Here is a 57,671-nt window from a genome sequence, read left to right on the forward strand (position 1 = left end):
ATATCCTTGACCGTCTTTTCGGTGTTTGACATGCTCATGATGATGCTCCTGTACTTCAGTTTAAAAGTAGCAGAAGTCTCTCTTAGCAAATCAAGTCATTTGGTACCATCGTGGCTGACGGGATACATATTACTGCCTGATCCTATTCCTTGGGCTGGGATTGAGGCCAATCATAGAGAGACTGCGTCTTATAGAGATATCACATCATCTGCTATCAAAGCCGTTTGAAAAGAGACGGGCTCGCGAGGCAATGCTCCGTGAAGTCAAGGCAAGACACGATGCGCATGCGATATCACACCGCCATAGACACAAGCTCAGCGATGATCTCCCACCAAATTGGTAACGCTAATTAAGCATTCAGTAAACAAATTTAGGACAACGTAGAGGTTTATCCATGCCAAAGAAGGTTGTGAGTTGCGAAATTGAAGGCCAGACTCTTGAGGCGGTCAATACATGGTTTGGTGGGCTTCGTCTGAATCTCAATGGGGAGAAGGTGGGAAGCTTTAAGCCGAAAATAGCTCCAGAAAAAGGCGTGCCCGCGATCACTGCTATGGTTGATCTTCTTGGTGGCCGGAGTAGCAGGGTCGAGGTTTTTGCGAAAGCGACTACGTATGTGCAATTAAAGATTCATGTTGACGGTGTTCATGTTGCTGGAGACGCATTTTAGTCACATATCCATTTCTTATTATATATTTCTGTGATTATTGGTTGATTGCCTGTATCTCTGTAGTACCTTGAACAAGATTTCATCCCTGGGTTGAGCGCACTGTGGAAAACACTTTCTATTTCAAAGTATAAGCAGGATTAACGCTATCTTTTCGGTCAATCCATTATAAGCAACGTTCCACTGGCAACCACTTATCGCGGACCAGGCTGTTAACTATTAGTATAAATGCACTAAGTGGGCCATAAAATGCCCCTAAAGTCCGTAGCTTTCGCTAACGAAACTTTTTCAAACCGTACAAAACACCGCCAGCCTCTTCCGTTAGCAGCTTTTGTCATCACACTCCCTGTATTTGTTAGCCGTCGAAGAGACTTGTCTGGGGAGGGGCCCGAGGTTCCGGTAACTGATTTGCTGTGACTGGTGCCAGGAATTTGGTCTCCAGATGATCAAGGATTTTGCTGATGACCAGCTTGGATGATCCTCTACGCCATTCAGGTCGCGCCAACATCGCTGTTCATAAAGCGCGTCGTGAAAAGAGAGATGGGAGAAGGTGTAGGTCTTTTCTTTTTCCTTGTCGTCTTGCCCGCCACCTCCTATGTTGGCGCCACCTGGATCGCCAACAAATATTTCTAAGGCTTCATCCATTGCTCCCGGTAAGGGCGTTTTACTCGAACGTGCCATTCCAGGAACGTTCGCACACGGTGAGGCAACTTTTCTAGTTTAACTAGATCGACCCTGTAGCGAGTGGGAGTAGGCGGGGAGCGACGAAACTCAAGTTTCTTCGGCGGAAATGGATTCGACCTTCAGCCGGAAGCCCTGACCCTGATTTTTTAGATCTGACACGAACCATACCAGGGCCTCGGAAACAGGTGCGTCAATCGCTTTTGGGACATCTGTGCCCGAGACCACTGCGATGATTGGCGCTTGTGTTCCGTTACCAGCAAACAGGTAGACCAGATCGGTACGAGGTTCAGTATCGAGAAATTCAAAGGTGAAGCGGAGGTGTTCACCGGCGGGGGCCCTGACCAGCCACCGGCAGTCGGAACCGATCGCGTATTCCTGGGCGCCGCTACCGTCCTCAAGCACTACCGGAGTGTTGCGCTCATAGCTTTGGGGGCAAAAGCGGTTCTGCAGTGATGTTGGCTCGGCCTGAAATGCAAGCATGGGCCCAGGTGAAGATGAGGGCGGGTCAGCCTGTTGCCATCGGATACGCAGCTCCGTCACCGCATTGGTGATGGCGGGCATATCCGCGATTTTCCCGGCGTACAGCCCTCGACCCGATTCGGCCTCCCGGAGATCAACCGCTACTGAAGTTCCGCTTCCAATTGGCACATCAGGCGTCAGCGTAATGCGGTCAAAGTAGCCCTCGGGCTCCAGCAACACGCCCTCTTCGGGGGCATTTGTATCCAGAAACAGATAGCCCTTGGGCACCGATGTGCTGGTAATGCTTGGCAGTTGACCGAGCACACAGTCCCGGGATGAAGACATATCGAGACGCCCCGCCCCCAGTCGTCCCCGCTCAAACTCTTCTAGCTGGGTATGAGGAACTGCACTGGCAAGCAGACAGGCGCGAGTGAACCCTGAGCCGGGGGCCGTGGCCTGTGCCATGGCCACAGCCGCAGCAGAGGCAACCAGTGCGGCCGCAGGTGACGTCCCGCTGCGCGGCACCCGCGCGGTTGCGTCACCAACTGTGAGCGATTGGACATCTGTGCCGCGCGCCGCGATATCAACGAAGCCACCGTAGTTCGAAAGCAAGGCCCTTTGCTCTCCATCCAGACCGGCAACCGCCAGAACGTCTTCATGGCCCGCGGGGTACATAACCTGCTCGGTGCCCAGGTTACCCGCCGCAGCCACCAGCAGGGCGCCACGTGCGGAGGCAGCGGTCAAAACCGCGGCTTCCTCCTCGGTAATTGCCGGATCGCTCCAGGCCATCAGAATAACATCGGCCCCCTGGCGAGCGGCGTATTCGACCCCTGCATAGGCCTGACTCAGAGCAAGATCTTCAGACGTATCCGACAACACTTTTACCGGCATGAGTCGTACCCGGTGCGCTTCGGGCCCCAATGCCATTTGGCTGTAACGACGTATCAGGCCGGCAAGGTGTGTACCGTGATCAAAGCCGATGCGATCCGTCGGCGGACTTGGGTCGGCATCACCGTCGGCGAAATCCCAGCCCACCGCATCATCGACCAACCCGTTGCGATCATCGTCCACACGGTTATTGGGAATTTCCCTGGGGTTATGCCAGATAGAATCGGCAAGAGCAGGATGATCGAGCCAGATGCCATCGTCGATGACGGCTACTACTACCTCGTGGCCCGGTGAGGATTGAGCGTGAGCTACAGGTACCAGCAGGCAAAGGCCCAAAAAAGCCACGTAGCCTGGGAATGTGAAGCGATGAGAACAGTTCACGTGGTTCTAAATCCGAGAATATGGCGGCTGGTCCAGGCCAGCCGCCCTGTCAGCCGGCTACAACTATGGTGTCTGAGGTGGCGATACAGAGGCACCATGATTGTGTAAGGGCATCTGCTGGACAGTAAGGGTTATAATCTCCCTGCCGCCCTTCTGACCCAACCTGCGGTCAGTAAGACCTGGGCCATTTCCTGCATGCAGCAGAGTCCTGCCACGCATATCTGGCAGGGCGAAGGTTGTTCGCCCATCGCCTCCATAGATGGTGCCCAATATAGAGAATAAAGCCGTGTTCTGACTAATAGACAACAGCTGGCCATCACAGAGCGCCCAGTTACGCGGCGCAAAATTTCCACCAAAGAGACTTATCTGTCCAATAAGAGGCTGCTCTTGGCTGCGACTGGGGAAAATCCCCTGAAGCGCGATAATGCAGTTAATCGTGACATAAGGCATCATGTTATCGTGCGGTTGGCCGCCTCCGGTATTGGCAACGGCTATCGACAGGCTCTGGTTGACCCACGTACTCTGATTTCCATCCCACATCAATACATTGCCGTTCGCCGTCGCGGGGTTGAGGCCTATATAGTCACCCGTCGTGTCGGATTCGATGATTAGCGGTGAAATGACGCCATAGGAAGCGCCCGGCTCACCCTGGGTCCCTGGCGGCCCTGGCGGCCCTACGGGTCCGATTAGGCCCTGATCGCCTTTATCACCCGGATCTCCTTTATCGCCCGCATCGCCCTTATCGCCTTTTTCACCCTGTATCCCCTGATCTCCTTTTTCGCCCTGTGGGCCCGCAGGAATGAGATCTATCGCCCCTTCAAGCGAGTCAAAGTTCTCGTTGAACTTCTCTGCTGAAATAACCTGCCCATCGTAAAAAACATGAGGCACCTCGGTCTCAGCAACGGCAAAGCCGCTGACAACCATAAGGCTCAGAAAGATCAGTCTGATCATGTCAACTCTCCTTGACGCGCATAAGATAAACAACAACCCACAAAGAAGCTGCCAGGGTTACTGTGGCCCACAAAGGCATGAAGGGAACGGGGGTGGCTTGGACTACTCCAAAAGCAGCCTCACCGAATCGCGCAAAACCAAAACGAGGTAGGCCTTGCGCAAACGCTAGCGCAGAAAAGAGCAAAGCCAATAGAGCAAAGAGCCACTTCATCGGATAACGCTACCACGGAAAGCAAGAAACCAGCAAGCAAAAACAGGACTTAGCTAATATGGTGCCCGGAGCCGGACTTGAACCGGCACGATCGCAATGATCGGGAGATTTTAAGTTCTCTTTACTACGGGATAACCCATCTAAATACATCTTTAACCCATTGTTATTATGGGGTTTTTATTTTTTAGGGTTTTGTCTGGCTGTATTGAACTGGGTTATTTGTGTCAGCAGGTTGTCAGCAGAAACACCCCCCGGGGAGGGGGTCGGGTCTAGTCAGCTGGTAGGAGTACCCTCCTCCGTTTTCAAAAAGGTCGGGGGAGCCTTGACGCATCATCTATTTCAAGAGCCCTTCTAAGGCGTAGTGGGATCAAACGATAGGAGGGCGGCATAGTCTTAACCTATTTACTCGATTTAGAAGAGTTCGAACTATTCATAGTCGCATCGTAGTCGCTGAGCTCGCAGTAAGTCTGTTGTTGTCAGAGCTCAATTCCCTATCTGATACAATTCATTAACGCGGCCCAAATCAGTGACCCTAGTTGTTGTCAGAGCTCAATTCCCTATCTGATACAATTCTCTGGAACTCGGCATCTTGATGTATCTGTTGTTGTCAGAGCTCAATTCCCTATCTGATACAATAGATGTTATCTATGAGAAGCCTGAATGACTGTTGTTGTCAGAGCTCAATTCCCTATCTGATACAATCCGACAGTGTGATGACAACCCCACTACCTGTTGTTGTCAGAGCTCAATTCCCTATCTGATACAATTCGTCGTATCTGGACATATCCATCTCCCAGTTGTTGTCAGAGCTCAATTCCCTATCTGATACAATCGCTTTGGTGGTAATGCTCGCAATCGTGATGTTGTTGTCAGAGCTCAATTCCCTATCTGATACAATAGACACTTGAGAAGTCACTGAAAGTAAACGACAAACTGCTGATTTTGGAGGATCACATTTCAAAATAACTGGTACTGCGGCTCGGTCTTTCGTATTTTCCTACCACGATTATCAAAACTAACGATGTTTTCGTACTGAGCATCGGTGAACTGCAGAATATCAACTTTCCCACGATTGGGTAATCGTCGCGTGATTCGTTTGATATGGGCAGCAGCGACATTCTTTGAACCACAATATCGTAAATAAACAGAATACTGGGTCATCTCAAATCCGTCATCGAGCAATTTAAAACGAAATTGTGCAGCGGCCTTGCGCTGGGCCTTTGTTTTTACTGGTAAATCAAAGGCCAAAAGTAACCACACCACGCGGTTTCTCGGGCTACTCACTCGACGACCGAGTGAATGCAGAGCGATGTCGGAAGGCGCAGCCGCTTGACTTCTGATGTAGTCACCGCTACCAATGAGTGAGCAATTCTTGTCGTGGCCTCAACAAGTTGGTAACGACTGTCGTCTATTAAAATCTCTTTCTCGACTATCCCAGCCAGCGTTTTCTTAATAGCTGGAGTCAGGCCCTCAGACTCCACACTGTCTCGCACGCACACCACTTGAAAATCTACAAGTGGCCTAAAAACCTCCATCAGATCATCAGCAAGGCGAAAACTCGAGTACTTGTTACTATGGTGCAGAGGAATATTTGGATGCAAACCTGAGCCTGCTATCGCCCTGCAAACACAAGAGCGCAGAATCGTGTAACCGAAGTTTAATGCTGCATTAGTGCCTGGCAGCTCGCGGTTGCGACGAAAATCAGTCCCAAACAGAGAAGGCCAATATACCTGAGCCGCGACCGCTTCACGATTATCGCCATCCCCGGAACGGACTTCTTTGAGTAACCGATCTAAACGCTTAGTTGATTTATCGAGGGCGGCTAATACCTCTATTTGGCCACGTATCTTGCTCCGTACGATATCTGCCCATATTTGCCGTTTCGTTGCTTTTGGAAGCGCGATCTGGAAATCGATGCGCTGGGCTTCCAGCGAGTGACTGTCAGCCGGCCAAAGCCATGACGCTGGTTGATAGTTTTTCCCGCAAGAAACCAGCCAAATATTCTTCGATGCAAGGCGTACGATCAGATCATTGCTGAACGTGATTCCGTGAGCTGCAATAATGACAGCGCATATGTCATCCAGAGCGACTCGAGCCACCTCTTGACCCGATTCTGATATTTTCAGAAACCCGCGAAAGGCACTTAGATGTCGTCCACTTGTGGAGATTTCAATTATTCTATTTGCCATACCTATTTGTCGGATCTTTTACGGCACCGATAACATCGATAAATACGCGCCGAGCGTTAACCTTGCGCAGCGAGTTGGGGCTTTTAATCACATACTTAAAAACGTCGTTCTTGTCACGGTTTCTCGCATCGACATTTGATTCCGTAAGAGCCGCAAAGGATATTTTTCCACTGCTAAACGTCGCAACCCGCATCAGTGTATCTCGACCGTTGTAGTCAAACGCTACAATGTCATCTCGACACAACCTCATTACGAGTGGTCGACCGTCATACGAGATCCGCTTGCTTTTTCCGTCGTCCAAAAACTTCCTGTAGGCCGCTTGATTAGCCTCGAAACTACTAATAACGCGACCACCCCATTTGCCATTTTCTAAGTCTTCTATCTCATAGCAATAGTTGCCATCACCTTTGTAACCCTTGTAGGGCGTACCGCCAGCGTCTTCAATGGTAATCACGCTCATACGCTCTTCAACGGTACATTTTTTAGCTCTTGATTTTTCCACAAACTCCAACAGCGCTTTTTCATAGGAAAGAGTTGCATTCTTTACGTGAGCCTGAATTGCAGCGACCAAGATTTGGTCAGTGACTTTATCTAAATCTTTTTCTTTTAGAGCACTAATGGCTTTACGGTATCGTACTGTCGATACGCCACGATCATCAGGCGGGCTTACCAGTCCATAAGCAGTTTCGTTATGAAGCGCTGCCTGGACGCCGTGGTCCGGCTTGTATGAGACTACTAGCCGCTCTATCGAGGCTTTTACATCGCTGTAAAAACTCTTCCAAGGTGGCTCCATGGCATTAAGCCGATCAGATAATCGCTCAATATCGCCTCTACTCGCATAGTAACTCGCAGTTTTTATGAGTGACGCGTCTGTAAGTGCAACCACCACAGCATCGATAGCATGGTGACGATGATCATGTCGATTTTTTCCCGCCTCTTCGCTCAGTATTTTCTCAAGAGAAAGCGCGCGCCGAAATAACGCTGTCAAACGGCCTGGAGACACACGCACTTGCGAAGGATTGCAAATGGCCGTTAGGTATTGCCTAGCGACGCGTGAAATATAAGCGGTGTCGTTGAGCTGACGCGCCAACCATTCATCCCCACAAAACTTGGAACGCGCATCTGGAGCGAAGCGTCGCTGCTTGTTTACAGGGAGTCGATGTGCGCGATCCAAAATATCGTCCCAACAATACCCACCTTGATCATCACCAAAGGCTTCATGCGGTGTGCGTTTACCCTTATCGTTATTGGCCTTACGAGTCGCAAGCGTCTTATTGCTCTGCGAGTCATCAAGGCAGTCGGCAAAGGGTATAAGGTGCTCTATCTGCACATCTGCGGTAAATAACGACTGGATTCCTATGCGCTTTCCACTGAACGGACAACAACGGTCCATGGGATCCTCGGCCAGCTCCTCCCACAATGTAAGGCGCAGTCTGTTATCGTAGGTATTCTTCTGACCCAATTCCGCTAGACGTTCGCCGTGTCGTTCATTGCGCTCCTGATTCTTTTTCTGAGTTTTCTGAAGCTCGCGCTTTGCTTTTTGACTCAATTTAAGATCGCGAACAACTTCGATGTGAATTTCATCGGGATGTCCGTATTTTTTTACGATGGCGTTTATAACTTTGCGAAGTTGGTTTAAGGCGACATGAACAGTGGGGTTTGCAATACGTCCGTATTTTGCCTCATCCGCATTACTTGAATTCGCTATCGGCGTGCCGGTGTATTGATGCAGGATTTCTCCGTAGTATGGCAGCTCCCTGTGCCACTCTCCCGTATAACGATTGCTGTGTGCATATCCAGCAAGACCACACGCTTTAAGTATAAGCAGGATTAACGCTATCTTTTCGGTCAATCCATTATAAGCAACGTTCCACTGGCAACCACTTATCGCGGACCAGGCTGTTAACTATTAGTATAAATGCACTAAGTGGGCCATAAAATGCCCCTAAAGTCCGTAGCTTTCGCTAACGAAACTTTTTCAAACCGTACAAAACACCGCCAGCCTCTTCCGTTAGCAGCTTTTGTCATCACACTCCCTGTATTTGTTAGCCGTCGAAGAGACTTGTCTGGGGAGGGGCCCGAGGTTCCGGTAACTGATTTGCTGTGACTGGTGCCAGGAATTTGGTCTCCAGATGATCAAGGATTTTGCTGATGACCAGTGGATCTTCGATGCTGGCGATAATTTTCACTGCTGCGCCGCAACGATTGCAGATATTGATATCGACCTTGAGCTGCCTGCATCCTGTTTGCTAAGTGCCCCTTCCTCTCAGTATGCAACTGTATCGCTTGCTTACCCAAAGACCTGTAAAATTGCAACGTCAATTCAAGAGTATGTTCTGAGGTTTCATCACCGCCAACCACTTCAACCAGCGGCAACAAATTAGGGGGATTAAATGGATGGCCGATGACGATGCGATCGGCAAGAATACTACCTTCCTGTAGGTCCGAAGGCATGATTGTCGACGTTGAAGATGCAAAAATGCATTCGGGTTCGACGTGGGCTTCGATAGATGAAATAAGCTCTTTTTTGGCCTCTAATCTCTCAGGACCACTCTCTTGAATAAAGCTCGCTCCACTAACTGCAGCCTGAGGTGACGAAGAGACCTCCAACTGGTCATCGTTAAATTTGAGGTCGGAGGATTCAATGCGCTCATACACATCAGGTGAAGGATCCCAAACATTGACCTTGTAGTCGTTGCTCAAGAATGCCTTCACCCAGCTCAAACCGATGACACCACAGCCCAAAATTGCAACCGTCATTCTGTCGTTATTCATTATGTCTTTACCAATACCAATAAATAGACTATCCACTTAGCCAACTGCACGAGCCAGTGGTCTTTTTTACAAAAATATAAACACCTAGCGAACCGGCAGCGACAACATGCCACCTAAGATTTCCTGCTGTGCTACAGCAGGGTTTACTACCGTCGACCAGTTACCCTCCACATTTGGATGAGCATTGAACATCGGATAGTTAGATGATGAGATATCCAGGCGTAGTGATGAGCCAGGTTGAAATTTCCACTCTATCGGCGTCAGATTAAACTCAAGCTCAACAACAGAGCCAGCGACATATGGCTGCTTGTGAATTGAACCATTTCGATAACTCAAAGAGGTTATATCGTCCCGGATATTGATCACCCGCCCATCGGATAATTTCTCTTGCACTTTGACGGTAAAGGCACTGTCAGGTGCATCTGATGAAACGTTGATAAGCACTTTGATACTGCCGGACAAGGTAGGCGGTTCGTTAAGAACACCTGACTCAAATGACATTACATCATCTCGAAAACAATTATCATCACCCTGCGCTACAGCTCCCCCGGAGTAGAGATTATATGATCCCCCTATCGTTTTAACCGGCTCATTGGGATTGTAATGATAAGAGGCTTTACCTGAGCCAACAGGCCGGCTAAACCCCAATGTGCCACCATCGCAAGTAACCGCACCGCCTAAATTGCCCAGGTATAAATCCAACGTGCCTGTTTTTTGCGGCCACGAGGGAAAGTGATTCCAACCATTATCCACGTTGTCTTGCAGGACGTATCCCGATTCTGGCAGTTGCTCAACCACCTGTCCTTTGAGGTGAACATCGAGCCAATCAAGTGTCATTTTAAAAGAGTATCCATAGGTATTTATAAATTCCAACACTGAATTTTGCCAAACATGATTGCCATTTCTAATCATGAGCAGGCTACGGGTGCGCTGGGGGAGCTCATCAAAGACTTTAAACTGCCCATTGAGGAAGAAATCGTGCCACGCCCCCATCATTAGTACGGGCATCGAGGCATTTTTGTGCGCATTTCTAGTAAGCGAGTAAGCCTCTGAACTCCAGTATTCCCCGACCTTGTCTGTATTAGCCAAATAGTCTTCATACCACTGCGCGTCTCCCCTTAAGAAAACGTCGTTGTTTTCAATCGCGGGGCGATGCGCTGCCATTTCTTCAAAAGATGCATCAGGAAGGTGCAGGCTTTTCGCCCATTCCGTCATGACCCCCTGAACAAAATGACCATTCCTATGGATAATTTCATACCAGTCTCCATGAGAAATATCTGCCACAACGGTTTTAACCTCTTCTGGCATCTGATCGATCATGGACCACTGAACTACACCCAAGTATGATGGCCCGAGTGTAGCGATATTGCCATCCTGCCAGGTTTGCTTAAGCAGCCAATCTAATGTTTCAAGCCCGTCACTTCTTTCGCTAATGACCGGATACCAATCGCCTTCAGAGTCATGCCGCCCGCGAACGCCCTGATGCACACAGGCATAGCCATAACGTACTTTCAAGCTACAAGTCGAGCGATTGTAAGGATCGCGCATCAGAATCACCGGCCAGGGGCCCTCACCTGCTGGCAGGTAGACTTCAGCGTCAAGCCGAACACCATCACTCATACGCACCTGAACCGTACTGACGCTGCCAACTTCGGTCTCGAATGCCGGCAAATCGAGAGCGAACCGCACCACATCCCCCCGGTTGATATATACAAATGTCAGTAGTAAGCCGATTACCAGTAGGAGCGATGCTATTATCTTGAATGATTTACCCAACATTTTTCTGCCTCATAGCTGTATAACGCAGGCCTTGCCGTATACGAAAGACACGCGATAAAGTCTTAGACCATCATGCCGCGATCAATACGAACGTCTATGCCATTAATATGCACCGCTTCATCTGAGACCAAAAAGGCGATATGAGAAAATGCGCGATACCCGGATCGTGCGCGAACTGGGCGATAAGTTGACGCAGTATTTTGCATCCTATTCCAACCCTAAATATGATCTTTGGCAAGGAGGGGTAGCCAAAGGCAATACACCCAAAGTGGGTATGTGGTTAGAGCGTAATCCCTGGCCGTGGATCAAAAACTGTTTAATGATTTTGTGCTTAACAATGCGTCTGAAGAAGTTTGTGCCGAGTAGCTGAATTCTTCGATCCTGACCGACAGTCCTACTGCTTTTCAATTGCATTTCCTGAATACCATATGGGTGAGGTCCAAGCGCGTTCCTGTGTTGTAAATGGAGTAGTTTCAGCATCGCACCAATTGGGTCTTCCTTGACCTTGCGACGAAGCACACAACCAGCCAGTAGACCGGCAACTCGGGTTTTCGACTACACGGGCGTAATACACAGCATCCTGCTCACTATCAAAATCCGGGTCCTGCCAGGTTCCGCATAATTGGCTATGGCCTGGCCCCTCTGGCTGGCAATCGTCGACGTCTACCGTTGCCGTATTGGCACCACCCGCAACATCGAATACCTTCTGGTGAATGTTGCCATCGCTATCAGCCCAGCCTTTAACAATCTGTGCACGTTGCAGTAAATTACCTGGGTGTTCGCTTGTTCCACTATCCTGTTGCGCCATTAGCAAAAACTGTGGTGACGTGTTTTTGAGTGAGGTTGAATCCAGTGTGCCGCCCATCGGTACTCCTGCCTGATAGGCCTTGCTCACAGCACCTGGATCTTCACACAAGCTGGCTTCAAGTGTATTGCCCGCGAACATACGGATGCGCATGCGTGGGCCACTGGTACCGTAAACTTCGCGTCGACGCAGTGCGTCAAAAATCGACGAGCGGGTATTCTCTTCTGCCCAGACTGCCACTAATCCGCCTGCGGTGCGGCCTGGGCGCGGATTGGGTTTACTCCCGCTTAAATCGCTGCGCCACTCTTCTACTGCTCCGGGCGCACCCGAATGGGTGTCGGTACTACCGATAAAACCTAATTTGTAAGGGTTAACGCCCAATCGCTGCTTTTCTTTTAAACCTTCCACCAACGCATAGCGTCCATAGTCCAGGCGTGACACACAACCTTCGTTCATTAACGCGCCGCGAGATACACCGGCTTCGCAGTCCTCTGTGCCAGCTTGTCGATATTTTTCCCAGTCACATAATTCGTCGGTGCCACCCAGCACGTTCCACATACCGTTGCGACATTCCGAGTCACCTTTAATTTGTGACATTTCCAGTACAGGTTCCATTGCAGCGCGCAATTCCGCCAAATCGGCTTGCTGTTGTAAGCTGCTGCCAGGAGGGTAACTAACAGTAAACATGTTGCCATTCGACAGGTTCGGGTTATGAGGAATAGAAAGTACATCGCAGCCGGTACCCGCGTCGATACATTCATCCTTTAAACGCTGCCAGAGTATCTGTACGTCGGGCTCTACCGAGTATGGTATCGGCTCGGTCAGCACCGAGGCATTTTTGAAAATAATATTACGGTGCACTTTGGACCAACTGGGTGTGGCGGTGTATTCATAGGCCACAAAAGTTGTGAAGTCGCAGGATCCGCTGTCATTGTTGAATTGCGCTGCCATTTGTTGCGTATTTTCCCAAACAGTTTTACGCGCCTGTCGACAGAGCGATCCGTCGTTTCCACATATGTCATCGCTGACAAGCTGCCCGCCTGTTTTCTCGAGAAGAGTCTTGATGTATTTTTTAATGTCGGCTTTGTCCGCTACGATAGGTGCCCGGAAGTTTTTGCAATCTTGCGTATTAAAAGCGGGCGAGCCGCTAGTAGTACATAAATTAACGGCTCCGGAATCTGAAGCGTGGTCGGTTATTGCGGCGAAATCCAGCGGGCGGTCAAGCTGTGTTTCTATGCCAAAGCCTGGCAGGAGAATTTTTTCGCCACGGGCGAATTGATAGGCCTCTGCAACGCCTACTCGCGTACCCGACATATAGGCATCGACCGACTGGCTAGTATGCACGTGAAGATCGCCCCAATAAACATCACGCAGTGGGTTATAGTGATTGCAGCGATCAGCTCCCACTGTTTGTGCTGTTACCGTTTGAATACAAAAACCTAGTAATAATGTGTATAGCCACACTCGCGGCTTTCGCACACAAGACGTTAAACCCTGCAAATAACGCGTAACTACCATCTGTCCACTACCTATTTTGGGCCACTCATAATCGCCAACACACCACGTTGGAGTAAAATACCCCCATCAATGTCGAGTACGATTCCGGTGTTAAAACTGCCGGCATCGGAACAAAGAAATAGTGCCGATAAGGCAACGTCTCTCGGCTTACCAATTCTTTTCATCGGTGTCCATGCTGTCAAACCGGCCTCGACACCAGGGTGGGCTTCCCTGAGGTTTTCAAAATCGGGGGTTTCGATGGCTCCCAGCCGTAAACAGTTCACGCGAATGTCGGGAGCCAGTTCATGCGCTAAATTGCGCGTCGCCTGCTCCAGGGCCGCTTTCGACGCAGCGTAAGGGATACAATTGTCTTCTGCCACCGAGGACATACCCGAAGAGATATTCAGGACCGAGCCATTGCGTTCGCGCAGATGCGGAACGGTCATACGCACCAGATTGAGCGCTGCAATAAAGTTCAGCTCCATCGTTTGCACGATAAAGTCACGGGTTAACGATTCGGTCGGGCCGTGCCCGCCACCCCCCGCGTTGTTTACAACGATGTCGATACCACCAAATTCCGACACTATAGTATTCACCATTGATTGAAGCTGGTCTTCACTGGTGACATCGCAACTTATTGCCTTGGCACTGCCACCTGAATCGGCGATCTCGGCAGCGGTAGCATCAATTTCACTTTGTGTCCTCGCCAGACAAATCACTGTCGCACCTACTTCAGCAAAAGCCAACGCAATTCCCTTGCCAACTCCGCGGCCAGCTCCTGTAATAATGGCAATTCTGTTTTCAAGTTTAAAATTATCAAGAAGCATAAGATAAATCCTTCGAATGACTAAGTAAGCTATGTGAACACAGGTTTTAATCCTGCGTTTTAAGGTGCAACGTACTCTTCAGGTTGCTTGATATTTTTTCTCCCAGAATACGCACAGCCGCACCGCGATTGAGCAAGCGCGACATTATGAATGTATCGATCGCTGTTCGCAGGCTGGGCCTGGCGCTGGCTTTTTTGCCCAACGCCGAAAGTGCTGCCCGGGCCGTATCTGCTGGCAACATAACGCCCTTCACTTTTTTGTTTTCTTTTAACTTGGGGTTACTACGCCGAAGTCCGGGAGTATTGGTTGGGCCTGGTGCGAAGGAGAGCACATCGACGCCTTGCTTGCCCCATTCGTACCAAAGCGCCTCTCCTAATACCAGGTTATATGCCTTGGTAGCAGAATATTGGCCCACAAATGGCGTTCCGTGATACGCAGCGTCCGAAGCAATTAATATGACCCCGCCACGACCGCGCTCCAACATTTTTCTACCCAGCATATAAGTAATTTGCATCGGTGCCGTTATGTTGACTTGAATACTTTTTAAATGCATATCGATAGCGGTGTCTGCAAACGGGCCAACCTGGCCAAATGCAGCATTGGAGACAAATAATCCTATTTCCTGACCCCCTATCGCTGCCAACGCCTTGTCCAGGTAATTTGTATCCGACAGGTCTACTACCTGTGTTTTGACTTCTACCGCATATTGCTGGCGCAGTTTTTCTGCTGTGGTCTCAAGCGTCTCCTGCTGTTTATCTAACAGCAATAAATTTAATTGGAGCTTTGCCAGCTCTTCGGCAAAGCTTGCCCCCAGGCCTTCTGCTGAACCGGTGACCAAAGCCCAGGGGCCGTATTTGGAAACGAATTCTGCTGTTTCAATTGCCATGGTGTATACCTCTCTTGGTTTTTCTGGATAAGGTCCTTACTCTTCAATGTCTTTAGCCCAGCCAAAGCGCTCGAACAGATCACCAAATTCTGTATCTATCCAGCGTTCGTCGAGGCCAAATTCCTCGAGGCTATAACGAAATGTCGTACTGTGTTTTTTCTGCTTGGTTCCCAATGTCTGTAAGGCATCAAAGTACCGTTGTGTGACCGGCATATCGAGATCTCGGTACACCGCTTCAATTGCCGCCGCAGGGTCAGCCTTTAGCATGGCGTAATGCAGAATGGCGTAACGCGTACCGGGGTTATTATCAAAAACCTCTAGCGGGTGACGATAGTTGTACACAGACTGTTTGGTCAGCATATCGATACTTGCCTGCACACGCTCAGGACTCCAACCCATTTGCTTCCAGCCGGAGGAGGTGAGTTTTATTAGGCTGGGTACCGCCTCTCGCGGGTCTCGCAGGTTCAACACAAATCGTGCATCGGGAAATACATCGATAAGAGTTTGCGTGCGCCCTGTCCAATAAGGATTTTTCGACAAATGTACTTTGCTGCCACCATTCAGGCAAAGCTGCCGGCGCACCAGCTCCTTATAAAAAACCATTTGCTTGTGGCCTTTTTTTTGTCTTCTTTTTACTGTCTCCTTGCCTGGCCAAGTATCCACATAGTAAAAATCGAGTTCGCCCATCCACGGCATTTTGGTCATCCAGAGTCCCGCGGCCATGGAATAAAAGAGTGAAATATCATCTTCTTCGGGTAGGCACAGGCCCATCTCGTGCATGTGCCGCGATGGACCGTAGCGTTTTTCCTCAAAGCGTTCGACCATACGACCTAACATTCCACCCAGCCAGGGTCTGTCGATAGCCGCGATGGCACGAATAGCTTTCTTTTGCAGCAGCGAAGGGAAATAACACTCCCACAACAAAAACGAACTGAAACGCCCCTCATCCCGGTCCATAAGGCGGAAGGTCAGGGTAGTGCCTGAACGTCCGTGACCGATAATAAACACTGGATTACTAACATCGGTTCGTCGCAGCGATGGAAATAAAATCGGGTCAAGCGCAAAGCAGATAGCGTGAAAGGTAGAAACCAGGGGAACGTAAAGCAGTAACATCGCCAGGTAATAGCTGCGCACACGCAATGATGGCTCGCCCCAGGCAAGGCGCAACATTTTAAAATAATTATCAAAATCGAAGTAAAATAACATGGACATAAGTTTTGGTGCCAGAGTGGTTTCGACTGAGCGCATCTTGCCTCATAATTAATTGTGCGGTTCACATAAAAACACCGGAATATTTCTATCTGTGCGCGTCTGGTATGAATCGTAGTCGGGATAGATACTATTCATGTGCGACCAGAGTTCGCGCTTTTCATCATCACTCACCTGCCGACAGTGATATTTGGCTTTTTTACGGTACTGCTAGCCACGGCCGGGATCAGTGATACAGGGCCCGGCGTATGGCCTCGGCCGACATCTCCTGGATGCGCCGGGCGCGCTCAGGTGAGCCCATAAAGCCGTGCAGGGCGCCGTCCTCCCGATGCAGGGTGACAGGTACGCCGGCCTGCCGCAGCATGTTGGCGTAGGCCTCCCCCTGGTCGCGCAGGGGGTCGAACAGGGCGGTGATCACCAGCGCTGGCGGCAGGTCGGCGAGATCGTCGGCCAACAGCGGACTGACATAGGGATGGGTGCGTTGTTCCACCTTAGGTACGTACATGGCCATCACTTGCCGGATACCGTATACCGTCAGCCCATAGTCGTCGCCGGTTTCGTCGTAAGAGGGCCAGTGGTGGGTATCGCTGAGATCGGTTGAGGGTACGCTGAGCATTTGAAAGCGCAGTGCCGGCCCCCCTTGGTCGCGGGCCCGCAGGGCCACGGCGGCGGCGAGGTTGCCGCCTGCGCTCTCACCGCCGACGGCGATCCGCTGTGGGTCGCCGCCAAGGCTGGCGGCGTTGGCGTGCAGCCAAAGCAGGGCAGTGTAGCTGTCGTCCAGGGCTGCGGGAAAGGGGTGTTCGGGGGCGAGCCGGTAGTCCACGGAGACGACGATTGCTTCTGCCATGTGGACGAGGTGAGTCTGCATATCGTGGAATGCGAAACCGTCGCCCATCCACCAGCCCCCGCCGTGGATATCCAGGTACAGCGGCAGGACTCCATCCTTCTGGGGCCAGTAGATCCGAATGGGCAGCGGCTGCCCGTCGGGGCCGGGAATCTGGCGGTCCTCGAAGCGGACGTCAGGATGGGGTTCGATCGCGGAGAGCATTGTCTCCACCATCTGGTTGGCCCGCACCCTGGCGGCGGCGTCGTAAACCGCCGGCGCAGCTTGCAGCGACATCGCCTTGGCCAGCAGGGCAGCGCGGTAATCCAGTCGGCCGAGGGGGGTGAAGGTCCAGCTCCAGCTGAGTGCCAGGGCGACCAGCAGCATGGCCACTATACCGATAGACAGTAGTTTCACTAGTTGGGCTGAACGAGGTCGTTTCATGCGCGATCCCATTAAAGTGATCTCTTTAAAATATGAACAATAAAGAAACCTCTTTACAATGTCAACGGCATCGGCAACAGCTAATGAAAATGCGGCAAGGCAAAAATGGGTGTTGGATCCAGTTAATCAGCACCTGGTTCAGGTGAGCTTAAAACCGTCGTCAGCGTCGTTATCAGATGCTCCCTGAACATCTTTTTACCACCAAACACCTGCCGAATTTCCCTGGGGCTCATGCGGGAGACCAGGCACAGTTCGTTTACCAACAGCAGCGAGTAGGCAATCATACGGGGATAGATGGACTGCGGTCGCAAGTCACCCAACTGTTTGCCAATCAGCTTGAGGCTAAGGCTGCGGAGGTCTTCCCGTCGAGGTATCAATGCCAGGTTCGTAGATTCGCTGTTCAGCTGGGCCATGATCTGCAGGTACCTGGCGCCTCTCACATCATCGAGCTTGCGGAGATAGGGTGTGACAGAGCATGCTACAAAATCACGAATGCTGACGGGTGGCTTCATTTGTTCCAGCAGTAGTTGCAATTCGGACTGGGCGAGCGCGGAGTGCTCCTCGATGATTTCATCCAGCAGGGCCTCCCTGCTGCCGAAATGGTAGTGCAGGGCCGCTGTATTTTTTTGATTTGCTGCCTGGTTGATCTGGTTCAGCGATACTGCTCTGCAGCCTTGTTCCGCGAACAGTGCTTCTGCCGCCTCCAGGATAGCCTGACGACCTTTACTTTTCCTGGTTTTTTTATCCTGGGAGGGCATTACTTAAATTCTCTTCTGGATTAAATGTAGCACTTCATCAACTATTGCCGATGCTCTTGACATTGTAAAGAGGTTCCTTTATATTTTATAAAAATAAAGAGATATCTTTAATAGTGTCCTGTATGAAAAAGTCGCGTTTGCCTCTGTCCCTGCTTTTATCTGGTGTGGTCTGGATTGACTCGGCTGTTGCTGAAGAGCAACCGATGATCCATTACTTGCAGTAATAGCCAAGGAAAATATTATGTGTATAACTGCTAAAAGAAACCCCCTGTTGTCGGCGCTGGTGGCTGCCGCGTCAGTCCTGACCGCAGACGTCGCTAGCGCCCAGGCTCAGGTTATTGAAGAGATAGTGGTCACCGCCAGAAAGCGAACAGAAAGCATGCAGGACGTTCCCATGGCCGTGAGTGCTTTCAACACCCAGCAATTGCAGGACGCCCAGGTCAACAATATTACCGATCTGCAGAGGATGACGCCCAACATCACCGTCAACGAAACCAGCGGCCTGCTCTCGGGCAACGTGCAGGTATTCATCCGCGGTATCGGCAATGACCCCGGCTTCGACCAGGGTGTGGGCATCTACGTCGACGACGTCTACCTGAACCGTACCAGCGGTGCCCTGCTGGAAGTGTACGACGTGGCGCGTATCGAGGTATTGAAGGGCCCCCAGGGCAATCTTTACGGCCGCAACACCATTGGCGGCGCCATTAAGTATGTGAGCCGGGAACCCGGCGATGAATTTGAAGCGGGCCTGGAAGCCAAGGTCGGCTCCGACGAGCTGGTCAAGATCAAGGGCAATATTTCCGGCCCGCTGGTGGACGGCAGGCTCTTCGGCGGCATCGGATTTCTGGCACAGGAGCGGGACGGCTACCAGACCAACCGCTTCGATGGCAGCGAGTGGGCGGATGCCGATTCCTGGGCGGCGCGTGGCACCTTGTTATGGCAGGCCACCGATGCACTCTCGGTGAAACTGGTGGCGGATTACAATAAGGATGAATCAAAGCCGAGCATTCCCAACCGGGCTGCTATCAACGAACCAGGTATTATCGCTATCTCTGACCGTATAACCGGAGCCAACGATATCTACGGCCCGGGTACCGCGATTCTCGATACTGCCAGTGATATGAGTATGCCGGTGGATGAAGACGACGTGAATACCGCCCACCTGTTCCCGGGCTTCAACGTGGCGGAAATCGAAACCAAGTCTCTGGCTGGAACGGTCACCTGGGACATCAACGATGCCTGGACCCTGAAATCCGTCACCGCTTACCGGGAACTGGACAACCCGCGGGCCTTTGATTTCGATGGCAGCGACCAGTTCTTCATAGAAAACACCTTCCCCGAGCTCGAGAGCGAGGAATTCAGCCAGGAACTGCAGTTGAATTTTTCCGGTGACACAGTCAACGCGCTCATGGGTCTTTACTACCTGGATGGCAGTTTTTCAGCCGCGAGCGAGATCGATACGAGCACCCGATTGCGGTTCTGGTCTGACCACAAGTCAGCAACCTACCAGGACGATCGCGATCTGGAATCGATTTCCGCCTACGCCAACGTGGAGTGGAATTTCGCCGAAAACTGGCAGCTGTCTATCGGTGGTCGTTATACCGAGGATGAAAAAGACCAGGATATTCGAGCGTTCGCGGAAGAAACCTTCTACCCATTTGCGTTCACCATTGCCCCCGGGGTGGATATTCTGGGGATTGGCGAGGGGTCTGAAGAACTCGTGGAATCACACCCACAGTTCGTGACCTGGTTTCCCAATGATCTAGCACAGTCGTTGATCGACAGCGGCGTACCGACCGATCCGCCGCTGACCAGTTCGCTCATTACGCGAGTGACCACAACGACGTATCCAGTGGACCTGATTGCCGATGACAAGTGGGATGAATTTTCCCCAAGTGTCAAACTAACCCATCACCTGGCCGACGATACCATGGTGTACGGCGGCTTTGCTTCCGGCTTCAAGTCGGGCGGATTCGCGAGTGACGGCAGCCTTGCGCTGCCCTATGAGCCGGAAATCGTTGACAGTTATAGCCTGGGATTGAAAACGACCTTGCTGGAGGGCAGTCTGCGGCTGAACGCGGAACTGTTCTACAACGATTATGAAGACAAACAATTGTCGACCATAGAAGTAACCGAGGACGGCGAGATTAGTAATACCATCGACAACGTGGGTTCGGTAGAGTCCTTTGGTGGTGAAGTGGAGATTCTCTGGTTGCCTCCCGTCGATGGTCTGACGGTGAACCTGAATGTCGGCTACCTGGACAGCGAAGTGGATGAATACCTGGAAGCCAACGAGCAAGGGGAGATTGTCGATGTGTCCGACGACCGGGAGCTTGGCTTTGCACCGGAGTGGACGGCACAAGGGCGGATATCTTACGAATTTGGTGTCGGCAACGCCGGCACCCTGCTGATCTCCGGCGATGTCGCCTACCGTGATGAAATGTATACGGATTCACCCATCGACACGACCGATGAATTCCGGACCCAGGCATTGTCGGATTCGCTGACCACGTACAATGCGCTGGTGGCCTTCACCACGGAAGATCAGAAGTGGCGCGTTGCGCTTGAAGGCAAGAACCTGAGTGACGAGCGCGAACTGGTGAATACCTTCACGCTGATAAATTATATGTTGGGCGGTTACAACCGTGAGCGCACCTGGGCTTTGTCGGTGGCTTATACCTATTAAGCCAGGGGCCAGCAAGCGCTGGGGTACTAATGTAGAGAAAGAGGCAGAGCGTAGTCGAGCTATTTTAGCCTGCGAAGATGCTAATCACATTAATGGTGACCATATTCGAGTTGATGGCGGTTTAATGACCGAAAAACCGCTCTCAATGCCCAGTGTTTCTCGTAAAGCAGCCGTCTCAGCCCGCATGCCTTATCCCAGGGCAGGAGTAGCATGAAAAATAGACCGAACATCGTAGTATCTGTAGTGGCACTGGTATCAATCCTGTTAACTTCTGTGCTCAACGCCAATGAAGCCAAACGACAAGCCTATTTCGGCGAACTCCATTTGCATACCGGCTTGTCTACCGACGCGTACATTAACGGCACGCGCAAACATCCCGACACCGCTTACCGTTTTGCGCAAGGTGACCCGGTTATGCTGCAGGACGGCCAGTTCTGGCAGTTAAGCCGCACGCTGGATTTTGTTGCCATTACCGACCATGCAGAATCCTTTGGCGATTTACCGCTGTGCCTGCAACCCGATAACCCCGCCTTTCGCTTGCCGATTTGTAAACAGGTACGTGCAGGTAACCCCGTTGCCTCGCAGCAGTTGATTGGTCGTTGGCAGATCACTTCCGCGCAGCGACATGCCGGTATATGTGGTGAAGATGGCAGCCGCTGCACTGAGACCGAAAAAACAACCTGGCAAACGTTACAGGAATCGGCCAATAGAATGAACAAGCCCGGTGAGTTCACGGCGCTTATAGGTTATGAGTATTCCCCGGTCATTCTGTCGTACAGCGGTACCAGCAAGGTACACCGCAATGTGATATTTCGCGGCGACCAGGTACCTGGCCAGGCGTTTAGTTCCTACGATGGCACCATTGAACAATTACATGCATGGCTCGATGAAACCTGCAAGGAACCCTGCCGTGCACTGACCATTCCGCACAATACCAATGCATCGGCCAGCCGTATTTTCTGGCCGGATAAAAATTCCGATGGCACGCCATGGACTAAAGAAATCCTGGAACGACGCACGCGGCTGGAACCATTGGTTGAACTTTACCAGGGCAAGGGTTCATCAGAGTGTCATCCCGGCCTGGGAATGACCGACGAAGAATGTGGTTTTGAACAATGGGTGCCCAATTGCAGTGAAGATAACCTGTTGGGTTGTTCGACCACCAACGACATGGTTCGCGATACCCTGGTGCGCGGATTGGCGGTAGAGCAGAAGTGGGGAATTAACCCGTTTCAGCTGGGCTTTGTTGGCAGTACCGACAGCCACCTGGGTACCCCGGGTGCCACCGAAGAAAACGACTATCGTGGACAGCTGGGTTATCCCGATGATTCTCCGGCGCGCCGGTTGGGTCTCGAGAGCTACTACGACTATGAAGGCAGGGAAGAGGTCAACATGGAAGAGGGAGGTTGGGGATTTATGGGACCGACCAAGTTTAGTCCCGGTGGGCTAGCGGTTGCCTGGGCCGACGACAATACTCGAGAAGACATCTGGGATGCTCTGGCCAGGCGAGAAACCTATTCAACCAGTGGCACGCGAATACAGGTTCGTTTTTTTGGTGGCTTTGACTTTGACGGTGACGCACACCAGCGAAACAACTTTATCAAGCAAGGTTATCGCAAGGGTGTACCTATGGGTGGTGAGCTGGCCGCGGCTGCCGACGGGCAGTCGCCGACATTTATTGTTGCTGCACTACGCGACCCGCAAAATGCACCACTGCAAAAACTGCAAGTGATCAAGGGTTGGGTCGAGAACGGTGAGGCGCGCTCGGCAGTTTACGATGTTGCCTGTGCCGGGGGAGCACAACCCGATGCTTCGACTGCACGTTGCCCGGCCAGGGAAGCAAGTGTTGACCTGAAAACCTGCGCAATAGATGAAACACAAGGTGACGCACAGTTGGCTACAACGTGGACTGATCCCGATTTTAATGCCAGCGAATCGGCACTGTATTACGTGAGGGTGTTAGAGAATCCCGTGTGCCGTTGGAGTACTTATGACGCCAGGCGTGTTGGTGCCGAGCTACCAGAACATGTACCGGCAACCATCAAGGAACGGGCCTGGACTTCGCCGATTTGGTATAAGCCTTGAGAGGATAGACGCTAGTGGTTGCTTATTGCACCGCCGGATCAAACTGGTGCGTTGATGACGAGGTTTGACGATGAAGATTGAAGGGCGTGAAAATTTGCATTCAGACCTTGTCTCTGTGCGATAGCCAGCAGTCCTCAATCTAAGTTTTGATGGTTTTAGTGAACAGGTGAAAGATGTCTAGATATACAGATAAGGTGGTTTTAGTTACCGGTGCAGCGTCGGGTATTGGTAAAGCATCTGCTGAGCGTATTGCTGGTGAAGGTGGCAAGGTTGTGTGTGTTGATAGGCAAGCAGAAGCAGTAGAAGAAACTGCCGCTGGAATTATTGCCTCAGGTGGAGAGGCAATGGCTTTTGTTTGTGATGTGACTGATCAAGACTCTATAAATGCAACAGTCGCAGCAACAATAGAAAAATGTGGCAAGTTAAACGCCTTATGTAATGTTGCAGGCGTGCTACGCTTTGATCACACCTTAGAATTGTCAATGGAAGATTTTGATTTTGTGATGAATGTAAATGCCAGGGGTGCATTTATGATGTGTCAGGCAGCGATTCCACATTTACTAGAAACAAAAGGCTTTATTGTTAATGTGTCTTCTACTGCAGCTTTAGGTGCTCATGCCTGGACACTTGCCTATTCGGCATCTAAGGGCGCTTTGTTGTCGATGACAAAATGTATTGCCGTAGAGTATATGTTAGAAGGTTTAAACTGTAATGCGATCTGCCCAGCCGCTATTGAGACCCCTATGGTAGAGGCAGCAGCACATCAAATCCCTGAAAATGTAGATGTACGCTTATTCCAAAAAGGCGCCTTGCCTGATGGTTCGTTTGCGCCGCCATCTGACGTGGCTTCCACCGTTGCTTTTTTAGCCTGCGAAGATGCTAATCACATTAATGGCGACCATATTCGTGTTGATGGCGGTTTAATGACCTAAACCGTAACAGCAATGTACGAATCATTGGGGCTGCCGTTGTCTGAAGATTTCGACCATTGGCTACAGGCGCATGAATACAAAGAGCGCAGCCACTCGAGCAAATTTGAATAAAGTATTGATGATTATGGTGTATCGGAAGCTCGTATCGAATCCGAGCTATCCGACTTGTTTGAAGAGTATGCTTGGCCGCGCCAGGCTTCTGTAGACAGCTAAAAAAGTGGTGTGCTAATGGATAAAGGAGATATTACTTCAATGGTGAACACAGCGTTGTCAGAGCAGCAACAGGTGGAACGGGATAAGGCGGAACTTCGTGACGCCTGGGACGACCTGATCACCGAACTTCAGGCGGCCAGGGATACGATTGACAATCCTGAACGCTTTCCTCCCGAGGCGACCACTCGTGTTCTAGCCGAGGGCTATCGTTATCTGGCAGGTTTTATTCACCATGGCATAGAGCGGAGCTTTCATGAAGATCCGAACTTTCCGGCCTTTCGCAATGCCCTGTCGGTGTTTAACAAGTCCACGATCGAAAATTCCGATGCCATTTACTTCTACGCGCCTATAGATGGGCGACAGCGTTACCTGGTGCAGGGGAAGGTCAAAAATTGGCGGCACTGGCGAGGTGAAGCGCGGGTTAAAGGTGAAGCGCTGGCACCCCAGTATCTTATATTTGAAGTCAGTTCCGGGAATCTTGTCGGGGACACAGGGGATCTACGCGAATTGATGCCTGGCACTAAAACCGGTTTTGGCACGCTGGACAGTTCAACACTACAAGTGGGGGAAAATGGTGAGCTGCAACTGTTGCTCGCCCCGGAAAAGCCCGATGGGTACACGGGTAACTTCATCTGTACGCGTAAGTCTGGTAAATCCGACGACGCCACCGACGGCTATCGCTACGCAAGCTATGTCAGCGGTAGACAACTTTTTTATGACTGGGAACACGAGGAGGCAGTTCCGCTGACTATAACCCCACTTGACAAGTTGGGAGAGCATCCGCCGGCATTGATGCCCTCAAGCTCCGCTGCACACCTGCGTCATATGGGTGCTGTAATCAGAGGTCAGATGCACTTTTGGATGAAGTTTTATGACAAGGTGTTGAATTGCAACGGCACTTACGATCCCTCAGCAGGGGGGCCGTATTTCATGCCGGTGAACAGTTATAACAATCCTAATGCTGCATCCGGTGAAACAGGGGGCGGCATGCGCACCAATATCTATGCCGGGGGCATCTACGACCTTGCTGAGGGTGAAGCCCTCTATGTGGAGGCTACCTTCACGGGTGACCCCGTCTATGTGGGCTTTCACCTGGGTAATCTATGGGGCGAGTCGCCAGACTACGCCAACCATCAGAGCAGTCTCAACCTGTTCCAGATGTATATGGGAGAAGATGGCATACAGCGGTGGGTTGTGTCGCACCGCGATCCCGGCGTTAAAAACTGGCTGGATACCACGGGCATTCCCCGGGGCTACCTGTCCCACCGGTGGGCATATGCGGAATTTCCGCCCGAAGAAAACTGGCCGACGATCACCGCCAAAAAAATCCGGTTTGAAGACATCGAGACACACTTTCCGCCCGATATGCCGCGGGTGTCGCCGGCGCAACGCAAAGCGGAGATTGCCATTCGTCAAGCACACGTCCAACGACGTTTTCGGGTGTTCTGACTCGCCTAACGCTACTCTTGTTTCTACTCGCGGGTGAGAAAGTTCATCACCACATCCTCTACTTGGCGCAGATAATGCGAGTCTGAGAGCCAATCAGCGTCGTGTTCCAGGGCAGCGTCCAGCAGTGACCTGCCCCCAAGACCGGTTCCGGCTCTAGAGTCAGAGCGACACTAATGTTGGGTCATTTGCCAGCCCGCACCCACCGACTATCAGTCGGCAAGTGTCACCCATCCCCCCAGAATAGTCGGCAGCTCCAAAGACCTATAAGTCTTTGAAAAATATATAAAATGGTGGGCCCACCAGGACTCGAACCTGGGGCCTGCCGATTATGAGTAGCTGGGAGAGGGGCGATCCTTGGCAGTAAGCCGAAGAAAGGTAACGGAAATTTCTGCGGGGGAGGGTGTAATGAACCGAAACCGAGCCTATACCCGTCGCATCGATCTTCGGCTAGGATGGACATTCAGGAGTATACTGCATCGCTATCTTCCCTTAACGAAAACGTAGCTTAGGATCAATTATGTTACGTACCACGTTCAAACTCGCTGTTTCGGGTGTTCTGTTTTTAGCACTGCTGTCGGGCTGCAAGATTCAAGTGCAAGTTCCCAACAATGGCCGGGTAGCGACAATATCGGGCAGCTATCTGTGCGAGGCCTCCCAGACGTGTGAAATTGAAGTTGTCGACGTGTTGTTCAATGAGACATTCGTTGCTGAGCCGGCAGAGGGGTTCCACTTCGAGGGCTGGCGCCGGGAAGCTCTCTACCTGTGTGGCGGTCTCTCCACCCCCTGCCCACTGGTTACATCCGGCTTCCAGGGAATCGAGATTCTAATGGAATTTCTAACCTCAGATGAAGTCTGGTTTCTGGAACCAGTATTTAACGCATGCGATGAGGCATGTAAGCTGGCCGCGTCCCTGTCCAGTGACCATACGCCCGCAAATGAAGCTTTGCTGCGCTCATTAATTGAGAATGAACTTGATAGTGAGCAGTTTTACCTGGTGGAATACTGGCGCCTCGATCAAGACAATCTGGAGGCAGATACGTTGAAGTATAAGATCATAACAATGCGGCGATGGCATTTTTCAAAAAAGAGAAGCCTGTTTTTAACGGTAAATAATGAGAGCTTAAGTTGCTGGCAACGATGGCCCCTAAAAAAAATAAGTGAAAGACAATCATTGTGGAGACACACATGAGCTGAACAAGGTATGCCAAATCCCTATTAGCATTAGCATTAGCAATTGCGGGGACGGGGAGAATGGCACTGCCTTAAGAATGTCATGTAGGGTGGAATATATTCCACCACCGGCCTGCAAATCATTAACGGCTGGTGGATTATAATCCACCCTACAGTAGCATTTTAAGCTTAAGGCAGCGCCATTCGGGACGGGGACGCCGATGGCGTTGTCGGCCAACGAAGAAACTTCCGCTTTGCTGGAGGAAATTGTTGTTACCCTCAGGAGCACAGTCTGATGAAACTAACCATTGGAGTTGGTGACTATCGAAAAATAGGCATTGAAGAAACGATAGAATATATCCAGTTTGCGGAAAAAATAGGCATCGACAGCGTGTCGTCTGCCGAGGCATGGTCCACCGATGCGGTGACATGTCTGGCGTTTATTGCCGCGCGTACCAGCAAGATAAAGTTAGGCAGCGGTGTAATGCAGGTGGGGCCCATTTTTTTAAAAGACTTAGATAGTTTCACTAAATAGAGGTGTAATGTGATAATAAAAAAAAGGTTGTTTTGGCGGGCGTTGGCGTTGATGGCGAGTATTTCCTTAACCTCGACCTCAATTGTCTCCACCGCGGCTGCCGGTGATTTTGCCGATTTAATTTTTACTGATGCAAAGATATATACGGTAGATACGTCTAAACCGTGGGCGCAGACTGTCGCAATAAAGGACGGTCGTTTTGTGTATGTCGGTGATAATGAAGGTGTAGAGAAATGGATAGGTTCAAAAACTGAGACAGTAGATTTGGGCGGCAAGTTTGTGTTACCCGGCCTAGTCGATTCACACACCCACCCTGGGATGAGCGCAGTTTATTCCGAGATGACAACCATGCCTTTTACCGATTCAACTGGCATGCCCTACACGAGCCGAAAAGACACGTTAGCATGGCTTAAGAAATTCTCCAAAGAAAATCCTGATCTACCTGCCATAGTTGCTGGTTCTTGGCGAGTTGCAGACTTTGGCCCCGAAGGCCCCAATAAAAGAGAACTAGATGAAATTGTTAGTGATCGCCCTGTGATTCTGATGGAGCAATGGGGGCACAGCCAGTGGATGAATAGTAAAGCACTTGAGATGCTGGGTGTCACTCGCAATAGCGAAGATCCGGCTCCGGGCCTCGCTTTTTTTCAACGTGATTCAACGGGTGAGCCAACGGGGCTTTCCATGGAGTACGCTCATCTTCCCTTATGGAAGAAACTCCTTAGACCCACTGAAAAACTATCGTCGAAGATGTTAACTATTCTCGATTACCTATCCTCACAAGGAGTGACTTCTATTCTAGATGCTGGAAACCTTGCTTATGATGAAGAGGTGTATGCAGCTTTATCACAACTTGATAAAAAAGGACGGCTTCCTTTGAGAATAGAAGGTAGTTATCACATATACCTTCCCAATCGAATTGATAATGCAGTAGCTGAATTAAAACGTCTACGTAGTGCCTATAGTGGCGATAAATTAACATTAAATACTATTAAAATTCACTTTGATGGTATTGCGCCAGTTTATACGTCAGCATTGCTATCACCCTACAGTGACAACGCAAAAATTAGTGGTACTACCCTATTCGACGAGTCTCGATTATTGGTATTTATGCGTGAGTTACATAAAGAAAAAATCGATTTGCATATTCATGTTACGGGTGATAACGCTGCACGAATTGCACTTAATGCCTATGAGGCAATCACAGATGAAATAGGCAAGCAACCGGACACACGTTTAACGCTGTGTCATCTTGACTATATGAGTGATGAAGATGTCCCACGATTCAGACAACTTGGTGTTGTCGCTAACTTTACTCCACATTGGCACGGGCTAAGCGAAACAGAGTTGGGTTTTCAAACTTTAGGAGAGAGAAAAAACAGAACGATGCGAGCTAAGCCTTTGCTGGACGATGGTGCCGTGGTTAGCTTCTCCAGTGATCAGTATTCACTTGAAGCACTTGCGCAGGCTAATCCTTTCTTGGGCATGCAAACTGGACATAATCGTCAGGGGGTTATAGGCGGAATTGCAGCTCCAGTATTGCCGCCGATAGAGGATCGCGTCAGTTTGAAAAATATGATCAAGGGGTACACCTACAGCGGGGCTTATCAATTAAATATGGAAGATCAGCTCGGCTCTATTGAGGTAGGGAAGAAGGCGGACATGGTGGTGTTAAGTGATAATCTTTTTGAAGTAAATCGTTATGAGCTATACAAAGTTAAAGTTGAAACGACATTGTTGGACGGTGAGGTAGTATTTAATTTACAGTGAAAGTAATGCTACTACAGCTATTGGTAGGGATGGAGTAATGCGCCACCCTAGTGAGTGTGGGATTTTTAGAGTGGATTAATAATCCGTCTAGCCACTCAATATAGATTAGATAGACACTGGTGTGAGGACAATTTTCATATGAATACAGTTAGAAGTAATTACGCTCAGTTAATAAGCCGATTGCAGAATATGAATAAATATAATTTTAAAACAAAATATTTTTCAGCTTTATTGCTAGCTATAGCAGGTCAAACGAATGTCGTCTATGCTCAAGATTTATTCTGTTCTGAAAATAATTTCGTTCAACACTTAGAGGGTAATTGGAAATCAATCTTTTACGCTCCTAATGAGGGTGGGGTGTGGGGTTACTCGGATACTTATATTACAAATATAATAAGCGTTTTAGATGGTAAAGGCGTTCAATCCAATGAGATTTTAAGGGCCAAGAATTGGACTCAATTTCAAACATACACGATGATGTGTGATCCCGCTAATGGAGGTTACAAACTCGTATTTATGGATATTGTATCTAATGTTTTAAGCGTTGATCTATATGTGGGAACGCCTAAGGATAATGTATTATCGTTTGAGAATATGACAACTTCAATTGATCCAAAGTCTATAGAGAAAAACCAATTCTGGAAAATTAGTTTTACTATTATAGATAATGATCACTTTCAGCTGTATGGAGCCTCAACTATTGATGAAGGAAAAAACTGGATTCCTGCTGCTAAAATTGAATATTTTAGGGAGGCTCTTATTGATTAAGTATGATCCTGCCCACCAACAGTGGACACCTCGCCTGCATAGAGAAATTTTTAGAAGTATAAGCAGGATTAACGCTATCTTTTCGGTCAATCCATTATAAGCAACGTTCCACTGGCAACCACTTATCGCGGACCAGGCTGTTAACTATTAGTATAAATGCACTAAGTGGGCCATAAAATGCCCCTAAAGTCCGTAGCTTTCGCTAACGAAACTTTTTCAAACCGTACAAAACACCGCCAGCCTCTTCCGTTAGCAGCTTTTGTCATCACACTCCCTGTATTTGTTAGCCGTCGAAGAGACTTGTCTGGGGAGGGGCCCGAGGTTCCGGTAACTGATTTGCTGTGACTGGTGCCAGGAATTTGGTCTCCAGATGATCAAGGATTTTGCTGATGACCAGTGGATCTTCGATGCTGGCGATAATTTTCACTGCTGCGCCGCAACGATTGCAGATATTGATATCGACCTTGAATACGCGTTTAAGTCGCTGCGCCCAGGTCATTTCCCTGTGCTCATTTACTGGCGACTCTGCACTATTTGTGCCCTGCAAGCCCTGACGGCTGCTACCCTTGCCACGCTTTGCCGGCGTCACATTGACTCGGTGCTTGCCTGCACCATCGTTATGGGAAAATTACAGCTTGACGATGGCAAAAACTGACCAAAAAGACGACACGATTGAATATTCAGGAGCGACAAGCTTATCTCTGATCTCAAAAACTTAACTTGCCGATACCCAGTAGAGAACACAAGACAACTCAGCAAAAAATGGTCGCTGAAGAGCAAGAAAAGCGCGTTTTGTTGCTGAGATGTGTTTTATTCTTACGATCCCTGGGGGCCTCTGACGCCATTTAGTGTGAAAACTTTTGAGTTTTGTAGAGACCGCCACCCTAACTTTATCCGTCGATAGGAGTGTCAGAATGCCAAGTGAAACCAGCCGACAACTAAAGGTTGATCGTCTCTACGACGCCGCGGAAGCCGCTGCAGAGCACTATGCCACCTATTCGCTCGGTCAGGTGGAGACTATCGTCCATGCGGTTGCTAAAGCCGCGGAGAAACAAGCTGAGTTCTATGCTGAATGGTCAGTACGAGAAACAGGCTATGGTCTTGTCGAGGCCAAAACTGCAAAAAATATAGCGACCTCTACAGGCCTAATTTCGAGCTATAACATTGCTGATTACGTGGAGCCCCGTATCGATCATGAGAAAAAGATTCTGATGATCCCAAAACCCGCCGGGGTAGTGATAGCACCCATGCCGTGCACCAATCCCATAATGACGGTGAATTTTAAGATAATTGCCAATCTGATCGCCCGCAATGCAGTAATCCTATGCCCTCATCCGGCTGCTAGAGATGTTTGCGTGCACGCCGCCGATTACCTGGGAGATGTGGCCGAGAAGGCAGGAGCTCCCAAAGGCTGCGTTCAAATTTTGGATCAACCCAGCATTGAAGTCGTAAATATCCTGATGCAGTCACCTCGTACCAGTTTGATTATGGCTACGGGGGGACCTGACTTGGTTCGCGCGGCCTATAGCTCTGGAAACCCGGCGGTAGGGGTGGGGCCCGCCAACGTTCCCTGCTACGTTCATAAAAGTGCCGACGTTGAAAAGGCAGGCGGAGCTATTGTCGTTGGTAACAGCTTTGATAATTCTCTGCCATGTACCTGCGAGTCCGTAGCACTCGCTGACCATGCCATTAGTGACCAACTTAAGCGGTCGATTTCAGAGAATGGAGGGTGGTTCGCTGAAGGTAGCGACAACCAGACTCTACGTGAATTCCTATTCCAAGACGGTATCCCCAATCCAGCCGCCCTAGGTAAGAGTCCTTTGTGGATAGGCGAGCAGGCCGGTATTGCCATCCCAGGTGAGACCAAATCCATAGTCTTTGAGATTACCAAAATTGGTCACGACGAACCAATAAGTAAAGAAAAGATGTTCCCCGTTCTGGGGTTTTATAAAATTGAGGGAGGCGTAGACGAAGGAATTTCTAAGGCACTTGAGATGTTAAACCTTATAGGGAAAGGCCATTCTGCGGTGATCCATGCAGAGGACCCAGGAGTAGTTGCCCGCTACAGCATGGCAATGCCTGTATGTCGTCTCGCGGTTAACACACCGGGAATGACCGGCTCTGCAGGAATGACTACAAATTTGTGCCCTACTGGCGCTGTGGGTACAGGCTTTTGGGGTGGCAGCTCAACAGATCAAAATATCGGCCCTCAACACTTGATTCAGTATACCGCTGTCGCTTACGACTCGGACCCGAGTGTGAAGATGGGAAATATTGAAGAAGCATTAGCCAGATAAAATGGCCGAACAGCGATGGAAATGGGTCCGGCTCCGTGAGCCAGGCCTGCTTTGGACAGGTACGTGCCTTACTCTCAACCTCTCAAGGATGAGCGGTACTGTCCTGGCGTGTGCCCCGTGGCACGCTTGAATGCTCGGGTAAAATGCGCCTGGTTTGAAAAGCCAGTCATCAAGGATATTTGCATAAAGGTAAAAGTCTCTTTTCTAATGAGGCTTTTAGCCAATTCAAGTTTGCGGCTCAGTACATATTGGTGTGGTGAAACACCCATTGTTAACTTAAATGACCGTGCGAAATGGAAGGGGCTCAGACAAGCTTCGTTGGCCAAGTCCTTCAATGAAATATTGTGGTCGAGATGGTTGACAATATATTCTTCAACACGGTGACTGCGCTTTTTATCCAGCGTGCCGTTGGTTTTAGTAAGGATTGTTCGCCGGGCGGGGGCATTGGAATAGTGTTTCACTAGGTGTACTGATAACGCTGTTTGCATTGAATCGACAAGTAATCGACTGACCGCTGATTCCTGCTCCATCTCCGACATAAAGACTCTTGCAATTTGCTCGATCATCGGATCTTGAAAACCCGATTCATATCCAAGCTGAATGTGCGCGGGATCAAGGTCAAATTCTTGCAGTACTGAATTTGAAATAGGCTCTGCGGGAAGATAAATGTGAAGGCAATCCTCCATATCGCCAAACAACTGGACGTCGTGATCCTCAATACCCGCTGGGCAAATCCAGACAGTACCAGGGACGGCGATGGCATCTTGAACTCGCCCGTCTCCGCGTCGACGCACGCGCAATTTTCCTTCAAGTAAGATCGCAATTTCAGTGGACTTGGGTTCTACCTCCTGAAGTAGGCCCGCCTTATGCTGCCTTCTCTCCGCGAGAATGTTTTCCCAGCCCTTTGCTTCGCTGCTGCAGAGGCGAGTGCCTGCCTCATATTTTAGGTCGCCGTGCGCGTTAATCATAGTTTCCACGTATATGCAGTGACCAGAAGCACCGTGGTCGCGATGCATTCCATATTGAGAGGCAATCGCGCCCTTTTTTATCGTATTTAGAAGCACTGGCCAACTGCACTTACCGAATTTGATAGGTCAAACCCTGTGCAAAATTATCTTACCGGCGCTTCAGTGCCATTGCAAGCGACACTCTCGAGCGGTTATTCCGTTTTGTTCTTTCTAGCTGGCGTTTGAAAAGAAAAGAGCGTTTTTGTGCAAATAGAGGGCAAGAATATGCAAAACCTCTTTCACGCAGACTCTCATACTGATCAAACAGTAGATACATAGAAGGCTATAAAGGATGGGAGAGGAAAGAAAGCTAGTTGGCGCGTGCCCACATGACTGCCCCGATACCTGTTCTATGCTAGTGACAGTGAAGGATGGAAAAGTAACGTCCGTCCGTGGCAATCCAGAACAGCCTTTCACTCGCGGGCGCTTATGTATCAAGGTGAATAACTATCAGGACCGAGTCCACAGCGAAGAGCGCATACTCTATCCGCTACGCCGCATTGGTCCAAAAGGCGCGGGGGAGTTCGAGAAAGTATCCTGGGATGAAGCTCTTTCTGAGATCGGCTCTCGTTGGCGAGGTCTAGTCGAAGAGTTTGGCGCCCAGTCGATTTTGCCCTACAGCTATCTCGGTACCCAAGGCATTCTGAATGGCCTAAATGTTGGCGATCCCTTCTTTAATAAACTGGGCGCCACCATTGGCGAACGAACGTTTTGCGACTCCGGGGCCTGTACAGCCTACGAGATGACCGTAGGGCACACTGCAGCTGTGGATCCCGAGAGCATCGTCCACTCGAAATACATAATACTCTGGGCTTGTAACGCCCTGAGTACCAATTCCCACCTGTGGCCTTTTATTGAAAAGGCACGTAAAAATGGCGCCGCGCTGGTTGTTATCGATCCGGTAAAGACGAAAACAGCAAGGCTTGCCGACTGGCACATAAGTATCCGCCCGGGGACTGACGCGGCGCTAGCCCTGTCCATAATGAACGTGGTTATTAACGAAGGGCTGGTAGATCAGGACTACGTTGATCGATACACCTACGGCTATGAAGAGCTTAAAGTTAGGGCAGCTGAGTACGACCCTGAAAAGGTAGAAAACATCACTGGAATTCCGGCTGATGATATTCGTACGCTTGCCCGCGCATATGCACAATCAGCGCCTGCAATGATCCGTATCGGGGTTGCGATAGAGCGTCATGCGGGAGGAGGCCAGGCTGTTCGCGCTATTACCAGTCTACCCGCACTGGTAGGTAGTTGGCGCAAGCCTGGAGGAGGTCTTCTCCAGCTTCCTCTTTGGGCCTTCCCGGTAAATTTCGCAAAAATGATGCGACCGGACTTTATAGGTAATGACGTTCGAGTTCTCAATCTTTGGAAACTTGGTCAGATACTATGTGACGACGAAAGTCTCGCGCCGCCGATTAAATCTTTGTTTGTCTATAACTCGAATCCGGTGGTAACCACACCCGAACAAGATAAGGTGATAAAGGGACTACAACGAGAAGATTTATTTACTGTTGTAAGTGAGCAATTTCTTACTGATACCACGCTGTACGCGGACATTGTATTGCCAGCCACCACCCAGGTTGAACAAGAAGACATTATGTTTTCCTGGGGACACTTCTATCTCTCTTACAACAATCAGTCCATTGCGCCCCTAGGCGACGCTGTGTCTAACACAGAGCTATTTCGCCGATTGGCAAAGACTATGAATTTCGACGATCCATTTTTCTACCGCAGTGATGAATTGATGATTGACGAAAGTATGCTGTGGGATGAACCGGCTCTTGAGGGTATTTCACTGGATGAGCTAAAACTGCATGGATTTGCCCGTTTAAATCTGGATACAGCGGACCGGTATGCGCCTCACGCTGAAGGAAACTTTCCCACGCCTTCGGGAAAATGCGAGTTCAAGACTTCTCTGGCGGAAAGCGGAAACTTTGTTAATCCGCTATTTAGACAAGGCTATGCGGGGCAGCAAAGCGGAGAACCGGTTGATCCTTTACCTCATTATATCCCGCCTCGTGAATCGCCGAAGACTAATTCGTCTCTGGCTAAAGACTATCCCTTGAACCTGATCTCCCCAAAAAGCCATGCGTTCATTACCTCGAATTACGGGAATATGCCCTATCAAATACACCACGCCGGCGAGCAAACAGTGTTGATTAATCCCGAAGATGCGGGTGCACGAAGAATAGAATCGGGACGAGCCATTTGTATCTCCAGTCGAATTGGAGAATTTACTGCGGTCGCCGTTGTCACCGCCGACACGATGCCCGGCCTGGTGGTTGCCCCCGTTGGTTACTGGCGCCACACCAGTCAGGGGAACGCAACTGTGCAATCCATCATGTCATCTGATTACGCTGATCTCGGGGCCGCACCCACATTCTCGGATGTTCTGGTCGAGATCAAAGCAGTGTAGACGGCAGGACATGACAAGCAATAGAAAAATATAGGAGGTAGTAACGTTAACGTGCCATATATAGTCACAGACAACTGTCAGCGATGTCGATTTACTGAGTGTATTTCAGTGTGTCCTGTCGAGTGTTTTCACTACGACGATCAAATGATATACATCGACCCCGATGTGTGTATTGACTGCGGCGGTTGTGTTCCCGCTTGCCCGGTGAATGCGATCTACGACGAGTTCAACCTGCCTGAACCCATGAGGCACTGGGTAAGCATTAACCGGCAGAAATCCAAAGAATTACCCACTATGACTGAACCGGCGGATCCTTTGCCCACGGCTGAGCAGCGCCGTACAGAACTGGAGTTGGCATTGTCGTGAACTCCGTCACGCCAACCCGCAAAACACTTCGGGTAGCGATTGTGGGTAGTGGTCCCAGTGGGTTCTATGCCGCGGAAGCACTACTGAGATCGGAATACGCAATAGCTGTTGATGTGTACGAAAAACTGCCCGTCCCCTATGGGCTGGTGCGTTTCGGTGTGGCACCAGATCACCCAAAATTGAAACTGGTAGTCAATATCTTTGACAAGATCGCCCAAATGGAGGGATTTCGGTTTATTGGCAATGTCTGCATAGGAAAAGATATTTCGTTGCAGACTTTATCGGACCACTACCACGCGGTGATTCTAGCCTGCGGCGCAGAGTGTGAAAAGGATCTGGATATTCCTGGCGAATCTCTTCCAGGTAGCCATTCAGCTCTGGAATTTGTCGCCTGGTATAACGGCCATCCGCATTACCGCGATCGAGAATTTGACTTCTCCCATGAGCGCGCGGTGGTAATAGGACAGGGAAACGTAGCCCTGGATGTAGCTCGTATTTTGTCAAAAACCGTCGATGAGTTGCAGCACACCGATATTGCAGACTATGCCCTGGAGGCTCTGGCGGAAAGCAACATAAAGCACATTCATGTAATCGGCAGGCGTGGCCCGGTACAGGCAAAATTTTCTGAAAAGGAACTTCGGGAGTTTGCAACACTGGCTAACTGTACGCCTAAGGTGTCTTCCGCTGATATGCAGCTCAACGAGGCTAGCTGCGAGGAGTTGCAGGATGTTAGTCATCTGAATGTCGCCAATAATATTGAGCGCCTAACAGACTTTACCACCTTATCTGTGCCTGCCTCCTATTCCCGCGTCTGTCATTTTCAATTCTTTCAAAGCCCTGCAGTGATAGGCGGTACTGATCGTGTTTCAGATATTGTCCTTGATCGAAATAGATTGGACGGACCTGCCTTTAGTCAAAGGGCCATGGCCACAGGAGAGAGCGTTACTCTTGACTGTGGGTTGGTCTTTCGCTGTATCGGCTACCGTGCCGTGCCCATTCCGGGGCTTGAGTATGATGATAGCAGCGGTGTTCTTAGTCACCGGGAAGGGCGCTTGTTGGCCGACGGCAACATTCTACCCGGCTTATATGCGGCCGGATGGATTAAGCGGGGGCCCAGCGGAACCATCGGTACTAACCGCGGTGACAGTAGGGACACTGTGGATGCGCTACTCGAAGATTTTCATGAGTTTTTGAAGAAACCTACATCAGATGCGGACAAGCTTCTTGCCGATCTGAAGAAAGGCGGGAAGGAGATCGTGCACTTCCCGGATTGGAAGAAAATTGATGCTCGGGAGATCGCTCGAGCACAATCAACCGGGAAACCTCGCAGAAAACTCACCAGCGTTCCCGAAATGCTAATGGCCCTGTAGCCAACTCTTAGTATCAAATTACTCAATTAACCAATAGGAGAGCAACATGAATATGGATCGACAAAAAACCCGTAGTGTATACGCATTAACCATTGGCTACGCGATTCTGTCCCATTTGTCACCATCGGCGGCGGCACAAGGATTGGAAGAAGTAATCGTCACTGCACAGAAGCGCGAGCAAAGTTTGCAGGACACCCCCATTGCGGTTACCGCATTCAGCCAGAGCGATTTGTACAATAAGAATGTCACCGATATATCGCAGATCGCTGACTTCACACCAAATTTGATATTTGACGCAACGGCTCCCTTGAGCGGGGCTTCATCAGCAGCTGTACTGTTTATTCGCGGCGTCGGTCAGTCAAGCTATCAGGTGACTGACGATCCAGGCGTGGGAACCTATGTGGATGGCGTTTACGTGGGCAGTTCCGTCGGTGGTGTATTGGATATTATCGATGTTGAGCGTATTGAAGTACTGCGTGGCCCGCAGGGCACGCTATTTGGCCGCAACACCATCGGCGGTGCCATAAGTATTACCAGTGCACGGCCATCGGCAGATGATGGCGGAAGCCTGGAGATTACGTTGGGTAACTACGATCGCATAAACTTGCGGGGAAGTACCAATTTGGTTCTTACCGATAACCTTGTTGCGAAGGTTTCGGCGGGTTATAAGCGGGCGGATGGTTGGGTGAAGCTTCTGGCCGAGAGTGATGCTCCCGGGACGGAAAATAATCGGAACCAGGACACCCCCGGGAACGACAACGAGGGCTCAGCTAGGCTGGCATTCCTGTATACTCCTACTGATGATCTCGATGTGTATTTTACAGCGGACAAGTCTGTAGTTCGTGAAGCGTCCGCTGCATCTACCTTGTTGGGTGTCAGTAAAATGGGCGAGCCCATCCCTGGCGATGATTCCGTTGATGTCAATTACGGTAATCTATCCGGCTTGTATAACGATTTGACTGCCCCGAATATCGATGTGCCCGGCTACGGAACAAATGTGCTTTATGACGATCGCTGGGTACCAGATAATCCGGCGCGAGAATCCTACCGTAATGGTGTTAACGGCACCGACATCGATACTCTAGGAGCGGCGCTCACGCTAGACTGGAATATCAATGAGTATGTCACTCTAAAATCGATCAGTTCTTTCCGAGATGTGGAGGCAGCACTGAATCGTGACGCGGATGGTTCTCCGCTTACGATAACGCACTGCTTTAATAACTTCGACCACGAGCAGTTTTCACAGGAATTTCAGTTTACCGGCGATGCGTTTGATTCGAAATTAACCTGGTTGGCCGGTGTGTATTATTTCGAAGAAGAGGCCGAGGATGACTTTAAGTGTGAGTTGGGTGGCATTGACGAGGTTAACGGCGGAAGAAGCTCCCTTTTGCTGAGAGCAAGTGTGGAGAATGACAGCAGCGCGGCTTTTGCCCAAGGAACCTACTCCTTTACCGACAGCCTAAGCCTGACGTTTGGCGCTCGCTACACTGAAGATACCAAAACACTGGACCCACTATTCGGGTTTGTGGAGTCGTTTGATAATATCGACACTATAGAAAATACGATTCCTCCAGAAAAGGTTTCGCAGGATTTCGACGACAGCTCGTTTAGACTGAGTGTGGATTATCGCGTTTCAGGAAATTTGGTGGAAGATCTGATGCTTTACAGCTCATACAGTGAAGGCTTTAAAAGCGGCGGATTTAGCTCTCGAACTCTTGTCGCCCGGCCGGAGCCCCTGCCGTTTGATCCCGAAGAATTGGCTACCTTCGAAGTCGGGGCGAAATACCAGGGCTTCGATTCAAGATTGCGTGCTAACCTGGCCATCTTCTCTTCTGAATACGAGAATATCCAGGGTACAGTAATCGAGGGTATTGCCCCGGGGACCCAAAACACCGGCGATTCTGACATCAAGGGATTTGAGCTCGAGTTAACAGGCCTGGCGACTGACAACTTCAAGATCGATGCATCAGTTGCCTACACCGATAATGAATACACCCGACTTGCGCCCTTAAGCGAAGGCGTGGCACCCAACGGTAAGATCCTAATGACTGACAAGTTACCGAATACGCCGGAGTGGAGCTATACAATGAATCTTGACTATAGTATTCCCTTAAGTTCCGGGATCGTTTCATTGAGAGGAGACTACGTCTATTACAGTGAAATCTATAATGACGACTTGAACTCGGAAATTCTGAAACAGCCTTCCTATAATTTGATTGGCGCTCAGATTGCCTACGAATCATATGAGGGAAACTGGGACGTCAGCATATGGGGAAGAAATTTGGGTGATGAGGAATACATCATCAGTGGCGATGACAATGTATTCCTGGGCTTTCGGGAAGCCAACTTCGGCACCCCACGTACCTACGGAGTCACTTTGAGAAAAAATTTCCAATAGTGACTAAAACGAGTTGATCGACGCCGGCGTCTTTCTGACCGGGAAATTTCTCTGGCCAGTCAAGGCGCCAAGTTCTTCAACTATTTGTATAAAGCATCCTCAAGAGTACCAAAAAGTTAACGGGACGAAGTCCATAGAATCGCTACGCGCCACCGTTAGCAGAAGCATTCGATAGTGAGGAGAAGGCATGACGGTACTGAATCAGAGTTATTACTGCGGCGTATCTAGCTCACAGATTATCTATGAAACCATAGGTTGCTACCTTGAGCGGATCTGCGAACAATACCCGGAGAACGAGGCCCTGGTGGTGCGTCACCAGGGTATACGTTGGACCTACCGAGAATTCCAGATCGAAATCGATCGCCTGTCCAGTGGATTGCTGGCCATCGGAATCGAGGCCGGTGATCGGGTAGGAATTTGGGGTCCCAATAGCTCCGAATGGGTGCTCGTGCAATATGCCACCGCCCAAATAGGGGCCATCATGGTCTGTATTAACCCGGCTTACCGACTGCATGAACTGGAATACGTTCTAAACAAGGTAGAGTGTCGCGCAATCATTACGGCCGAGAGCTTCAAGACCAGTCAGTATCTGGATATGCTGGTTGAACTGGCTCCTGAGCTAGCGCGCTGCCGCCCGGGTGAGTTGAAATCTCGAAAACTGCCGCAACTCGAGACGGTCATTCGCATGGGGGAGGAGGCTACTCCGGGAATGTTCAACTTCGCAGCTGTGTGCAAAATGGGTGGTGAAGCTGAGTACCAGCGGTTGGATGAATTGGACGGCGAGCTTAACCCGGATGATCCCATCAATATCCAGTTCACTAGTGGCACGACAGGGTCCCCCAAGGGAGCGACGCTCTCCCACTGCAATATTCTCAATAATGGCTACCTTACCGGTGAAGGTATGCAACTCACACACCATGACAAACTGTGCATTCCGGTGCCCCTCTATCATTGTTTCGGTATGGTCCTGGGCAATCTGGCCTGCGTGGTTCATGGCGCCACCGCCGTTTATCCCGATGCGGGCTTTGATCCGCTGACAACACTGCAGGCCGTAGAGGAAGAAAAATGTACCGCCCTGCACGGTGTGCCGACCATGTTCATAGGGGAACTTGACCATCCAAGGTTCGGAGAGTTCGATCTTTCCAGCCTGCGAACCGGTGTGATGGCTGGGGCACCCTGCCCAGTAGAGGTGATGAAGCGGGTGATTGACGAGATGAATATGAAACACATCTTGATCGGTTACGGACAGACCGAGGTTAGCCCCATCAATCACTTGACACTGCCAGAAGACTCACTGGAGAAACGCACTGAAACAGTAGGCCGAGCGGTACCCTGGGTGGAGATCAAGCTAATCGACGATGACAACCAGGTAGTGCAAGTGGGTGAAAAGGGAGAGATCTGCACTCGCGGTTACTCGGTAATGCGGGGCTACTGGAATGACGATGAGCGAACGCGAGAGACCATCGATATTGCCGGCTGGCTACACTCCGGTGACTTGGGCGTAATGGACACAGAGGGCTATGTCAGTGTTGTTGGCCGGATCAAGGACATGATCATTAGAGGTGGAGAAAATATCTATCCGCGAGAGGTGGAAGATTTTCTGTACACCCACCCCGACATAGCTGAGGCGCAGGTTTTTGGTATACCCGACGATAGAATGGGTGAAGAGGTTTGTGTCTGGGTACAGCTCCATCCTGGAGAAAGTATGTCAGAAGAAGAGCTGCGGGGCTTCTGTAATGACAAGATCGCGCATTTTAAAATACCACGTCATATTTGGTTTGTTGAGGAGTTTCCCATGACGGTCACGGGCAAAATCCAGAAGTTTGTCATGCGGGCGAAAACACTGTCAGAGTTAAGTTTGAGCTAGTTGACATATATAATACATACGGCGATAGAAGTATAAGCAGGATTAAATTGTTAACTACATTGGCGGTATTTTCTGTGCAATTATCGGATCATCGAAACGTTTCTCTCTACGAGTTGGTCCGAATAACGTAGACGACCAATTATTAAGGGATGTCGTTCCATGAATTACGTGAGATTTTCGTCGAAGATCCAGAAGTTCTGGCAATCTGGAGTTAAAAGGCAAAAAGAAGGAGAAGCGATTGCGGCAAAGACTAAGTCGCGAACGGCAGGCTTGGGGCGGTTTTTCTGCCGCCTGGCCCTGAAGCCTTCTATTTCTCGGTCAATCGTTTGTGGGAGCTATTATGAGCAAAGGTAAGATATTGGTCGTTGGAGGGTACGGTGCGGTTGGACGAGTTGTTTCAACTACTTTGGGAAACCTGATTCCAGGTGAGGTGATTGTTGCGGGACGTAATTTTCAAAAAGCAAAGGAACTTTCATCCAAACTGAATCATAAAGTATTACCATTGGAATTGGATATTACCTCGATTTCCAAAGATGAGGAATGTCTCGCGACTGTCAGTATCGTTGTCATGTGCATCGACCAAAAGAACACTCATTTTGTAACTCATTGTATACAACGAGGAATTCACTACATCGACATAGCGGCAAATTCTGCATTTCTTTCCAAAATCGAATCGTTAGATGATGAAGCGAAGAGCCATAATTCTACCGTAGTTTTAAGTGTGGGCTTAGCTCCAGGTATCACGAACCTTTTGGCAAAACAATGTCAATCCATGGTTCAGGATATGAGGTACGCGGATATTTATATCATGCTAGGTCTGGGGGAAAAGCATGGGGAAGCTGCTTTTCGTTGGGCGTTTGAAGACCTCAATGATCAGTTCTCCATCAAAGAAGAGGGGGAAATAAAGCAGGTAAGAAGTTTTGAAGATGGGAAAGAAACCATATTTCCAGGTCGTTTTGAGAAAAGAATCACTTATCGCTCCAATTTTTCAGACCAACATATCATTCCAAAAACTCTTAACATTGACTCCACTTCAACACGGATGTGTTTCGATTCCGCTGTAATGACCTGTCTGTATGCTCTGCTGAAAAAATGCGGTTTGGGTAGACTCTTCAAGTTAAGAATTGTGCAGAACATACTGATTAATCTCTTACAATTATTTCGCATGGGTTCAGATCAATTTGTCGTAAAAGTCGAAGCTGGGAAAAATCGGGAACAAGGTGCGCTATACGAGTGCTCTATAAGCGGAAACGGAGAAGGAAATGTAACCGGATTAGTCGCGGCTAAAGTTGCTGAGCATCTTTACATGTCATCATTTGCGTCAGGAGTGTTTCATATTGAGCAACTATTTACCCCGCTAGAGTTCACTGAAAGTTTAGGCTGTAATGATTTAGTATTTGAAGAAAGACTGTTAAAACAAAATTGGGCTATTGTTGGATAAGCGTCGATATGGGTATCAATGTAATGTAGCCCTGAAAGCCTCAAATATTTCAAAACCCCCAGTCTTAATACACTAATTGTTTGATTATTTGGCCGGTTTCGTCGTCAAAAAATATTAAATATTAGTGTTTCCCATGCTGAGCTGACTCATATCAATGTAGTAACTTTCCTAAAGTGCTACAAATGCGTATCGATGGGTGTTTGAGTGTTAGCAAGCGCTACATTGTGCTTGGCATATCAACCTTTTGTATCAGAATCGGTCTCTTTACTAGGACAGATAGCGAAATTCTCGGAAGGCTGCGACGCAATGTACTGAAATTTTTAGTCTGTTCTCGATTGGACGATGATCTGCGGGGTAATAGGAATGCGCTTACGAGTGGAAGTACCGATACTCTTCGGAAGTGTGCTGTTAACGGCCTGTGGTGGAGGCTCATCTAGTGGGGGCTCAAGTGAATTGTTGGGAACAGGCAACAACACCCCGGTAACGTCTGGGACGGTCACAGTTGGCATCACTGATGGTCCGATGGAAGAAGCGGAAAACCTGGTGCTCAATCTAACTCACATCAGTTTTGGTCATGATGATGGTGATGTTACAAGAATCGGTCTTTCTGATGGCCCAATGAGCCTGGATATGATGAGGTTACAAAACGGCACGTCTGAGAACTTGGTCGACCATGCCAGTTTACCGGCCGGGATCTACCGCTGGATGGAGTTGGGCATTGATCTGGATCAGTCGAGTTTGGAACTCCAGTCGGGCGGACACCATCGGATGCAATTAGGTGACCCTGGGGCAATGCGTATTGAAGAAATGTTTGAGATAAGCGCTGGGGAGCATGGCGACTTCATTATTGATTTCGACCTCCGGCGCAGCATCCAGCATCACGACATGGGTGGAATGATGGGAGAGCGATACGAACTGCATGCTGGAATGCGTCTTACGCGTACCGATCAAGCTGGAAGCCTGAGTGGTACGATCGATATGTCTCTGGTCGATGCATATCAGCTTGATTGTGATTCAAACGCTGGTGGAAATTGGGCATACCTCTATCCAGGCGAAGCCCATGAGCCCGACGACTTGGCGGAGACCGAAACAGATGGAATACCAGGACCTATCGCTACTGATCGCGTTGAGCTCGATGCGATAACAGGTGAATACTTGTACCACTTTTCCTATATGCCAGCGGGCATCTATCGTGTGGCCTTTTCCTGTTCCAGTGAATGGGACGAAGCCGGAGACAGCGATTATCCAAACGACCCTGATAGAAAATTCAACTTCCAAGTATTTGGGGAACCGGTAGAGATTAGGGCGGGTCAAATGTCAGAGCATCATTTAGGGCCTTAGCAAAATCAAAAAAGCCTACTTACTCTCGGCAGTGCCATGTCGAAATTGTGGAGGACTTCGAAATTCTTCTGTAGAAACCAATTAGGATCCTGGGGATTTCCTGTCCAAACCAGATACAAATGCTCTAGGCCATTGATTTTGGCTCTCCAAAGCCATTAAATCGAGTATCGTTGGAAAAAGTAATACCCCTTTGAAACACGAGGGTTAGGTCATTCTGCAAAAAGTCTGACAAGGGCGTAAGTGCGCCCGGGGTCTTGTTGGGCGACATTGGCGTCGAGTCGTCAGTTACAGGTTCACTTTGCTTCGATGATGTGGCCCCAGAGGGACAGGTGCTTGTATGGGAATGGAAACTTCGTGAACGTTACTGTTGTAAAACCGGCGAGGCGGAAATACTGTTCCAACTCTGCGGCCCCGTAAAGCTCTGCACTCCACCATTTGCCAACAAGCAAACTCATCAACCAATTTTGTCGCGTGATGAAGAGCAAGAGACTCCCGGATTCTTTCAGGAGTGAACGGAGGCCACTCAGCGCCTCGACCATGCGCTCTCGTGGCAGGTATTCCAACATGGCGGCGGAGACGATCAAGTCGAAGTTGTTCCATCCGTCTGGAAGTTCCTCCAGGTGGAGTATGTCTGCCTGGAAAAGATCCACCCCTTCGATTTCGTGGGCCAGCAAATTCCCGCTAAAGCGCTCGAGCATTTTGGGGGTAAGATCGAAGCCTCGCATCAAACCCGGTGACAACCCGCGACTCAGGAGGGCCTCTCGAAGTGCAAGCGTAGCGGTTCCGGAACCACAGCCTGCATCAAGAGAGTGGATGTTCGAGCGGAGAAGCTTTGACCGGAGAAAATACGCTCGGATTCCTTGCGGATACGCTACGATGCGTATAAAGCGCTGGTAGCTAAGGTTTCTCTCGGTATACAGTGAAACAGGGTCGAGCGCTGGGCCCACGATTTTTCTCCGATATCTATATAGAGTTTAGTACGCAGAGGGGTCCACGGCAATATAGGGGTGTTAGCCGCACGCTTGCCAGAGTAACTGACTGGGGATACTCGAAAACCTTCACCGGTTTCTTTTTCCCAGAATAATGCCGTTCGCGCTGATCACTTTCGATGTAATCATCGGTCGTGGCCATCGTCGCACGACCGACATTGTCACGGATATGCCCTCGAGGTCGTGATCGAACATCCTCGGATATTCCTTTATGAGGCAGCCAGTGCATCATCCTTTAATCCATCCTCGCACATGCGCGTGTAGGTGTGGTCATAACACTGCTGTACAAGCAGTCTAAGATGCCGTTAGCTAGTCACTGAACCTTGCACCGGACCTTTGGAATCAACGGTGCCGCGTCAGTCGGGCCGGAAGCGGCAAACCAACCACCCGGCCCTAGCCATTATGTTTTGCGAACCTTGCGCCAGGCACGAACAATGGAAGCGCCAAGCCGATCGATGTCAACAGCATCCGTGCGCTGGGAAATGATGGATACCCGCAGAATCTTCTGCCCTTGCCATTCCGCGCCTGTGACATAAGATGTATTCTCCCTGGCTAGCTCCGTGATCACTGCGTCGGTCAGACGGTTCCGCTCCACCAGTGGTTCACCCTCTCCAAAGGCAATGGCAAGTTGGTTGAGAACAACGTCATTGATCACCGTAAGGCCTGCCTCAACTTCCAGTTGCTCTAGCAAATATCGTGCACCGTTGCAGTGGCGTGAGATCATCTCCTCGATACCACTGCGTCCCAGTGCCTGAATCACAGCCCAAGCTGCGAAGCCTCTCGCTCTTCGGGATAACTCCGGACTGAACTGGGAAGGGGAGGGGGCCTCTCTCGGGGGGAGATTGAGATAGCTGGCAGAGATATCCATGGTGCGCCGATGGGCTTCTTTGTTCTTTACGATGGCGAAACCTGAATCATAGGGAATCTGTAGCCACTTGTGGCCGTCTACCGACCAGGAGTCCGCCCGATCAATGCCTTCACACAAATGGCGTAGAGACGGAACAGCACGCGCCCATAGGCCGAATGCCCCGTCAACATGACACCAGGCATTATGTGCCTGAGCAATAGGTGCAATTTCTGCGATAGGATCGAAGCCGCCAGAATTGATATGACCGGCCTGGCAAATCACGATTTTTGGCCCGTCGAATTCCGCTAGTGCTGCATTTAGCGCCTCTGGCACCATACATCCTTGCTGGTCAGTTTCAATCCTGACCACGTTGTTGTCGCCAAAGCCGAGATACCTGAGCCCGGAAAAAATTGTAGTATGTGCCTCATCTCCCAGAAAAGCCTTTATTTCGGGCGCAGCGAATATACCTTGTCGCTCGAGATCAAAATCAAACCTGCGTAATACTTCCGAACGAGCCGCAGCGAGGCAGATAAAGGAAGCCATAGTTGCGCCTGTGCTGAAGCCGACGGAACTACCTCGTGGCAGGTCGAGCAGTTGCAACAGCCAGCCTGATACAACGTCTTCAGCAACCGCTGCCGCCGGTGCAGTATCGTAAATGGCGGCGTTCTGTCCCCAGGCCGTAGCCATCCACTCCGCCGCGACCCCTACCGGGTGGGATGCGCCCATGACCCAAGCAAAGAAGTTAGGGCTGATGTTTCCAACCAGGCCTGGTTCTGCGGCAGCTGCTAGGGAATCGAGCACCTCTACGCCGTCGCGACCAACTTCCGGCACACCCACATCAAACAACGACATCAGTTCCTGCACACTAGCGGTGGGGCGCGGCGGTAGAGTGTCGCGCTCCTTGCGGTAAGCCACCGCGTGATGAATTGCACGCTGTGCCAGGTCTTCGAAAGACTCGTTAACTCCCATCAGGGCTGTCCTCGCAATATAGTGGGTACATTCGACGCAAGGACCAATGAAAACATGGCGAGATTTTGACGATTTGGCGGTCGACTAAAAAATAAAGTGTATTGCGCGTAAATGTAAGAACGACAGCCTGTCGAGAATTCGACAACATAAATGGCCCGTCGAAAAATGCGCCTGAAATTAATCATCGCCCTTGCTCCAGTCACGCCGATTAATTGCATAGCCCCTAACCTTTCCCGCAAACGGAAGCGCCAACATGCCCGGCAGCCAAGAGACCTGTCGAGGTTCACGGTAATAATGAATGCCAATAGTCATACCAACGTGACCGTCACGAGGTTGATCGACATAGGTTCCGAAGAGTCGATCCCAAATGGAGAGATTAAATCCAAAGTTGCTGTTGGCTTCGTTGTCCTCTATCGAGTGATGGACACGGTGCATGTCGGGCGTGACGACAAAGAGCCTTACGACGCGATCAAAGCCCGGCGGCAGTCGCACATTGCCGTGGTTGAACGTGGACATGGTACTGAGAACGATTTCGAAGATGAATACTGCTAGCACGGGAGCGCCCAACGCGAGGATAACTGCGATTTTGATCAGCATGGAAATAATGATCTCGAGTGGGTGGAAGCGTGACCCGGTGGTGATGTCGTAATCGAGGTCAGCATGGTGTACCCGGTGAAGCCTCCAAAGAGACGGTACCGCGTGGACCAGCACATGCTGTAGATAGACGGTCAGGTCCAGTGCCACCAAGGAGAGCAGCACCGCCCAAGGGAGTGTTACCTGGAAATGATTGAGTATGCCCCAGCCGTATTGTGTAGCGAAAATTGAGCTGCCCAAGGCAGCAGCAGGAAAGATCAGCCGAAGAGCAAGTGTATTCAGCAGTAAAACCCCCCAATTATTTGTCCAGCGCATCACCTTGGACACAGAGAGTGGGCGACAGGGCGCCAGGAACTCCCAGGTCGCCATCAGAATGAAAATGCCTAGAAAGAAGACCAGGCGAATTCCAATTTCGTGCTGGGCTACGAAGCTCGAAAATGTCTCGTCCAATATACTGACTCCGTATTCAAGTAAATTCTTGAATAAGATAACGGAGGCCGACATTGTATTCAAGAGATATCTTGAATAAGATAAGTCATAGTCGGTGGGTAGGAAGAATTATGGGCACGTTCAAGAAAGACCTTTTCACGCAATTTGCGCAAGTGGCAAAAGCGGTAGCCAATGCCAATCGTTTGGAAATATTGGAGTTTCTGGCACAAGGGGAGTATTCCGTCGAGGATTTATCAAAAGTGATGGGTTTGACCGTGGCCAATACATCGCACCATCTGCAACAGCTTCGACACGGGGGTCTGGTCACTACACGAAAAGAAGCCCAACGCGTCTATTACCGCATTACTGGCGATGATGTAATCGACTTGATGGGAAATTTAAGGGGTGTGGCCGAGCGGCACCTGAATGAGGTAGATCATTTGGTGAACACCTTCTTGACGAGCAAGGACAGTATGGAGCCGGTTGCTCGTGAAGAACTGCTCCGCCGTGTGAAAGAAGGCTCTACCATGGTATTAGACGTTCGCCCCCCGGCTGAATATGCCGCCGGACACCTACCAGGAGCCGTCAACATTCCGTTAGCGGAGCTGAAAAAGAATCTCGCAGTTTTGGATCTGACACAGGACGTCGTGGCCTATTGTCGAGGCCCTTACTGCATTCTCGCCTTCGAGGCGGTGAAATTGCTGCGCGATAAGGGGTTCCAGGTCAGGCGTCTCCAGGACGGCTATCCTGAATGGAAAAATGCAGGGTTACCCGTGGAAATAAGGAATGAGCACTGATTCTGCGAAAAAGGGATATTGAACGAAAGTTGGTCTGAGTGAAACTGTGTTCGTCTCTTAGCTTACATATGCCGGTTAGGAGAATTGAAAGCATGGAAGTCATGCCGGGTGACATTTGTGAATATTGGGTCCTCGGCAATAGGCGTCATCGCAAGGTTACTGCGCTGAGATACGTTAAGCCAAAATGGAATATCTAGTAGCAGGCTCTGAACGCCAGTAAATCCCCCAGCTAGAGTCTTCATCGCTTCTGAGGCTCTGCGTAGGGATAGGCATATTTTTGCTTGGCTGGAACTGGCATATTCAGCCTGAACATTGATACCCCAGATAGAAGCCTCAAACCTGTCCCTTTATCCAGTCGACTAATAGAGTGTCCCGAATTTTTCACTGGAATTCGGAGACACACAATGCCTGCAAGACGCTTTCTTTCATCATCTATCCGCGAGATTCTATTTGGGGTTCCATCTGGCACCGCCGCTTTGGAACGATTTTATGTTCTGGCTGAGGAGGATCTTGCGTTAGTTCGGTCGCGGAGGAAACCTGAGAACCGATTGGGTTTGGCCATTCATCTGGCGCTGCTACGCCATCCTGGTCAAGGCTGGCAAGAGGGGGATCAAGTCCCCGAGGCCGTTGTTCACTGGCTATCCGAGCAAGTGAACGTCCCACCATCGGCACTCGCGGCATACGGAGGCAGGCAGCCCACGAGAGCAACTCATCGGTCTTTGGCGATTCGACACCTTGGGCTTCGGCCTTTTGTACGGGCTGACTTTCAAAGCGTATCGGATTTAGCCGCTCAGGCCGCATTCGATACAGACGATGCACGCGTTATCATGAGTAGGCTGTTGGAACAAATACGCAGAGAGCGATTGGTAATACCCGCAATCGATACGCTCGATCGAATTGGTCTTACTGGTCGAGCCCGTGCGCGCCGACTTGCCGCTCAATCATTGAATAACGCACTAACTGACGATCAAAAGCATGAGCTAAACGCTCTGATCAATAATGATGACTCCCTTGGTCAGTCCCGTCTCACCTGGCTACGAGGTATGCCACATTCCACGAGTTCGGCCAGCCTGCATGGCTTGCTAGCGCGTCTGAAATTTGTACGAGCATTAGGCCTGCCACCCGATTTGGGTGAAGATGTTCACCCCGTTCGGTTAACCAAATTTGCGCGCGAAGGGGCTGTCGCGCCCGCCCATCTATTGAGCGATTTTGGGGAGCGACGGCGGATCGCGACTTTGGCAGCACAAATGACCGAATTAAACATCGTCCTTACCGATGCATCGATCGCCCTATTTGAAAAACTGACCGGCCAGCTGTTTACCCGCTCCAAGAACAAGCAGAGCCAGAACTGGCAGGCCAGTCAGGCCCAGGTAGGGCGACTGATGCGTCTATTCGGGACCACACTTCATACACTCAGTGAAGCACGTCAGTCGGGAGAAGACCCCTTTGAACTGTTGGACGAGGCAGTGGGATGGGAGCGTTTGATGAATACCCGCCCCGAAGTAGATCAGTTCAGCAACATGGCGACAGAGGATCCGCTGCTCCTGGCGTCTAGGCGCTACGTCCAACTCAGAAAGTTTGCCCCGGCCTTCATGGAGGTATTTGAGTTCGAGCTGCCAGAGGCGGGCGCAGATTTACAGGCAGCTCTCAGGTTGTTAAAGGAACAAAACCAGGAGCGTAAGCGGAAACTGCCGGACATCGTACCGATGCCATTTCCAGCGAAACATTGGAAGACATTGATCGTGGAGGAGGGGAAGCCGGTCCGCCGCGTCTATGAAACGGCGGTGGTTGCCACGTTACGTGATCGACTTCGAGCAGGCGACGCCTGGGTAGAGGGCAGCCGGGACTATCGTCGCTTTGACACGTATTTAGTGCCTAAAATGGAAGCCATAGAGGTTATTGAACAGACTGCCCTCCCTGCAGACGGTGAGGCCTGGCTCGCTGAGCACCGTGAACGGCTGAATTATCGTCTCTTTGAGGTGCAGCGAAAACTCGCGCGCGATCAGCTGGAAGGGGTTCGACTTGAAAAGGGACGACTAAAAATTACGCCCCACGAGGCAGTGACGCCGCCAGCCGGCGAACAACTTGACCGTGCCATTGATGCTGTGATGCCGCGCATCCGCATTACAGAGCTGTTGTGGGACGTTGCGCGTCACACCGGCTTTTTGGAGTCGTTTACGGATCTGCGCTCGGGTCGGACCCATGCTAATCCAGCTGCGGTTCTCGCCTCAATACTGGCCGGCGCAACAAACCTGGGATTAGAGCGAATGGCCCAGGCTTCGAAAAATGTAACGCATGCGCAGCTGTCCTGGGCTTCCACCTGGCATCTGCACCCCGAAAATTACTCCGATGCCCTCGCCAAGATCATTGATGCCCACCACGCGTTGCCTTTCGCGCAGATCTGGGGGAGGGCAGAGCACACCTCGTCAGACGGGCAGTTTTTCCCTTCTCGCAGAAATGCAGGGGAGATCAACGCGAAGTACGGACCTGACCCCGGTCTCAAAATCTATTCCTTCCTGTCCGGGCAGTATGGTTCGTTTCACTCGGACGTTATTGGTGCTACGGTGGGTGAAGCGCCTTTCGTACTGGATGGCCTGATGGGAAATGTCGCGCAGTTTAATCCGCTCCTCCATTATGTTGATACGGGAGGGGTCTCGGATCATGTTTTTGCTTTGTTTCATCTCTTAGGTCTCAGTTTGGCGCCTCGGCTTAGGGATTTCCCAGATCGACGTCTTGCCTGTTTTGGTAAAGCCAGCGTGTGGAAAGGGCTCGCGCCTATTATGGGAAGGCCTATTAATGAGGATGCTGTCCTTGGACATTGGGATGATGCACTCAGGCTGGCTGTCAGCACTCAGCAGGGGACTGTCAAACCCTCTGCCATGTTGCGCAAACTGGGTGCTTATCGGCAGCAGAACCGCTTCTATCTTGCACTAGGAGAAATCGGCCGGGTGCGGCGAACTTTATTCATGCTCGATTGGATTGAGGACCCGAAACTTCGGATGGAGTGCCAAGGCGGCCTGAACAAAGGCGAGGCCCGCCACTCTCTGGCCAAAGCTGTCTTTGCGCATTCCCAGGGTCGTATCTACGACCGGTCAGCACTGGCGCAGCAGAAACGCGCGATGGCACTCAACCTGGTCATCGCTGCAATCGTCTACTGGAATACTTTGTATATGGATAAGGCCACCGAACATCTTCGAAAAATCGGAAAGCTCCCGGATCTCAGTCTGCGGAAGCATGTCTCACCATTAGGGTGGGATCATATCAACCTAACTGGTGATTATGTGTGGGACTCTGGGGCGGCTGAGCGGTCAAATGAGCGACCTTTACACACTGCGGCAGCTAGAAAGTGGGAGTAAACTGACAAATGCGCTGATTTTGAGCCCTTAACGTATATCAGCGCAGTAACCTTGCGATGACGCCAATAGCAATGAAGTGGGGGAGTCCATCTCATTGGTTTGTGCCAAAATAGCCAAACGTGCACGCCGTCGGTACAAAATAAATTCGAGGCAGATAAGGAGCAATACAAAAGCGGTGGTGACCGGGGGGACTTCCGTCGTCTGTCGCTGCCCTGCAAAGTAGCCCGATAAGTCAGGTCTATGGGCTAAACTGAATACGAGCTCGACTTTAATCGTTTATTTGCGTTCAGGCGAGACTACCCAATTACAACTGCGATCTCGAGGGAGGACAAATCATGTATCTGAACGGTTCCTGCTGCTGTAAATCCGTTACATTCTCGGTGGAGTCACCACACAGCTACCCCTTTATGCACTGCTACTGTTCGATCTGCCGCAAGACGCAAGGCGGTGGGGGATTCGCCATAAACATCGGCGCCGTCTATGAAAGCTTGGAGTTCAAAGGCGAGGAACACATCTCGAGCTTTAGTCCGATGTACACGAACCACGAAACCGGGGTGTATGAAGCCAGCCCGGGCAAGCGATATTTCTGCAACCTGTGCGGGAGCGCGCTTTGGGTCTGGGATCCTCGCTGGCCGGAGCTGGTGCATCCCTATGCTTCTGCGATCGATACTCCGCTACCGATTCCACCTGAGCGTCATCACATTTTCTTGGACAACAAACCCGACTGGGTCCATGTTTCGGTAACTGACGTGGACAAGCAACACGATGGATATCCAAACCACGGAAGCCTAGCCCAGTGGCACGAACAACACGGACTTTAGGGTCGAGGAAATTGACGAAACCCGTAAGGCGCCATACGTTCTCTGATCGAGGTCTATTTGCAAGCGTAGGTTACTGCTGATTTATTTCGGATAATTTTGATCCGAAATGGCCTAAAAAATTCGCCATTTTCGCGAATGAACCTGAAAAGATGACCGGGCCACCGGTAGAGCCCAAGCAATAAAAATGTTATGCAAACAGCGTGTCCACAATAGGGCAGTCAGGCACCATGCCACCGCTACACTCAGCCACCATTTCTTTTAAAGTTCGCTCCATTTTACGCAAGTCACGGATTTTCTGCCGGGTATTTTCTAGCTGATTAGTCGTTCGCTCTTTCACCTCTGCACAGGTGTAGTGTTGGCTGTTGACGAGGTTGAGCAGTCCGCGGATCTCGTCAAGTGAAAAGCCAAGCTCTCGACAACGGCGGATGAAATAGAGCCGCTTTAAATGGGTTGTGTCATAGAGGCGATGTCCCCCGCTTGAGCGCGGTGGATCGGGCATCACATTCTCTTTCTCGTAGTATCGAATTGTCTCGATGTTTACGCCCGTTTGTTTCGCCAGCGCCCCACGTGAAAAAGAAGACTTCTTGACGGTCATAGAAATACCTCTTGTACCTGTAGTTACTACAGGCTTTATTATAGCAGATCGTAACAAATATAAGCTGTTCCAGAGTAGCCGCTCATGCTGCATTTAAGGATTAACCATGTCGCAAATTGAGTCAGAGTTATCCATTGTAGTTGGTGTAACTGCTGCCTCTGTGACCTTTCAATGACGAAACAACGTCGGTTATTCGTCCACTGTGAGAAATCGGAGTTCAATGATGGCAAATTGGCTAAATATGCTGAACCGGGTCGGTGACAAGGCTGGCTGCCTTGGCGCCCTGGTCTCTGCGGTGGGCTGCGCAGCGTGTTTCCCCGCTATTGCCAGTCTGGGAGCTGCTGTTGGGCTGGGCTTTCTCAGCCAGTGGGAGGGATTATTTATAAATACATTGTTACCCCTATTTGCGTGGCTGGGTCTGGTGATTCACGCACTCGGCTGGTTTAGTCACAGGCAATGGCATCGCAGCCTGCTCGGCATGCTGGGTCCGGTGTTATTGCTTCTATCACTCTATCCCTGGTTCCAGTACGGTTGGAGTACCTATGTCACCTATTCGTCGTTAGCGCTGATGGTCGCTGTTTCGTTGTGGGATATTTTTTCACCCGCAAACGAGCGCTGTGATGACGAGTCCTGTCCGGTGTAGCCCATTGTTCCCTAATAGGCGATTGCGCAAAAAGAATCATACCTCGAGGAAAGGAAATGAGCTTATTTTCAGTACAGGGAATGACCTGCAACAACTGCGCGATCCATATCAAAGATACTCTGGAGGCCATTGAAGGTGTTCAACACGCCGATGTGTCCTATGAAAATGCCAGTGCAGAGGTCAACTCCAACAGCCGTATCAGTGACGCTGATTTGATTGGCGCTATTCAGGGTTTGGGCTATAGGGCGCTCAAAAATGACCAGCAAAGTTTAAGTAGCGTACCGGAATCGCCTGACACATTAGGTCGGAGTGAATCTCAGCACGTGGCGATAATAGGGAGTGGTTCCGGAGCCTTTGCCTGTGCCATTAAAGCGGCGGACGGTGGTGCCAGCGTCACAATTATAGAAGGAGCTAACGTGATTGGCGGCTGTTGTGTGAACGTGGGCTGCGTGCCCTCAAAGATCTTAATTCGGGCAGCGCAATTGGCGCAGCAGCAACGAAAAAATCCCTTTGCTGGCCTGGAAAATCATGCGCCCGTAATAAGCCGACCATTGTTGGCTCAACAGCAAACGAAGCGCGTTGAAGAACTGCGTGCCGCAAAATACGAAAATATACTCGAATCGAATCCAGCGCTTACGTTGCTTAATGGGACAGCAAAATTTAAGAATGCCAACACCTTGACGGTGAGCAAACCCGACGGCTCCGAGCAGGAGATCGTTGCGGATAAAATTCTGATTGCGACCGGCTCTACACCGATTATCCCCCCCATCGAAGGTCTGGCGGAGACCCCTTACTGGACCTCCACGGCGGCTCTATTTGCCGAAGAGCTGCCGCAACATTTGGTGGTTATCGGCTCGTCCGTTGTAGCCTTGGAAATTGCCCAAGCTTATCGTCGTTTAGGCAGTGAGGTGACGGTGTTAGCTCGCCACACCTTGCTCTACAGGGAAGATCCATTGATAGGTAAAAAACTCACGGAATGCTTTAAAAATGAGGGGATTCGCGTGCTTAATCACACTCAGGCGAAAACCGCAGCACACGATGGCAGTCAGTTCAGCCTCGAAACCAATGCAGGCATGTTGACCTGTGACCAATTGTTGATCAGTACCGGGCGGCGTGCCAATACCGCCAACCTAAACTTAGAAGCGATAGGTCTTGATACGGGTAAAGATGGCGATATTATCGTCAGTGATCGAATGGAAACCAATGTGCCTGGCCTCTATGCCGCTGGTGATTGCTCCAACATGCCGCAGTACGTTTATGTGGCAGCAGCGGCGGGTAGTCGCGCAGGAATAAACATGACCGGGGGAGAGGCCAAACTGGATCTTTCCACCATGCCTGCTGTGATCTTTACCGACCCGCAAGTGGCCACTGTCGGCCTCACGGAGGAACAGGCTAAAGCACAAAATATCGAAACCGATAGCCGCGTTTTGGAAATGGAAAATGTGCCTCGGGCACTGGCTAATTTTGAGACAGACGGATTTATTAAACTGGTGGCAGAAGCTGGGACTGGCCGCTTGCTTGGCGCGCAGATACTGGCACATGAAGGCGGAGAAATGGTCCAGAGTGCTGCTCTGGCGATCCGCAATGGAATGACGATCAATGATCTGGCCGATCAGCTGTTCCCCTATTTGACGATGGTAGAGGGCCTGAAACTTTGCGCACAAACCTTTTACAAAGATGTGAAAGAGTTGTCTTGCTGCGCTGGGTAAGGTCGAGGGAGGAAACAATCAGACCTCCCTGAGTTGGTTACATCGGGTTACCATCCACATCATCAATATTGGTTTCGCCAAAAAAAGGATTCAGCATGAGTAGTGCGAGCTTAGAAATGAGCGAGATTCTCGAGAACAATCCACTAGGAAGTTTTCAAAAAATGGTGATGTTGTTTTGCGCATTAGTAATTGTCTTCGATGGTTTTGACGTACTAGCTATTGCTTTTGCTGCGCCAGCCTTAAGCGCGGCCCTGGATATTCCCAGAGAGGAGTTGGCGTATGTTTTCTCAGCCGGCCTGGTTGGTATGATGATCGGGGCCCTGGTGATGGGGCCGGTAGGAGATAAATACGGAAGACGCAGTGCGGTCATCTTCAGTGTCATTGTTTTTGCTGTGTTTACCTTGTTGACCGGCTTTGTCAACAGCTACGACGAGCTGCTCTTACTCCGCTTTTTGACCGGTCTGGGCTTGGGCGGCGCGATGCCTAACGCGACCGCCTTGATAACGGAGTACGTTTCTAGCCGACAGCGAAACGTGGCCGTTGCGGTGATATTTCTAGGTATGCCTATCGGCGGGATAACAGGAGGATTACTTGCATCTGAATTAATCCCCGTGTTTGGTTGGCCATCGTTGTTTTTTGTGGGTGGCATTGCTCCTTTACTGCTGGTCCCCATCTTGTTGCTTTGGTTACCCGAGTCACCGCGATTTTTGCTCGAACACGAGAAAGACAACGATGAACTAATGCGTGTCATCGCGAGGAGAATTGAGCTCAGGAATGCGATAACTGATAACGCATTATTTGTACAGCATACAGAAGACAAAAAGCATTTCCCGGTGAAGGCCTTGTTCTTGGAGGGTCGCGCTAGGGATACAGTCTTGATTTGGCTAATGTTCTTTTTTAATTTGATGGTGGTGTATTTTTTATACAGCTGGATTCCTACCTTATTGATGCAGGCGGGTTATCAACTGGCCGAGGCCTCTCGAACAGTTGTGGTGCTGAATATTGGCGGGGCGCTTTCGCCCTTTGTGTTTTCTCGACTTATACGTAACTTTGGGTCTAAAGTAGTTCTAACCAGTTGTTTTGTGCTGGGTTCGATCAGTATGATCGCTGTTGGACAACTGGGTTCATCACTAAATTTAGTGATGGCTTTGTCTTTCTTTTCCGGTTTTTTTATCGTCGGCGGGCAAATTAGCATGAACGCATTGTCCAGTTACCTGTACCCGACTCATATTCGTTCAACGGGGGTGGGGTGGGCCAATGGTATAGGTCGGTCGGGTTCTATTATTGGCCCCTTGTTGGCCGGAGCACTAGTGACCGCTTCATTTGGATTAAATATGAATTTTATTGTGTTCGGTGGCTTGTGTTTAGTCACAGCAACCGCCTCGTTTTTTATTAGGAATCATGAAAATAGGGCTCGAGTTTAGAGCTATGGAGGGAGAGGTTATACAAAACAGGCCAAAAGCTTTGGCATCGCGGAGGGTGTTATAGGGCTTTTTTATTCAACTTTCGGTGAATCAGAACCCTCTGCTCCGGCACCTAAAACTGCTTCAATACCAGCCTGCGCACAGGCTATATCCTCGT

45 protein-coding genes, 1 pseudogene and 1 CRISPR repeat array (1 of these 47 running past the window's edge) are annotated in these 57,671 nt (G+C 50.2%); of the genes and pseudogenes, 25 read left to right on the forward strand and 21 right to left on the reverse strand.

Annotation, left to right across the window (positions count from 1 at the left end):
* Together EYC87_RS17655 and EYC87_RS17660 are read left to right on the forward strand one after the other, a co-directional pair.
* Positions 1-228: hypothetical protein (locus tag EYC87_RS17655; protein ID WP_279254046.1), on the forward strand; the 228-nt coding region annotated here is incomplete at its 5' end.
* 166 nt (positions 229-394) lie between these two features.
* Positions 395-667 carry a hypothetical protein gene (locus EYC87_RS17660; protein ID WP_279254047.1) on the forward strand — a complete coding sequence of 91 codons (273 nt, stop codon included), beginning with the start codon at positions 395-397 and terminating at the stop codon, positions 665-667.
* 318 nt (positions 668-985) lie between these two features.
* On the opposite strand, the gene EYC87_RS17665 is transcribed toward EYC87_RS17660, so the two are convergent.
* The 15 genes and pseudogenes from EYC87_RS17665 to EYC87_RS17740 all read right to left on the reverse strand — a co-directional run bounded on the left by EYC87_RS17665 (position 986) and on the right by EYC87_RS17740 (position 18,230).
* Complete coding sequence (locus tag EYC87_RS17665) at positions 986-1,345, reverse strand: hypothetical protein (RefSeq protein WP_279254048.1); 360 nt, start codon at positions 1,343-1,345, stop codon at positions 986-988.
* A gap of 90 nt (positions 1,346-1,435) precedes the next feature.
* A complete protein-coding gene (locus EYC87_RS17670) occupies positions 1,436-3,076 on the reverse strand; it encodes a S8 family serine peptidase (RefSeq protein ID WP_279254049.1) in 1,641 nt (546 codons plus the stop codon).
* 63 nt (positions 3,077-3,139) lie between these two features.
* Positions 3,140-4,027: a phage tail protein gene (locus EYC87_RS17675; protein ID WP_279254050.1), complete on the reverse strand. Its 888-nt coding sequence runs from the start codon at positions 4,025-4,027 to the stop codon at positions 3,140-3,142.
* A gap of 680 nt (positions 4,028-4,707) precedes the next feature.
* Positions 4,708-5,136: a CRISPR direct-repeat array (repeat unit 36 nt; unit sequence GTTGTTGTCAGAGCTCAATTCCCTATCTGATACAAT).
* Between the two features lie 59 nt (positions 5,137-5,195).
* Positions 5,196-5,501 (reverse strand): CRISPR-associated endonuclease Cas2, encoded by a 306-nt coding sequence (gene cas2 / locus EYC87_RS17680; RefSeq protein WP_279254051.1) that lies wholly within the window; start codon positions 5,499-5,501, stop codon positions 5,196-5,198.
* 17 nt (positions 5,502-5,518) lie between these two features.
* Positions 5,519-6,427 (reverse strand): type II CRISPR-associated endonuclease Cas1, encoded by a 909-nt coding sequence (cas1, locus tag EYC87_RS17685; protein ID WP_279254052.1) that lies wholly within the window; start codon positions 6,425-6,427, stop codon positions 5,519-5,521.
* Positions 6,417-8,279, reverse strand: a complete 1,863-nt coding sequence (gene cas9, locus EYC87_RS17690; RefSeq protein WP_279254053.1) for a type II CRISPR RNA-guided endonuclease Cas9 — start codon at positions 8,277-8,279, stop codon at positions 6,417-6,419. Before cas9 ends, cas1 begins: the two co-directional genes overlap by 11 nt.
* A gap of 284 nt (positions 8,280-8,563) precedes the next feature.
* Positions 8,564-9,238 (reverse strand): 3-hydroxyacyl-CoA dehydrogenase family protein, encoded by a 675-nt coding sequence (locus EYC87_RS17700; protein ID WP_423243985.1) that lies wholly within the window; start codon positions 9,236-9,238, stop codon positions 8,564-8,566.
* A gap of 48 nt (positions 9,239-9,286) precedes the next feature.
* Positions 9,287-10,981, reverse strand: coding sequence for a CocE/NonD family hydrolase (locus tag EYC87_RS17705; RefSeq protein WP_279254054.1), 1,695 nt, complete (start codon positions 10,979-10,981; stop codon positions 9,287-9,289).
* A gap of 394 nt (positions 10,982-11,375) precedes the next feature.
* A complete protein-coding gene (locus EYC87_RS17710) occupies positions 11,376-13,193 on the reverse strand; it encodes a DUF3604 domain-containing protein (RefSeq protein WP_279254055.1) in 1,818 nt (605 codons plus the stop codon).
* A 122-nt stretch (positions 13,194-13,315) separates the two neighbouring features.
* Positions 13,316-14,110 carry an SDR family NAD(P)-dependent oxidoreductase gene (locus EYC87_RS17715; RefSeq protein ID WP_279254056.1) on the reverse strand — a complete coding sequence of 265 codons (795 nt, stop codon included), beginning with the start codon at positions 14,108-14,110 and terminating at the stop codon, positions 13,316-13,318.
* 46 nt (positions 14,111-14,156) lie between these two features.
* Positions 14,157-14,996 (reverse strand): SDR family NAD(P)-dependent oxidoreductase, encoded by an 840-nt coding sequence (locus tag EYC87_RS17720; RefSeq protein ID WP_279254057.1) that lies wholly within the window; start codon positions 14,994-14,996, stop codon positions 14,157-14,159.
* Between the two features lie 36 nt (positions 14,997-15,032).
* Complete coding sequence (locus EYC87_RS17725) at positions 15,033-16,208, reverse strand: sulfotransferase (protein ID WP_279254058.1); 1,176 nt, start codon at positions 16,206-16,208, stop codon at positions 15,033-15,035.
* A 48-nt stretch (positions 16,209-16,256) separates the two neighbouring features.
* A pseudogene (locus EYC87_RS17730) lies at positions 16,257-16,394 on the reverse strand (nitroreductase/quinone reductase family protein); the annotation flags it as partial.
* A 37-nt stretch (positions 16,395-16,431) separates the two neighbouring features.
* Positions 16,432-17,415, reverse strand: a complete 984-nt coding sequence (locus EYC87_RS17735; protein ID WP_279254059.1) for an alpha/beta hydrolase — start codon at positions 17,413-17,415, stop codon at positions 16,432-16,434.
* Positions 17,416-17,594: 179 nt separating this feature from the next.
* Positions 17,595-18,230 carry a TetR/AcrR family transcriptional regulator gene (locus tag EYC87_RS17740; protein ID WP_279254060.1) on the reverse strand — a complete coding sequence of 212 codons (636 nt, stop codon included), beginning with the start codon at positions 18,228-18,230 and terminating at the stop codon, positions 17,595-17,597.
* A 241-nt stretch (positions 18,231-18,471) separates the two neighbouring features.
* On the opposite strand from EYC87_RS17740, the gene EYC87_RS17745 reads away from it, so the two are divergent.
* The 10 genes from EYC87_RS17745 (at position 18,472) to EYC87_RS17790 (ending at position 32,132) form a co-directional block, all read left to right on the forward strand.
* The gene (locus EYC87_RS17745; protein WP_279254061.1) at positions 18,472-20,916 is read left to right on the forward strand and encodes a TonB-dependent receptor; all 2,445 of its coding nucleotides are present in this window, start codon (positions 18,472-18,474) and stop codon (positions 20,914-20,916) included.
* A 210-nt stretch (positions 20,917-21,126) separates the two neighbouring features.
* On the forward strand, positions 21,127-23,001 hold the full coding sequence (locus tag EYC87_RS17750; RefSeq protein WP_279254062.1) for a DUF3604 domain-containing protein: 1,875 nt from the start codon (positions 21,127-21,129) through the stop codon (positions 22,999-23,001).
* A 173-nt stretch (positions 23,002-23,174) separates the two neighbouring features.
* Complete coding sequence (locus EYC87_RS17755) at positions 23,175-23,933, forward strand: SDR family NAD(P)-dependent oxidoreductase (protein ID WP_279254063.1); 759 nt, start codon at positions 23,175-23,177, stop codon at positions 23,931-23,933.
* Positions 23,934-24,161: 228 nt separating this feature from the next.
* Positions 24,162-25,595 carry a hypothetical protein gene (locus EYC87_RS17760; RefSeq protein WP_279254064.1) on the forward strand — a complete coding sequence of 478 codons (1,434 nt, stop codon included), beginning with the start codon at positions 24,162-24,164 and terminating at the stop codon, positions 25,593-25,595.
* A gap of 517 nt (positions 25,596-26,112) precedes the next feature.
* Positions 26,113-26,784, forward strand: coding sequence for a hypothetical protein (locus tag EYC87_RS17765; RefSeq protein ID WP_279254065.1), 672 nt, complete (start codon positions 26,113-26,115; stop codon positions 26,782-26,784).
* A 276-nt stretch (positions 26,785-27,060) separates the two neighbouring features.
* A complete protein-coding gene (locus tag EYC87_RS17770) occupies positions 27,061-27,300 on the forward strand; it encodes an LLM class flavin-dependent oxidoreductase (RefSeq protein WP_279254066.1) in 240 nt (79 codons plus the stop codon).
* Between the two features lie 9 nt (positions 27,301-27,309).
* Positions 27,310-29,067, forward strand: a complete 1,758-nt coding sequence (locus tag EYC87_RS17775) for an amidohydrolase (protein WP_279254067.1) — start codon at positions 27,310-27,312, stop codon at positions 29,065-29,067.
* 138 nt (positions 29,068-29,205) lie between these two features.
* Entirely contained in the window at positions 29,206-29,835 is a 630-nt protein-coding gene (locus EYC87_RS17780; protein WP_279254068.1) for a hypothetical protein, read from the forward strand.
* A 370-nt stretch (positions 29,836-30,205) separates the two neighbouring features.
* On the forward strand, positions 30,206-30,490 hold the full coding sequence (locus tag EYC87_RS17785; protein WP_279254069.1) for a hypothetical protein: 285 nt from the start codon (positions 30,206-30,208) through the stop codon (positions 30,488-30,490).
* Between the two features lie 259 nt (positions 30,491-30,749).
* Positions 30,750-32,132 (forward strand): aldehyde dehydrogenase family protein, encoded by a 1,383-nt coding sequence (locus EYC87_RS17790; protein WP_279254070.1) that lies wholly within the window; start codon positions 30,750-30,752, stop codon positions 32,130-32,132.
* Between the two features lie 74 nt (positions 32,133-32,206).
* Here the strand turns inward: EYC87_RS17790 and EYC87_RS17795 are convergent, their stop codons facing one another.
* Entirely contained in the window at positions 32,207-33,196 is a 990-nt protein-coding gene (locus tag EYC87_RS17795; RefSeq protein WP_279254071.1) for a helix-turn-helix transcriptional regulator, read from the reverse strand.
* Positions 33,197-33,431: 235 nt separating this feature from the next.
* Between EYC87_RS17795 and EYC87_RS17800 the strand changes: the two genes are divergently transcribed.
* The 7 genes from EYC87_RS17800 (at position 33,432) to EYC87_RS17830 (ending at position 44,341) form a co-directional block, all read left to right on the forward strand.
* Complete coding sequence (locus tag EYC87_RS17800; protein ID WP_279254072.1) at positions 33,432-35,558, forward strand: molybdopterin-containing oxidoreductase family protein; 2,127 nt, start codon at positions 33,432-33,434, stop codon at positions 35,556-35,558.
* 51 nt (positions 35,559-35,609) lie between these two features.
* On the forward strand, positions 35,610-35,924 hold the full coding sequence (locus EYC87_RS17805) for a ferredoxin family protein (RefSeq protein WP_423243986.1): 315 nt from the start codon (positions 35,610-35,612) through the stop codon (positions 35,922-35,924).
* Entirely contained in the window at positions 35,921-37,294 is a 1,374-nt protein-coding gene (locus EYC87_RS17810) for an FAD-dependent oxidoreductase (protein WP_279254074.1), read from the forward strand. The genes EYC87_RS17805 and EYC87_RS17810 overlap by 4 nt, the downstream gene beginning before the upstream one ends.
* A 46-nt stretch (positions 37,295-37,340) precedes the next feature.
* Positions 37,341-39,692, forward strand: a complete 2,352-nt coding sequence (locus tag EYC87_RS17815; protein ID WP_279254075.1) for a TonB-dependent receptor — start codon at positions 37,341-37,343, stop codon at positions 39,690-39,692.
* Positions 39,693-39,879: 187 nt separating this feature from the next.
* A complete protein-coding gene (locus EYC87_RS17820; protein ID WP_279254076.1) occupies positions 39,880-41,559 on the forward strand; it encodes an AMP-binding protein in 1,680 nt (559 codons plus the stop codon).
* Positions 41,560-41,899: 340 nt separating this feature from the next.
* Positions 41,900-43,000 carry a saccharopine dehydrogenase family protein gene (locus EYC87_RS17825; RefSeq protein WP_279254077.1) on the forward strand — a complete coding sequence of 367 codons (1,101 nt, stop codon included), beginning with the start codon at positions 41,900-41,902 and terminating at the stop codon, positions 42,998-43,000.
* A 375-nt stretch (positions 43,001-43,375) separates the two neighbouring features.
* Positions 43,376-44,341 carry a DUF4382 domain-containing protein gene (locus EYC87_RS17830; RefSeq protein ID WP_279254078.1) on the forward strand — a complete coding sequence of 322 codons (966 nt, stop codon included), beginning with the start codon at positions 43,376-43,378 and terminating at the stop codon, positions 44,339-44,341.
* 293 nt (positions 44,342-44,634) lie between these two features.
* Here the strand turns inward: EYC87_RS17830 and EYC87_RS17835 are convergent, their stop codons facing one another.
* The 3 genes from EYC87_RS17835 to EYC87_RS17845 all read right to left on the reverse strand — a co-directional run bounded on the left by EYC87_RS17835 (position 44,635) and on the right by EYC87_RS17845 (position 48,190).
* Entirely contained in the window at positions 44,635-45,288 is a 654-nt protein-coding gene (locus tag EYC87_RS17835; RefSeq protein ID WP_279254079.1) for a class I SAM-dependent methyltransferase, read from the reverse strand.
* A 442-nt stretch (positions 45,289-45,730) separates the two neighbouring features.
* Positions 45,731-47,146, reverse strand: a complete 1,416-nt coding sequence (locus tag EYC87_RS17840; RefSeq protein WP_279254080.1) for a pyridoxal phosphate-dependent decarboxylase family protein — start codon at positions 47,144-47,146, stop codon at positions 45,731-45,733.
* A 177-nt stretch (positions 47,147-47,323) separates the two neighbouring features.
* Complete coding sequence (locus EYC87_RS17845) at positions 47,324-48,190, reverse strand: sterol desaturase family protein (protein WP_279254081.1); 867 nt, start codon at positions 48,188-48,190, stop codon at positions 47,324-47,326.
* 71 nt (positions 48,191-48,261) lie between these two features.
* Between EYC87_RS17845 and EYC87_RS17850 the strand changes: the two genes are divergently transcribed.
* The 3 genes from EYC87_RS17850 to EYC87_RS17860 all read left to right on the forward strand — a co-directional run bounded on the left by EYC87_RS17850 (position 48,262) and on the right by EYC87_RS17860 (position 53,143).
* Entirely contained in the window at positions 48,262-48,966 is a 705-nt protein-coding gene (locus EYC87_RS17850) for an ArsR/SmtB family transcription factor (RefSeq protein ID WP_279254082.1), read from the forward strand.
* 404 nt (positions 48,967-49,370) lie between these two features.
* Positions 49,371-52,322, forward strand: coding sequence for a Tn3 family transposase (locus tag EYC87_RS17855; RefSeq protein ID WP_279254083.1), 2,952 nt, complete (start codon positions 49,371-49,373; stop codon positions 52,320-52,322).
* Between the two features lie 335 nt (positions 52,323-52,657).
* On the forward strand, positions 52,658-53,143 hold the full coding sequence (locus EYC87_RS17860; protein ID WP_479723016.1) for a GFA family protein: 486 nt from the start codon (positions 52,658-52,660) through the stop codon (positions 53,141-53,143).
* 187 nt (positions 53,144-53,330) lie between these two features.
* Here the strand turns inward: EYC87_RS17860 and EYC87_RS17865 are convergent, their stop codons facing one another.
* Entirely contained in the window at positions 53,331-53,738 is a 408-nt protein-coding gene (locus tag EYC87_RS17865) for a MerR family transcriptional regulator (RefSeq protein ID WP_279254084.1), read from the reverse strand.
* Between the two features lie 223 nt (positions 53,739-53,961).
* Here EYC87_RS17865 and merC point away from each other — a divergent pair, with 223 nt between their 5' ends.
* The 3 genes from merC (at position 53,962) to EYC87_RS17880 (ending at position 57,514) form a co-directional block, all read left to right on the forward strand.
* Positions 53,962-54,381 carry an organomercurial transporter MerC gene (gene merC / locus EYC87_RS17870; RefSeq protein WP_279254085.1) on the forward strand — a complete coding sequence of 140 codons (420 nt, stop codon included), beginning with the start codon at positions 53,962-53,964 and terminating at the stop codon, positions 54,379-54,381.
* A gap of 56 nt (positions 54,382-54,437) precedes the next feature.
* The gene (merA, locus tag EYC87_RS17875) at positions 54,438-56,090 is read left to right on the forward strand and encodes a mercury(II) reductase (protein ID WP_279254086.1); all 1,653 of its coding nucleotides are present in this window, start codon (positions 54,438-54,440) and stop codon (positions 56,088-56,090) included.
* Positions 56,091-56,185: 95 nt separating this feature from the next.
* The gene (locus EYC87_RS17880) at positions 56,186-57,514 is read left to right on the forward strand and encodes an MFS transporter (RefSeq protein WP_279254087.1); all 1,329 of its coding nucleotides are present in this window, start codon (positions 56,186-56,188) and stop codon (positions 57,512-57,514) included.
* Between the two features lie 71 nt (positions 57,515-57,585).
* Here EYC87_RS17880 and EYC87_RS17885 read toward each other — a convergent pair whose 3' ends face one another.
* Positions 57,586-57,671, reverse strand: partial view of a GlcG/HbpS family heme-binding protein gene (locus tag EYC87_RS17885; RefSeq protein WP_279254088.1) — the end only. The gene runs 370 nt beyond the window's last position; only the last 86 of its 456 coding nucleotides appear in the window; the start codon falls outside the window, past its right edge; its stop codon occupies positions 57,586-57,588.

It is taken from the genome of Candidatus Seongchinamella marina, assembly GCF_026262685.1.
Taxonomy (GTDB): Bacteria; Pseudomonadota; Gammaproteobacteria; order Pseudomonadales; family Halieaceae; genus Halioglobus; species Halioglobus marinus.

What these genes read in the sequence shown, in the direction of transcription:
- EYC87_RS17740 (WP_279254060.1), bottom strand. Translation starts at nt 18,230, where the DNA reads ATGCCCTCCCAGGATAAAAAAACCAGGAAAAGTAAAGGTCGTCAGGCT.
- cas1 (WP_279254052.1), bottom strand. Translation starts at nt 6,427, where the DNA reads ATGGCAAATAGAATAATTGAAATCTCCACAAGTGGACGACATCTAAGT.
- EYC87_RS17820 (WP_279254076.1), top strand. Translation starts at nt 39,880, where the DNA reads ATGACGGTACTGAATCAGAGTTATTACTGCGGCGTATCTAGCTCACAG.
- EYC87_RS17880 (WP_279254087.1), top strand. Translation starts at nt 56,186, where the DNA reads ATGAGTAGTGCGAGCTTAGAAATGAGCGAGATTCTCGAGAACAATCCA.
- EYC87_RS17725 (WP_279254058.1), bottom strand. Translation starts at nt 16,208, where the DNA reads ATGTCCATGTTATTTTACTTCGATTTTGATAATTATTTTAAAATGTTG.
- EYC87_RS17815 (WP_279254075.1), top strand. Translation starts at nt 37,341, where the DNA reads ATGAATATGGATCGACAAAAAACCCGTAGTGTATACGCATTAACCATT.
- EYC87_RS17745 (WP_279254061.1), top strand. Translation starts at nt 18,472, where the DNA reads ATGTGTATAACTGCTAAAAGAAACCCCCTGTTGTCGGCGCTGGTGGCT.
- merC (WP_279254085.1), top strand. Translation starts at nt 53,962, where the DNA reads ATGGCAAATTGGCTAAATATGCTGAACCGGGTCGGTGACAAGGCTGGC.
- EYC87_RS17720 (WP_279254057.1), bottom strand. Translation starts at nt 14,996, where the DNA reads ATGGCAATTGAAACAGCAGAATTCGTTTCCAAATACGGCCCCTGGGCT.
- EYC87_RS17660 (WP_279254047.1), top strand. Translation starts at nt 395, where the DNA reads ATGCCAAAGAAGGTTGTGAGTTGCGAAATTGAAGGCCAGACTCTTGAG.
- EYC87_RS17715 (WP_279254056.1), bottom strand. Translation starts at nt 14,110, where the DNA reads ATGCTTCTTGATAATTTTAAACTTGAAAACAGAATTGCCATTATTACA.
- EYC87_RS17665 (WP_279254048.1), bottom strand. Translation starts at nt 1,345, where the DNA reads ATGGCACGTTCGAGTAAAACGCCCTTACCGGGAGCAATGGATGAAGCC.
- EYC87_RS17705 (WP_279254054.1), bottom strand. Translation starts at nt 10,981, where the DNA reads ATGTTGGGTAAATCATTCAAGATAATAGCATCGCTCCTACTGGTAATC.
- EYC87_RS17770 (WP_279254066.1), top strand. Translation starts at nt 27,061, where the DNA reads ATGAAACTAACCATTGGAGTTGGTGACTATCGAAAAATAGGCATTGAA.
- EYC87_RS17780 (WP_279254068.1), top strand. Translation starts at nt 29,206, where the DNA reads ATGAATACAGTTAGAAGTAATTACGCTCAGTTAATAAGCCGATTGCAG.
- EYC87_RS17825 (WP_279254077.1), top strand. Translation starts at nt 41,900, where the DNA reads ATGAGCAAAGGTAAGATATTGGTCGTTGGAGGGTACGGTGCGGTTGGA.
- merA (WP_279254086.1), top strand. Translation starts at nt 54,438, where the DNA reads ATGAGCTTATTTTCAGTACAGGGAATGACCTGCAACAACTGCGCGATC.
- EYC87_RS17855 (WP_279254083.1), top strand. Translation starts at nt 49,371, where the DNA reads ATGCCTGCAAGACGCTTTCTTTCATCATCTATCCGCGAGATTCTATTT.
- EYC87_RS17675 (WP_279254050.1), bottom strand. Translation starts at nt 4,027, where the DNA reads ATGATCAGACTGATCTTTCTGAGCCTTATGGTTGTCAGCGGCTTTGCC.
- EYC87_RS17790 (WP_279254070.1), top strand. Translation starts at nt 30,750, where the DNA reads ATGCCAAGTGAAACCAGCCGACAACTAAAGGTTGATCGTCTCTACGAC.
- EYC87_RS17765 (WP_279254065.1), top strand. Translation starts at nt 26,113, where the DNA reads ATGTTACGTACCACGTTCAAACTCGCTGTTTCGGGTGTTCTGTTTTTA.
- EYC87_RS17865 (WP_279254084.1), bottom strand. Translation starts at nt 53,738, where the DNA reads ATGACCGTCAAGAAGTCTTCTTTTTCACGTGGGGCGCTGGCGAAACAA.
- EYC87_RS17735 (WP_279254059.1), bottom strand. Translation starts at nt 17,415, where the DNA reads ATGCTGCTGGTCGCCCTGGCACTCAGCTGGAGCTGGACCTTCACCCCC.
- EYC87_RS17755 (WP_279254063.1), top strand. Translation starts at nt 23,175, where the DNA reads ATGTCTAGATATACAGATAAGGTGGTTTTAGTTACCGGTGCAGCGTCG.
- EYC87_RS17800 (WP_279254072.1), top strand. Translation starts at nt 33,432, where the DNA reads ATGGGAGAGGAAAGAAAGCTAGTTGGCGCGTGCCCACATGACTGCCCC.
- EYC87_RS17760 (WP_279254064.1), top strand. Translation starts at nt 24,162, where the DNA reads ATGGATAAAGGAGATATTACTTCAATGGTGAACACAGCGTTGTCAGAG.
- EYC87_RS17785 (WP_279254069.1), top strand. Translation starts at nt 30,206, where the DNA reads ATGATCAAGGATTTTGCTGATGACCAGTGGATCTTCGATGCTGGCGAT.
- EYC87_RS17750 (WP_279254062.1), top strand. Translation starts at nt 21,127, where the DNA reads ATGAAAAATAGACCGAACATCGTAGTATCTGTAGTGGCACTGGTATCA.
- EYC87_RS17840 (WP_279254080.1), bottom strand. Translation starts at nt 47,146, where the DNA reads ATGGGAGTTAACGAGTCTTTCGAAGACCTGGCACAGCGTGCAATTCAT.
- EYC87_RS17860 (WP_479723016.1), top strand. Translation starts at nt 52,658, where the DNA reads ATGTATCTGAACGGTTCCTGCTGCTGTAAATCCGTTACATTCTCGGTG.